This window comes from Bacillus cereus group sp. Bc031 (assembly GCF_027716265.1).
Lineage (GTDB): Bacteria > Bacillota > Bacilli > Bacillales > Bacillaceae_G > Bacillus_A > Bacillus_A paranthracis.
Genome location: NZ_JAQFUL010000044.1, coordinates 1 through 41507, shown reverse-complemented (window position 1 = coordinate 41507; position 41507 = coordinate 1). Strand labels below are relative to the sequence as shown.

The following is a 41507-nucleotide window of genomic DNA, read 5'->3' as shown; positions in this document are numbered from 1 at the left end:
AGCTAGCTTTTTAGAAAGAATAACGTTTTTTGTCACTTGGGGGTAGTGAAAATTCTTAAGTTGATGGGCATGGGGTAAAAACAGTTTATTTCGGAAAATTAGATTAATCAAAAGAATTTGAGTATTTTACCATTTGAAAGGGGATACAGTTGTGAAGATAAAAACATATCAACAGAAAAGCCCGTTGAAGCAAGAATGTGAGGATTCTTATTTTTGTAATGAAGAAAAAAAGATTTATGGTGTATGTGACGGTGCAACACCACTTGTCCCATTTCGTGATGAAAAGGGACATAATGGAGCATACATCGCTTCACATTTATTTGCAAGTTATTTTAATTCATTCCGCGAAAAGCATAGTTTACAAGTTGCAGTTGCAAAAGCAAATGAAGCATTGCAAAGAAAAATGTTAGCATATGGAGTAGATACGAGAAAGAAAGAGCATTTGTGGTGCACATGTATCGCGGCAGTCCAAATAGTTGGTGAGAAAATTGAATACGCACAGTTAGGGGACTGTATGATTGTCACAATATTTCGAAAAGGAACGATGCAAGTATTAACGAAAGATACAGTTGAAGGAATTAGTAAACGAGCAAAAAAGAAAAGAGAAGAAGATCGTAAAAAAGGGTTATCTGTACCAGAAGAACATGTTTTTCAAGATGTGCGAGAACAGTTAAAATACAATCGTTATCTTGCAAATGTGAAGGGGGGATATTCCGTTGCGAATGGAATGAAAGAAGCAATTCATTATTTGCAGCATGGGGAATTACATGTAGATGAAGTGAGTGGGATTTTTATTTGTTCAGACGGATTATTCCACCCAGATTGGCCACTCGAACAAACTGTTGCATATATAAGAAAGAATAGTATAAATGAATATGTAGCAATTATTGAAGAGTTAGAAGGGGAAAAGAGAATACGACCAGATGATAAAACAATTATGATGATTGATTTTTAAGGGGGATATTCAAATGGAAATTAAATGTGTAAATTTAGCATTTCAAGATGAATTAGTTCCTTTAGAAAAAGTAAACAAACTGATTATTCACCATACATCCGAAGATGGATGGGATGTGTATAAAACACATGAATTTCATCAAAAAGTAAGAGGGTGGAGCGGGATCGGTTACAATTATTTTATTGAAGAAGATGGAACTGTAGTCGAAGGACGTGGTTTACATATTGGAGCACATGCGAAAGATCATAATAGAGATACAATTGGAATATGTATGACGGGTAATTTTGATAAATATGATCCAACTACCGCACAAATGAATGCATTATATTCTTTATGTAAAATGTTTATGAATCGGTTTGCTATAAAGAAAGAAAATATACTCGGTCATAGGGAGCTAGAAGGCGTTACAAAAAGTTGTCCTGGAAAGCGTTTTTCTATGGTAGAGTTAAGAAACATACTATCTTACATATAGAGGAGTAATAAACGATGATGAATATAAAAATACCAAATGATAAAAAAGAAGAGCTTGTAGCACAAATTCAGCAATTTTTCGTTGAAGAAGATTTAGATGAAATTGGACGTTTCCAAGCAGAGCGTTTAATAGAAGAAATGATTAAATTAGTTGGACCATTTGCATACAATCAAGCAATTGGAGAGGCAAGAAAGCTTGTAACAGAGAAACTATCTAATATTGAAGAAGATTTGTATGTGTTAGAGAAAAATGAAGGGAAGTAAGCTTTCGTCAATTATAAAATAAGTGTTATGTCACGGCCTTTTTCGATGTTTTATTTGGAAAAGGCCGTGACATTTTTTTATTGTCATCAGGGAAATAATGAAACTTATTCCTCTATCTCGTACTCCATTCTTTTGCCATTTCATCATGATATGCTTCTGTCCAATGATATGGTTGCAACTCTTTTAAAGGTTTAAAAATAATATCTTGTTTAGCATTTGTAATCGCACACTGTACTTTTGGTCCCCAATAAAATAAACGTTCTTGGCATACACCACAAGGCGAGAGTACCTTTAATTCAGAATGCTCATTTTCTCTCGCAAGACAAATAGAATGTGTAACTTTCTTTTGAAATTTATGAGCTTCTAAAATTGCACCTGTTTCCATACAAAGTTCAGTTGAAGCATTTATTACATCCGGAGCAACGCTTGTATAAATTGTTCCATCTTCTACACGAATCGCTGCGGCTCCACCCCAATCGTTTGGATATCTTTGTTCAATTAACTGTTTCACCACATCATATAATTGTTGCTCAATATTCAATTTCTTTTCCTCATTTCTGCCCAAATTCAGGGTTTTTTATTTCGGAATATTCTTTCTTTTATCATGATAACATAAACAAAAAAATAGAATGAACTTTTAATTTCAAGCCATCTTTTTTGCCAAAAGGAACGTTTTTTATAAAAAAATTGAGATTAAAAATATATTATCTTAATTTTATCTTTTTTTAATAATTTGTTTATGGGCAATTTATAGTTGTTATTTATAATTCCTATATATAGCAGCTATTGATACTATAAATAAGAAATTTGAATGTGTAACACTTTGTATTCCATTAGCTGTAATCAAAATTTATAACATAAATTGCGCACATAGAATCTTCTTTTGAAAGAAAAGTGGTGTAATTCTTTGTTAAATGAAGGAAGGGTTTGGGAAGCTATGAATAAAACAATTTTAAAAACATGTATCATATCAGCAGTTTTAGGTGGAAGTCTATTAAGTGAAACGACTGGAGTGGTGAAAGCAGAAGAGATTACACCAAAAACGAATCATACTGGTGTATTTAAAGATGTTCCAAAGGGGCACTGGGCATATGAGGCGATTCAGCAATTAACAGACGAGAAAATCATTTTCGGCTATGATGATGGAAGATTTGGTTTTGGAGATAACGTGACACGCGAACAAGTTGCAGCTTTACTATATCGTTATTTTAATTTGGCAGAAGACAAAAATTATCAGAACCCATATGGAGACGTAAGTGAAGATTCGACAAGTTATATAAAGGAGATTTTGTCTTTAACAGAAATGGGCGTTTTTAAGGGTGACGAGCATGGGAATTTTAGACCGAAGGCTTCCTTAACGCGTGCAGAAATGGCACAAGTTCTTACAAATGCTTTTCATTTAAAGGCAAAGAGTGATCACACTTTTAATGACGTTTCAACGAACTCATGGGCAAGCAATGCAATTAGTGCTGTTCAAACAAATAATATTGCAAAAGGAGTAGGCGGAGGAAATTTTGCTCCAAATATGGATGTGACGCGTGAACAGTATGCACAATTTTTATACAATGCAATACAAGAAACTAAGCAAACTCAAAAGACGAAGGGGCAACAACTAGCTAGTATACTTGGTGAAACAAACTGGCAAGGGACAAAAGTCTATGACAAAGATCATAATGATGTAACGAAAGAAAATCAAAATTTCATCGGGCTTGCAAAGTATGATGCTAAAACGGCAAGGTATGAATTTTTTAATGCAAATACAGGAGAGAGTCGTAATGATAGCGGTACCTTTTTTATAACGAATGATGGAAAGAAAAGAGTACTAATTTCTGAGACGCAAAATTATCAAGCAGTTGTTGAATTAACGCAATTAGATAAGGAGAAATTTACATATAAAAGAATGGGGAAAGATACAAAAGGGAACGATGTAGAGGTGTTTGTTGAACATATTCCGTACCATGAAAAAGAACTTTCTTTCACGCGGCCTGATAAAAATTTAGAAAGTTCGACAGGTAAAATAGTTAAAGATGTTGATGGAGATGAAATTTTATCTAGTACACTATGGAACGGAACGGTGGTATTAGACGACCAAGGTAATGATGTAACAAAATATAACTCAAACTTAATCAGTCTAGCAAAATACGATAAAAATACAAATAAATACGAATTTTTCAATGTGAATACTGGAGAAAGTCGTGGAGACTACGGTTTCTTTGATGTTGTACATGGCAATAAAATAAGAGCTCACGTTTCGTTAGGAAATAATAAATACGGTGCAGTTCTTGAACTTACAGAATTAAATAAAGAGAAATTTACGTATACAAGAATGGGGAAAGATGCGAATGGAAAAGATATAAAAATCTTTGTTGAACATGAACCGTATACAGGTGATCTAAAACCAAATTTCACAAAGTAAGCCTTTACTGTAGCAAAGGCATTATGTTAGAAAATGTTAGTAAGGAAAAGCTTAAGGGTTGGGTAATTAAAATAGTTATTTATAGACAAATAGATGCCTTGAGGCATCTATTTGTCGTTTTAAAATGATTTTTTATGGGTGCAATTTCTCTTTTCTCAAATCTAGTAACTTACTACTTGCACAACCCTACATTTTCGTTTTTTATTTATTTTCTTTATTCTCTTTATATTCATTAACTTTCTTTTTTACATTACCGACAGTATCTTTAGCAGTGCCTTTTACCTTATCCCATTTTCCTTCAGCTTGTAATTTCTTATTGTCAGTTACTTTCCCGACAACTTCCTTTACTTCACCTTTTACTTTATCAATGGCACCTTCTACTTTTTCTTTTAAACCATGATCATGCTTTGTCATACATTTCTCCTCCTTGTAGTTTGATTAGAATGCTCTTTTCATATTGCAAGTTGAATGATGTATCTAGCAATAGCGTAACAGATTTAGTTTGAATATTCAAATGGTTAATAGAGTTGAAAAGGAATTGTCATAAAGTGTATAAAGTAGTAATGATAAGAGAAAGGATGTTAATTATATGTTTTTGGCGGTCCAGATTGATTTTGTATAAGCGATCTTCATATGGGCACGTTCCATATTATTTTGACTGCTGCTACCGAATCTTGCTTGTCCGACTATTAAATGACAATTGGATTCAATAGCTGTCTCAATTCGTTTTTGAATTAATGCAGTGTGACAACCTTTACGCTGAAATTCTGGCAAAGTAGCAGAAGCAGCTAATGATGCGACACCCTTATTTATATACAGGACACCAATGCCCGCAGGAATGTTTTGAACTTCAGCTATGAAAAAATGCCATCCTGGTTTATTGTGGAGAATTTCGTTATTTTGGCGCACGCCATCTTTTGTAAAGGATGGCATGTTAAATCCACGTACATATATGTCTGCAAAAACATCCAACTCATTTTCTTTTAGTTTGCGTACTGAAATGTTAGAAGGAAGAAGGGACGGATCTTCTCGCGGTGTACTATATAAAGCGGTATGGAAGCTAGATTGATAAAAACCTTTTTGAGATAAGTATTGAAATAGTTCAGCTGTACCTTGCGCTGGTGTAATTTCAAAACGGCAAGGAATTTGTAGTGATTGATAATAAGAGAGAATCGCATCTATCTCATCTGTATTTGTAAAGGTAACGCCTTTTACTGTATTAAAAGCAGGACCAGCAATTACTTTTGATGAAAAGGCAGTGGCACTACCGAACTTTTTCACTTGTACCTGCATTGGATTTCCGTCCATTGCTTGTAATAGTGCTAATCTAGAAGAAAGCATATGTATTTCTGCGTTTTCAATTTCTTGTGCGGTATTGATTGTCATAATTGTACTCATGAGATTCCCCCGTCAATAAATATATTTCATAGTACATATACGATGTTTGTTCTGAGATTCCTGTTGAAATGTAAGAGAATAAGAGGTTTTTTGGAAGGGAAATGGAAGTGAACTGTCGAAGGGAGTAGAAACAGATTAAAGGTGGTGCTCTCATGAAACAGAAAGACGTGCAGACATGCTCTAATTGTGGTTCTCAAAATATAGGAGAAGGTGAGTTTGTCGGTTATGCACAAATACGGAAAAAGGAGACGATGTTCACATCTTCACCAGTAGATGCTTATATTTGTACAGATTGCGGGAATGTCCTTTTATTAAAAGTACGACATTATGAAAAGTTTAAGCAGAAGCCGTTATGATTATTAAAAAGTGTTTTTATTAGGGAAGTTAATAGGAGAAATATTTACATATATATGAATATGCCTTATATAAAGACATGACAACATATACTCTGTGGGATGCTTATGAATCGTTGCACAACGTACAAAAATGTATAGAAGAAATTGTGAATTAGTATGAGAAAGAAAAATTAGCTCATCTTAGAATATTTCATATCGAAAACTCCTTTAAATAAATAAAGGAGTTTTTATTTTCGGGTAACAATAATTACCTTTAATTGTTATAATTGGTTATTGAGATGGGAGGTTTTTATTTACACCATAATCATAAAAGAAAACTAGCTAAATTGTATAGAAAACCGCTATATAACACATTCGCAACCGTAAGTTGACAAAGTGCAACCGCAGGAAGATAGAGATAAAGGCAATGTTTACATACAATTTAGGTAAGAAAACAAAGGGGGACACACACATATGGGATTTGGTGAAAAGCTTTTTAAATTAAGAAAGGAAAAGGGCCTTTCTCAAGAAGCATTAGCTGAGAAATTAAACACAACAAGGCAAGCGGTTAGTAAATGGGAAAACGGTCAAGGTTTTCCTGAAACTGAAAAGTTAATAATGATTGGAAATGTTTTTGAAGTATCACTCGACTATTTATTAAAAGAAACTGCAGAGAAAAGTAATGAAAATGTGGATGGCTATTACGTAAGTCAGGAAATGGCAGAAGGGTATGTAGCGTATGGACAAAAAATTTCTAAATATATAGCGCTAGGATTTAGTTTACTCATTTTATCTACAATACCATATTTACTATTTAAAGAAGATGCAACAATGTCGACATTCCTTGTTATTATTATTGCTGTCCTTGGTATTGGAGCGATGATGGTACCTGTAATGATAGAAGAGAGTCGATACAATGTATTAAAAAAGGAAGAATTATTATTTGATCAAAACTTTCTAAAAGAATTGACAACAAGATATGCAATTATTAAGAAAAAGTATGCTGTAGTAATAATCGTTGGATTTTGTTTTATAGCAGCAGGAGCGCTACCTTTTTTATTTGAGAAAAAGCATATCACTTCAGGAGAATTAGCCCAGTATCACCCTTATTGTGTTGTACTTATTGCTATTGGAGTTTATCTTTTTGTTCGTGTGTTAGGAGTATTAGAGGCGTATCGAATTTTAGTAGAAAATAAAGAATATAGTAATCGTCTTATTTTTAAACTGAAAAAGAAAGTGAGAGAAAAAGTGGATAATTTTTAATAAATGAAAACATATTTTTATGAAAAGTTAAGATAGGAGTGTAATGATGTCAAATCTTCTAGAAATTGAAAATTTAAGTAAATCATTTGGAAACAAAGTTGTTTTAAGAGATGTTTCCTTCAATGTGCCGTCTGGATCAATTGTTGGATTCATTGGTGACAATGGAGCAGGGAAATCAACAACCTTTAAAACAGTACTAGAATTAATTTCTAAAGATAGTGGTACAGTAAAAATATTTGGTGAAGAAAATATAAATAAAGATGCCAAGATTAAGGAAAAGATAGGAGTCGTATTTGATGCTATGAATCTACCGGCTCATCTTACGATAAAGCAACTAAACAAAGTTTTTGAAAAGATGTTTGAATCTTGGGATCAAGATAATTTTTATCGATTAGTTCATACTTTTTCTTTACCTACTAATGAGAAAGTAGGTAAATTCTCGCGTGGAATGTCCATGAAACTAACTATAACTGTTGCGTTATCGCATAATGCAAAATTATTAATTCTAGATGAAGCGACGGGTGGTCTCGATCCTTCATCTAGAGAAGAGGTGTTAGAGGAATTAAAAAGTTTTGTGAGTAAAAGTAATGGTGGTATACTACTTTCTTCTCATATTATGAGTGATGTAGAAAAAATAGCTAGCCATCTTATCATTATAAAAGATGGAGAAATTTTATTGAACGAAGAAAAGGATAAAGTTTTGAAAAGTTACTCCATTGTAGACGTTGATGAAGAACAATTAGCTTTAATTAACAAAGATATAGTTGTGGCTAGAAGGAGACTTGGTTCATATTTCAATGTACTCGTAGCAGATATATATAAATTACCAAGTGGTATTGCTCATAGAACCATCTCGATAGAAGAAATAAGTGTCTTATTAACGAGGAGTGAAAAATAAATGAGAGGTTTATTATTGACAAACTATTATCTAGTGTATCGAACTTTCTTTATGTTCATGGGAATAGCGATATTGGGAGCTGGATGCGTTTTTTATTTTGGTAATGCTTCAATGTACCGTTTAATTGCTACGTTTATTATCTTTTTTGCTGCAATTCCTGCACTTGAAGTTATTAAATATGAGAGTAAGTCAGATTATGAAAAATATGTACTTACTTTACCGGTTACTAGAAATAACATTGTGCAAAGTCACTACCTTTTCTATTTTATAGTTGTAATTATTGGTACTTTATTATCGTATAGCATATTTTACGTACATGCTTCAGTTTCAGGTACGCCAATTGATGATGGTATATTTAAGAGTGTTTCTTTAGGGACGTTTATCATCCTTAATGCCGGAGCAATAGCCTATCCACTCCTCTATATTTTTGGAGCAGAAAAATCTGATGCTATTACAATTGGAGGCGCATGCGGGGGACTTGTTACTTATTTTGGATTACAAAGTGTAATTGGCTATCTAATAGAACAATTTCCAATATCAAATTTAAATTCATCTTTATATGCTTCCATTCTATATACGATATTTGGCGTTATCATATATATCTTTTCTTTTGTTATTTCGGTATTTATATATCGTAAGAAGGAATTTTAGCATATCTTCTCTTAGTATTTTCTGAATTATTTCCAAAGAAATAATTCAGAAAATACAGAAAAATGTCGCGATTATTTGTAGAAGTCTGTTATAATAAACGAAAAATGAAAACGCTTTAAAGGGGGATATAACCAATATGATGATGAATGTACCGCTAACAATTAGTTCTATGATGGAAAGAGCAGAAAAACTATTTTCGAAGAAAGAAATTGTTTCACGGACACATGACACAGTTACGACATTAACGTATAAGCAGTTAGGTGAAAGAACGAGAAGGCTTTCCAGTGCGTTAAAAAAATTAGGAATTAAAGAAGGCGAGCGTATAGGAACGTTAGCGTGGAATCATCATCGACATGTGGAAGCGTATTTTGCTATTCCTGGTATTGCTTCCGTTTTGCACACAATTAATATTCGTTTATCTCCTCAACATATTTCATACATTATTCAGCATGCAGAAGATCGAATTCTACTTATTGATGAAGATCTCGTACCGCTCATTGAAAATATTCAATCACAATTATCAACTGTACAAGCTTACATTATTATGACTGATAAAGATGAAATTCCAAATACTACGCTAGAACCTGTATATCATTATGAAAAACTATTAGAAGAAGGCGATCCAAATTTCCAATTTGTAAAAGATATTGATGAAAATACACCTGCTGGTATGTGTTATACGTCAGCGACTACAGGAAATCCAAAAGGTGTTGTATATACGCATCGTAGTACTGTACTGCATTGTATGGCACTCGGTTTAGCGGACACAGCTGCTTTATCGGAAAGTGACGCGGCAATGGCAATTGTACCGATGTTCCATGTGAATGCTTGGGGACTTCCTTTCGCTGCTACTTGGTTTGGATCAAAACAAGTTCTTCCAGGACCGATGTTTACGCCGAAAATTTTATTAGAAATGATTCAATCTGAAAAAGTGACGTTAGCTGCCGGTGTGCCGACAATTTGGCTTGATGTATTACAAGAGTTAGAAAATAATAGTTATGATTTATCTAGTATGACGAGAATACTATGTGGTGGTGCAGCCGCACCGAAAAGTGTTATTAAAGCATTTGAACAGAAACACAATGTTCCTTTCATCCATGCATATGGTATGACCGAAACAAGCCCACTCGTAACACTTGCACGTTTAAAAAGTTATGAAACAGAATTATCGTATGAAGAGCAATTAGAAATTAGATCAAAGCAAGGGTATCTTGTCCCTGGTGTAGAAATGAAAGTAGTCGGTACAAATGGTGAAGTGAAGTGGGATAGTACGAGATGGGAGAGCTATGTTTACGAGCGCCATGGATCGCTGAAAGCTATTATAACGATGATCGTACTGTTGAAGGCTTTCGCGATGGATGGTTATATACAGGAGATGTTGTCACAGTCGATGAGGAAGGTTGCGTAAAAATTGTCGACCGCACGAAAGATGTGATTAAAAGCGGAGGCGAGTGGATTTCCTCTGTTGACCTTGAAAATGCGTTAATGGCACATGATGCTATATTTGAAGCGGCTGTCGTTGCCGTTCCTCATCCGCAGTGGCAAGAGCGACCAGTTGCGTGTGTCGTTCAAAAGAAAAATAGTACAGTAACAAAAGAAGAAATATATGAGTTTTTAAAACCACAGTTTGCAAAGTGGTGGTTACCAGACGATATTGTATTTATGGAAGAAATACCGAAAACATCTGTTGGGAAGTTTTTAAAACAGGCGCTTCGAAAAGAACTCGAGCATTTGCATAAAGAGAAATCACGGAATTTATATTTGTAAACCTATTTTAAAAATAAGTTGACAAATGCTAGATAGAAAGATAATATAACTCCTATAATATGTTATCTAAAAATCATTTTGAGTTTACAAATAGGAGAAGCAAATATGAATACAAAAAACTTAGTTTTCGTCGCTTTATTTAGTTCTATTATGGGAGTGTTAGGGTTAATACCTCCAATTGCTCTTTCTATTACACCAGTTCCAATTACATTACAATCACTTGGTGTTATGCTTGCTGGTGGATTGTTAGGATCACGTCTTGGTGCATTAAGCCAGCTTATTTTCTTACTTATTGTAGGAGTTGGAGCGCCATTACTTGCTGGTGGACGTGGTGGCTTTAGCGTATTTGTTGGGCCAAGTGCAGGATATTTACTTGGTTATATCGTTGGAGCATTTGTCATTGGTTACTTAATTGAGCGTTTGCGTGAAGTTTCTATTATAAAAGTATTATGTATTAATATAATTGGTGGTATTTTCGTAGTTTATGTATTTGGTATCCTTGTGCAAGCTTTCGTAATGGATATTTCTGTATGGGAAACGGTGAAAGTAAGTGTTGTGTTTTTACCAGGTGATTGCATAAAAGCGATTATAGCAGCAATTCTTGTAACGAAATTACATCGTTCATTGAAACATATTATTACGCCTGCTCTAAAGAGAAGCAAATATACAAATGCGGGATAAGAAAGAGAAGAAACACGTTCGTTGCGTGTTTCTTTTTATTATTTTGGAAAGAAAGGACGTCTCATATGGGTATTACAAAAGAATATAAAAAACATGCCTCTTTACAACCAAATAAAATAGCAATTAAGGAAAATGATCGAGTTTTAACATACAAAGAGTGGTTTGAGTCAGTGTATAAAGTAGCAAACTGGTTGAATGAAAAAGAATCGAAGAATAAAACGATAGCGATTGTATTAGAAAATCGTATAGAGTTTTTAGAACTATTCGCTGGTGCCGCTATGGCCGGATGGGTTTGTGTGCCATTAGATATAAGGTGGAAACAGGATGAGCTTAAAGAAAGGATTGCAATCAGTAATCCGGATATGATTGTGACAGAGCAATATAAGTTAAATGATCTATTGGATGAAGAAGAAAGAGTAATTGAAATTGATAGATGGAAACAAATAATAGAGAACTATCTTCCTACAGAGCACATTGTAGAAAGTTTACAAGATGCTCCTTTTTATATGGGATTTACATCAGGATCAACAGGAAAGGCAAAGGCATTTTTACGTGCGCAACAATCGTGGGTTCATAGTTTTAATTGTAATATACATGATTTTCATATGAAAAAAGAAGACTCTATTTTAATAGCTGGAACGCTCGTTCACTCTCTTTTCTTATACGGTGCAATAAGTGCATTATATATAGGACAAACCGTACATATTATGAGGAAGTTTATTCCAAAACAAGTGTTGGACAAGTTAGAAATGGAACATATTTCGGTCATGTATACAGTTCCGACAATGCTAGAATCTTTATATAAAGAAAAAAGAGTAATAGAAAATGACATGAAAATTATTTCGTCAGGAGCGAAATGGGAAGCTGAAGCGAAAGAAAAAATAAAGAGTATATTCCCTAATGCGAAAAAATACGAATTTTACGGTGCATCGGAGTTAAGCTTTGTAACAGCGCTAGTTGATGAAGAGAGTAATAGAAAGCCCAATTCAGTAGGGAAACCTTGTCACAATGTGCAAGTGCGAATATGTAATGGAGCAGGAGAAGAAGTAACGAAAGGCGAGATAGGAACTGTTTATGTGAACAGTGATCAGTTTTTTATGGGCTACATATTGGATAAGGTTTTAGTTCCAGAGTTGACTGCAGATGGCTGGATGACAGTGCGAGATGTAGGTTATGAAGATGAAGAAGGCTTTATTTATATTGTCGGTAGAGAGAAGAATATGATTTTATTTGGAGGAATTAATATTTTCCCAGAAGAAATAGAAAGCGTATTACATGAACATCCAGCTGTTGATGAAATAGTTGTAATTGGTGTGGAAGATAGTTACTGGGGTGAAAAACCTGTCGCCATCGTAAAAGGAAGTGCTACGAAGCAACAATTAAAAAGTTTTTGCTTACAACGATTATCCTCTTTTAAAATACCGAAAGAATGGTATTTCGTTGATGAAATACCGTATACAAATAGCGGGAAAATCGCTCGTATGGCAGCAAAAAGTATAATTGAAAACCGGGAGAAGATATATGAATAGAGCGGTTATTGTAGAAGCAAAAAGGACACCTATTGGTAAGAAGAATGGGATGTTAAAAGGGTATGAAGTTCAGCAATTAGCAGCACCTCTTCTTACATTTTTAAGTAAAGGAATTGAGAGAGAAATAGACGAGGTCATATTAGGGAATGTTGTTGGACCAGGAGGGAATGTTGCAAGATTATCTGCTTTAGAAGCAGGACTTGGATATCGTATTCCTGGTGTAACGATTGACCGGCAATGTGGTGCCGGATTGGAAGCGATCCGCACCGCATGTCATTTTATTCAAGGCGGGGCCGGTAATTGTTATATTGCAGGAGGAGTAGAGAGTACAAGTACATCACCATTTCAAAATAGAGCGCGATTTTCACCAGAAACAATTGGTGATCCTAATATGGGAGTGGCGGCTGAATATGTTGCAGAGCGTTATAATATAACGCGAGAAATGCAAGATGAGTACGCTTACCTTAGTTATAAACGGACACTGCAAGCATTAGAAAATGGATATTTACAGGATGAAATACTTTCTTTTAATGGATCTTTTGACGAAGCTATAAAACGAGAAATGAAGTATGAAAGAATGATTAAAAGAACAAAACCCGTATTTTTACAAAATGGTACAGTAACGGCCGGTAATTCGTGCGGTGTAAATGATGGAGCATGTGCCGTTCTTGTAATGGAAGAAGGGAAAGCCCGAAAATTAGGATACAAGCCTGTTCTTCGTTTCGTTCGTAGTGCTGTAGTTGGAGTGGATCCAAATCTTCCGGGGACTGGTCCGATATTTGCGGTGAACAAATTATTAAACGAAATGAATATGAAAGTAGAGGACATCGATTATTTTGAAATAAATGAAGCGTTTGCTTCAAAAGTTGTTGCTTGTGCAAAGGAGTTACAAATTCCATATAAAAAATTGAATGTCAATGGTGGAGCAATTGCGCTTGGTCATCCATACGGTGCATCTGGGGCTATGCTTGTAACGCGCTTGTTTTATCAGGCGAAACGAGAGCGTATGAAATACGGAATCGCGACGTTAGGAATAGGGGGCGGAATAGGGCTTGCACTATTATTTGAGAAAGTAGAAGACTAGCAAGGAACTAGTTCTCTACTTTTTGAGGAACATAAGCATTGCTACCAAGCTTTGCTTTTATTTCGTTCCAAGCAGCGATAGCATCAGCTTTTGATTTTCCTTTGTTATTTGGATCTTCGAAAAAGTCACGAGTAAAGCGATTGTATTCAAACTGCGCGCTGATAGTTGTTTTATATGTAGGGTCTTTTTTTCGTTCGTTTTCTTCATACCAAAACGTTATCGCATCTTCATATGTTTTTCCAACATTCTCTTTAAAAAACTTTTGAAGAGCTACTGTAAAGCGGAAGTTTGCTCCAATTTTTTCTTTGAAAAAGGCCCGAACCTCTTCGCTACAGCGGTGATTTTCAGTAATAACAGTTTGAAGAGAAAGGTCTTTATAAGAGAGAGAAGTTTTACTCGCTTTTGGACCAGAGCTGTTTTTTAATATTTTACCAGTATGTAAATAATGGGAGATACGATTGGCTATTTCAATCTTAGAGCCACTAGCTGGCAACCCATGCTCACGACAAAATGTTTGCAGTTCTTCTTTTAACCAATAATAGTTTTGGAAATCTTCAAGTGATATAGACTTTGTTAAAGGTGGACGCATGAATGTAACAACTTCTTTCTTCCATATTTTTCTTTAATTATAAAACGTACGTTCTTTTTATGGAAGGATTAATTTGTAAATATAATGGGAAGAGAAGATTACATATGGAAAATGTAATGCAAGTTCGTGTTACTGGAATTTTAATTGAAGATGAAAAAGTATTGCTAGTAAAGCAAAAAATTGCTAATCGGAATTGGTCTTTACCTGGAGGAAGAGTGGAGAATGGTGAAATGTTAGAAGAGGCGATGGTTAGAGAAATGAGAGAAGAAACGGGATTAGAAGTTAAAATTAAGAAGCTACTCTATGTTTGTGATAAACCAGATGCCAGTCCATCTTTATTACATATTACATTTCTACTTGAAAAGATTACAGGGGAAATTATGTTACCATCAAATGAATTTGATCATAATCCGATTCATGATGTACAAATGATGCCAATAGACGAATTCAGTCAGCATGGTTTTTCGGAAACCTTTATAAAGCTTGTAAATGAAGGGTTTGCAAATGCAGGGAGTTACCAAGGATTGAAACAAAATATTGGCCTGTAAATATAGTTGAAGGATAGCCGTTCGCTATCCTTCATAACATGTTTTACACTGCTGACTGTAAAGAAGAAACAAGTTGATTTAAAAACTCATCCCCAGTCATAATCGCTTTCCCACCGCCACGAGCACTTTTTTTATTTCCGCCACCTTTTCCTTCAATTGTAGGAAGTGCCTCTTTTAAAAGAGCATTCATATCGAGTGTGACTGTTTTGCCACAAGCGAGGATGCATTGTAATTTGTCCTCGTTTTCAATAACGAAATATGTAATGGCATGCTCTTGTTGTTCTGTAATAATAGCGGATAGCTTTGCGATTTCTTGCATAGAACGATTTGTAAACACTTTAGAAATAAGTATGCCAGCATGTATTTTGGTAGGTTGTTGAAGTAGTTCGTTTGCCTCTGCATATAATAATTTTTCATTCATTGTTTGCATAGCTTTTTCGGTTTCTTTTTGAGAAGTTAGAAGCTGTGCTACCTTTACTGGAATATCAGCTTCGCTACTGTTTAATTGTTTAGAAACATCCTTCATAATTTGTTGTTGTTGTCCCATTAATTTAAGTGTGCGCCAGCCAGCGATAAACGTTAGTCGTATGCCACCTTTGTTGCGCTCCCAGCTAAGAACTTGAATAGGACCTACTTCACCAGTACGTTTTGGGTGAGTTCCGCCACAGCCGTTATAATCAAAGTTTTCGATCATAACAACGCGTATATTTTCTGTCATAGTCGGTTCTTTGCGAAGTGGTAATGTTTTCGCTTCTTCTAAGTTCATCCATTTAATAAGAATTGGATGGTTTTCAAAAACAATATTGTTCGCAATTTGCACTGCTTTTTCAACTGTTTCTGCATGCAGATTTTCTGTTTCTAAATCAATTGTTACCGTCTCTTTACCAAGATGGAATCCAATTGTAGGTATGTTAAAATGGTCCCAAAAAGCAGCAGATAAAATGTGCTGAGCCGCATGTTGTTGCATATGATCAAAACGGCGCTCCCAATTAATTTTACCTTCTACTTCTTCTGTATGTAATTGTTCTGCAATGAAGTGGTGGATTTCTTCGTCGACTTCTTCAACACCAAGTACAGCAATGCCATTTAAAGTTCCAGTATCATGGGGTTGCCCGCCACCTGTTGGGTAAAATGCCGTTTCGTTTAAAATAACGTATAAGTTACCGTCTTTATCATAATCTTGCTTTATAACTTTTGTAGTAAAGTCTTGCTTATAAGCGTCAGTGTAATATAATTTTTGCTCCAATTTTCTTTCTCCTCTCGCATTAACTAGTTTCATTGTAAAGCAATTGAAATTCGTTTCCTAATATTTCAGAAGAAAGAAGCCTTTTTTAGAATTTTCTTGCTATAATAAGAAAAAGAAAATGCGGGGGTGGAATGAATATGTTGTATGAAAACGGCGTAGATAAACTGCTTAGTTTAAGTAAAAATATTTCTGAATTGTATCGAGAGTTAAACGAAATGACCCGGATTTTAACGGATTGTAACCGCGAAAGTGTGAAGTTTGATCGGTTATATGTAAAAGAGTTACTGTGGAAGAAAGAAGATGTAATAGAGAAATATGACCAGCTACTTGTGCAACTTTGTATAAATGAATGCTTTGATTTAAAAAGTGTCATTACAGGGGAATATAAGTATACATATGAAGAAGTAGAAAACATCGTTTTACAATTTAATGAAAAGTATAATGTCGCAATTTTAATTAAAGATGTTTGTAAAGAATTACAGTTTACATATGGCATAGATATGGATATAACGAGAACAACGCGGGTATCAACAGCTCAAGTATAAAAAGGGAAAAGAAAGCAGATCCTTTGCTTTCTTTTTTTATGTGATAACAGGGAGAGTAGGTTTTTAAGATGAAGGGGAAGTTACAAAATATTCATCCGTTAGGAATGACAATTATAATCGGGACTTTATTTGCGAGGTTCGCCACGTCAATGAGTATTCCTTTTTTAGCAATTTATTTAACGACTGTTAAAGGCGTATCAGCTGGAATGACGGGTGCTATTATTGGAACGAGTGCACTTGTTGGAGTGTTTGCTAGTTTTATCGGAGGGAATTTATCTGATCGATTCGGTCGAAATATGATTCTAATATGGTCCATGATCGTTTGGGTATTTGTATTCATAGGATTTTCACTTGCAGATCATGTTTTAAGTTTCTTTTTATTAAATGCTTTAAATGGATTATGTAGGTCCTTTTTTGAACCGACGTCAAGAGCGTTATTATCAGATTTAACGAAACCAGAGTATCGTTTACTCGTATATAATTTGCGTTACGGTGCAATCAATGTTGGAGTAGCGATTGGGCCACTTGTCGGATTACAGATTGGAAGCGCAAAATCAACAATTCCTTTTTTAGTAGCAGCTGGAGTATATATTCTATATACAGTTATACTAGCGTTCCAATTTAAGAAATATCCAGTGGAACAAAAGAAAATCAATAAAGAAAAGCCTGTTACAATGCTAAATGCGCTGCGTATATTACGAAAGGATGTCGTATTTTTAGTTGCGTTAGTTGGTATTATTTTGAGTAATTGTGGTTTTTCTCACTTAACGACGACAGTATCACAATATTTTGCAAATGCACATATATTCCAGGATGGAGTGAAATTATTTTCATATATGTTAGTATTAAATGCGATTGTTGTAGTCGTAATTCAATATCCTGTTATTCAAATGTGTAAAAAGTATACACCATTAGCATCCATTATGGTTGGAACTTTATTTGTGAGCGGGGGATTATTTGGATTTGGAATAGTAGAATCTATGCTAGGTGCTGCTATTTGCACAATTATTTTTACAATTGGAGAAGTCTTAATGTTTTCGATGACGGATGTATTTATTGATGATATAGCTGTTGCGCATCTAAAAGGAACGTACTTTGGAGCAATGGGATTTTCAGGAATTGGAGCAGTAATTGGTCCATGGTTTGGGGGAGTACTTCTCGATTATTACGGGTACCAAAATGGATTTGTAGTATTTTCAGCGCTAGCTATATTTTCAACTGTAGCGTTTCCAGTACTGTTAGTTACGAAAGGTTTATTGAAAAAAAGATATGATGGGAATTCTAATATGGAAGTACATGCGAAATAAAATAAGCCCCAGTCAACGACTGGGGCTTATTTTTGTATTTATTTTAATTCTCAATTTGAAAAAGAACTTTCTTTTCATGTTTATTAGCTACTTCGTTTTTGGAAATATGAATGGCTAAATATCCATTCTCTAAGCAGGCTAGCATCTTTTTATAAATAATATTATCGGGTAAAGGAATGATCCTCTGCAAAGAAATATTTTTATGAAGTATGCAAATGTTTAGGCCTGTCTTCATCTTTTTAATGACTACATTTTGTTCTGTCACATTTGGTACATCTGTTTCCAAAATGTATTCTTGTTCCGTTTCACAAAGGTCAATATGAATTTGATTTGGGAAACTAAAGTTGCTACAAGAATCAGAACAAAACTGATCCATCCATTCTTCGAAACCATCAACATGAAAAAGACAATCCTTCTTTTTCTTGCCCATGTAAGACACCCTCCGTAAAATCTCAATTCATACTATGTTATGCATGAATGAAGTAGGGGTGAAGAATAAATGGAAAAATATAAACATTGTATGTGGAAAAGGTAGCTAGTGTGCATTTTTTGTTTTACATATCATGATGTGCATGATGTTTTTGACGTGAATGGTTACGGTTTTTTACTTTATGAGATCCGCTTAATGGTTCGGGTTGTCCTTTTTTTTCTTTCGCTTCACGATTGTTTTTGCTCATTGTCTGTGACACCTCCTCTTTCTTTTTAGAATGAGAGAAGTTTGCAAATTTATACGAGAATGTTTTTAGAAAAAAAGGTAAAGATAAGTGGGACTAACTATTATGGAAAGGGGATTGTATAATGCCATATCATAAAGATAAGCAACAAGCTTTTCAAGCAGCGCAGCAAGGTGTTACACAAGCAGAAAATGCATTTAACAACATTGTAAAAAATGATCCAAACTACGGTCATGATTTGAAAGAATTACGCCAAGAGGTTCAGGAAGCCTATGAACAGATTCAAAATGCACTAGAAGTAGCTTCGGAAACACAACGCCCACAACTTGAGCAATACGAAAATAATCTTCAAAATATTATGCAGCATGTAGATCAATTAGAAAAGTAAATGAGGTTGTTGTGTATTCGACAACCTCTTACTTTAACGAATATTATGCGAAAACAGAAAATTTTTCTACTCATTTTTTCTTTATTATGCGCAGTACATATATTTCAAGTTGAAAAAGTGGAAGCGAAAATGTTGCTCAGAAAAGAGCTAGAACCAACTGGATATGTAACATGGGAAGTACCTAATAATGAAAAGATTATTGCTATTACATTTGATGATGGACCGGATCCAATTTATACACCACAAATTTTAAATTTATTGCGCCAATATAAAGCAGAAGCGACATTTTTTATGATTGGATTTCGAGTTCAGCGTAATCCATATTTAGTCAAACAAGTGTTAAAAGAGGGGCATGAAATTGGAAATCATACGATGAACCATTTGTATGCAAGTAATTCATCGGATGAAAAATTAGAAAATGATATTTTAGATGGAAAGAAATTTTTCGAAAAATGGGTGAAAGAGCCTTTGCTATTCCGTCCTCCTGGCGGTTATATTAACGATGCTGTATTTAAAACAGCGAAAGAAGCTGGTTATCAAACGATTCTATGGTCGTGGCATCAAGATCCACGTGATTGGGCAAATCCAGGGGTTGAATCCATTGTAAATCATGTAGTGAAACATGCTAAAAGTGGTGATATAGTATTGCTACATGATGGAGGAAATAATCGTAGTCAAACAGTAGCAGCGCTAGCAAAAATATTACCTGAACTGAAAAAGCAGGGCTATCGATTTGTAACGGTTTCGGAATTGTTACGTTATAAACATTAGAAAAAATCCCAAAAGGTGAATGCTCCTTTTGGGATTTTTCGTTACTGGTTCTTTTTGCGTTTCTTATTATTTTGTCGTTCTGCAGCAGTTAAGTTTTCATTTGCAAACTCTTCGTTATAACCAGCACCTTGTCCTTGTGCAGATGCTGCATTCATTCCTGAAATAGTATGATTTGCTTTTCTTTTACCCATTTTATTTCACCTCTATAACTTTTTTTGTAAGTTGCATGATGAGCAGTTCATAGTATGTATGAACTGTAAAGAAAGCGCTAATAGAGCACTTTACTTTATGGTAATAGTATTCATAAGGAACATGAACACTATTCAAATTTAGAAACATAAAGAAAACTTATGATAATCTATAAGTTTCTTATTATTTACTTATTTAGAAAGTTGTAATAAGATATTATCGTAAGGTATTGAAAAGTTTGTCTACATTTTATATTCAGACAACTTAGTCACGTTTAACAGGGGGGAAACATAATGGTCAAACATAATCCATTTCAATCACGTGCAACTTTTGAAGTAGATGGAAAAACGTATCATTATTATGATTTGAAAGCGCTTGAAAATGCAGGGGTTGGCAACGTATCTCAATTACCATATTCCGTGAAAGTTTTACTTGAATCAGTACTTCGTCAAGTAGACGGACGTGTAATTACAGAAGAGCATGTTACAAATTTAGCGAAATGGGGAACGAAAGATGTGCAAGATATCGATGTTCCATTTAAACCATCTCGTGTAATTTTACAAGATTTCACTGGTGTTCCAGCTGTTGTTGATTTGGCTTCGCTTCGTAAAGCAATGGCAGACATGGGTGGGGATCCTGATAAAATTAATCCGGAAATTACTGTAGACCTTGTAATTGATCACTCTGTACAGGTTGATAGAGCGGGTACAGCAGACGCGCTTGCATTCAACATGGACTTAGAGTTTAAACGTAATGAAGAACGTTATAAATTTTTAAGCTGGGCACAAAAATCATTTGATAACTACCGTGCAGTTCCGCCAGCTACAGGTATTGTACACCAAGTAAACCTTGAATATTTAGCACCAGTTGTTCACGCTGTAAAAAATGCTGAAGGTGACTTAGTTGCATACCCAGATTCATTAGTTGGAACAGACTCACATACAACGATGATTAACGGTATCGGCGTTCTTGGATGGGGCGTTGGTGGTATTGAAGCAGAAGCAGGAATGCTTGGACAGCCTTCGTACTTCCCAGTACCTGAAGTAATCGGTGTAAAATTAACTGGTACACTTCCAAGTGGTACTACAGCAACAGACGTTGCATTAAAAGTAACACAAGTATTACGTCAAAAAGGTGTAGTTGGTAAATTTGTTGAGTTCTTCGGTAATGGCTTAAAGAGCATGCCTTTAGCTGACCGTGCAACAATTTCAAACATGGCACCAGAATACGGCGCAACTTGTGGATTCTTCCCAATCGATGATATTTCATTAGAATACTTACGTTTAACAGGTAGAGATGAAGAGCAAATTCGCGTTGTTGAAGAATACTGTAAAGCGAACGGCTTATTCTATACAGCAGACAGCAAAGATCCAATTTACACTGATCTTGTTGAAATTGATTTAAATACAATTGAATCTAACCTTTCTGGACCGAAACGCCCACAAGATTTAATTCCACTTTCAGATATGAAAGATGCGTTCCACAAAGCTGTTGTAGTACCAGTTGGAACACAAGGACTTGGATTTAATGAGCAAGAGTTCGATAAAGAAGTGAAGGTTACATTAGAAGATAAAGAAGTAACGATGAAAACAGGTGCAATCGCAATCGCTGCAATTACAAGCTGTACAAATACATCAAACCCATACGTATTAATTGGGGCAGGTTTAGTTGCGAAGAAAGCAATTGAAAAGGGACTTAAAGTACCTGAATACGTAAAAACATCATTAGCACCAGGATCTAAAGTTGTTACGGAGTACTTAGATAAATCAGGTTTAACAACGTATTTAGATCAATTAGGTTTCCAAACAGTTGGTTACGGCTGTACGACTTGTATCGGTAACTCTGGCCCATTAGCACCGGAATTAGAAGAAGCAATCGCAGCAAACGACTTACTAGTAACATCTGTTTTATCTGGTAACCGTAACTTTGAAGGTCGTATTCATCCACTTGTAAAAGCAAACTACTTAGCATCACCACCACTTGTTGTGGCATATGCACTTGCAGGTACTGTTGATATTGACCTGAAAAATGATGAAATCGGTAAAGATGCAAATGGCAATGCTGTTTACTTCAATGATATTTGGCCATCAGCTAAAGAAATTGAAGATGTAGTTCAAAGCGTTGTTACATCTGAGCTGTTCAAGAAAGAATATGCACAAGTATTTAACAGCAATGAGCGTTGGAATGAAATCCAAACTTCAAACGAAGCTTTATATACTTGGGATAATGATTCAACGTACATTCAAAACCCACCATTCTTTGAAGGTTTATCTAAAGAACCAGGTGAAGTTGAAACGTTATCAGGCTTACGCGTAGTTGGTAAATTTGGTGACTCTGTAACGACTGACCACATTTCACCAGCAGGTTCAATCGGTAAGCACACACCAGCTGGACGCTACTTATTAGAAAACGGCGTACAACCAGTTGACTTTAACTCTTACGGTTCTCGTCGTGGTAACCATGAAGTTATGATGCGTGGTACATTCGCGAACATCCGTATTAAAAACCAAATCGCACCAGGAACAGAAGGCGGATATACAACATACTGGCCAACTGGTGAAGTAACATCAATCTATGATGCTGCTATGAAGTATAAAGAAGATGGCACAGGCCTTCTAGTTATTGCAGGTAAAGATTACGGTATGGGAAGTTCTCGTGACTGGGCTGCAAAAGGTACTAACTTATTAGGTATTAAAGCAGTAATCGCAGAAAGCTTCGAACGTATTCACCGCAGTAACTTAGTGTTAATGGGCGTATTACCGCTTCAATTTAAAGATGGCGAAAGCGCTGAAACGTTAGGTCTTGTTGGTAACGAGTCATTTGAAATTCAAATTGACAAAACAGTTAGACCACGCGATCTTGTAAAAGTAGTTGCAACTGATGCAGATGGCAACGAAAAACAATTTGAAGTAGTAGCTCGTTTCGATAGTGAAGTTGAAATTGACTACTACCGTCACGGTGGTATCTTACAAATGGTTCTTCGTGAGAAAATTGAAGAGTCTAAAGTGTCAAACTAAACAATTGAAATGAATGATAAGGAAGCTAACAACTGTTAGCTTCCTTATTTTATGGAAAGGGATGAAACCAAATGGTTTCATCCCTTTCTTTTTACTATAAAAATGGAGGGAACACTATGAAAGAATATAAAAGAATTTTGTTACCGTTACAGAAAGAAAAAATATTAGTAATAGCAGCTGTATGCAGTGGGGTTTTTGCAGCTATTTTAAATCTATCCCGTCCACTATTCATGGGACTAATTGTAGATAACCTAATTCAACGAGAGCTGAAGGGAGCGTATTTTTACATTACTTTGTTTACAGTTACCCGCTTATTGATGTGGGTGAACAATCTTTCATTTGATTATGTAAGCTCAAAAGCGAGCCAGCGAATATTACGAGAGAAGCGTATAGATGTATTGCGCCATTTTTTCCTATTACCGTTTGAAGAGAGTGAGAAAATCAAACAAGGAGAGCTAGAAACGTTAGTCGTATCTGATATTCCGAACTGGGTCAGGCTATATGGTTCTATATTAATAGAATATATATACGCCATTGCGCAATTTATCGGTGCGATCATAGCACTACAACATATAGATATACAGTTCATATTGTGGATAACTCCGTTTTTATTTTTAAGTGCAATGGTTCCGATGCTTTTAGGGAAGAAGGTAAGAAATATTGCTAGTATTGCTCAAAAAAATCAATCAACTGTTGTAGAGATGGTGTCACAGTTTGTAAAAGGAGCGCAAGATTTACGTAGTTTGCAAAAAGAAAAATGGGCTATTGGCTTATTTAAAGGAGTAACGGCACAATCTTATAAAACAGAAGTAAAGAAGACGATGATGCAGCATTACATTGGAGTAGTTGGAACAGTGATTGAAACAGGAGCATATATCGTTGTTCTTATTATAGGTGCGCAAAAAATAATGCAGGGCGAAATGGAGGTTGGTTCACTTGATGCAGTGTTAGCGACAATTGAGATGCTCTTTTTCCCTGTCCGTTATGTGGGGGATTTATTAATGATGACACAAGTTGCAGCTGCTTCGGCAAGTAGAGTTTTTTCCTTTTTAGATAAACGAGTGGCAAATAGTAATGTAGAAAAAGCGATGGGGATGACAATAACAAATGTTTCATTTCAGGAGAATGGTGAAGAGAAATGCAGAATTAAGAATATTGATTTGCAAATTAATCCTGGCGAACTCGTTATGATTGTGGGAGAAAGTGGTGCAGGAAAAACAACGCTTTTAAAATTAATGACAGGTTTGTATAAACCATCTAACGGTAGCATTGCTTATTATGGAAATGAGGCTCGATTGACTACAGTGTGGCAAGAACCTCGATTCTTTCGGACGACAGTAAAAGAGAATATGTATTTCGGGGAAGTGGGCTTAGAAAACGAGTTAGAAAAAAGTGCTGAACTTGTAAATGTAACGCCGATTATTAGGGGGTTACCTGAAGGTCTTCAAACTGTACTACATAAAAGCGGTGAAGAGTTTTCGGGAGGAGAAAGAAAACGGCTTGCATTATTGCGAGCAATTGGTTCAAATCCGAATTTTATTATTTTAGATGAACCGACTGCGGGATTAGATCCGGGCAATCAAGAATTTGTTTGGAATATGATAGAAGGACTAGGAAGCGATGTAACGAGAATTGTAGTTACGCATGATGTAGAGAAAGTGATACTAGCAGATCGCGTTGTCATCATGAAAGAAGGAAGTATTGTAGCATGTGGAAGTCCTGAAAAATTAATAAATAGTCATTTGTTTTTTTAAGGGATGTGAATAAAGATAAGCGCAATGCTCTTATCTTTATTCAGCGTCATTTATTTGATACTCGATAGATTCGGAATGATTCAGATCAACATTAAAAGTAGCAGTCATAAGGAAAGTTGTAATTCCAAGAATTAAGAAAAGGACGAATGAGACTAGAGAGATGTAAAGACAAATACGCCCTACTTTCTTTTTTTCAATATCTTTATTAAAGAGTGAAATGATCCATGTAATAATACCGATTGGATATAAAAGAAAACTAAGAATATATAATGTTATTTTTTCGAATGAATTCATAAACAATCCCCCTTTTGTTGAAGGTTATATAACCATGAAAATAAAAGGTGAATGGGTCTAGAAGAAGATAGGTAATACTTCATTTGTTTTTCTAATTATATGATAAAAAGGAAAAAATGCACTTTAAATAAGAATATTCTAATTATTTAGACTGTGAATATTTCCAAGCTTGTCCGTATAAGCTAAAATAAGGTATATAGCATTTTGGTGAATATGTTACAAGACAAACACGTTAGGGTGATATAAAATGTGGCGGAAGCTTACGATTATTGTAGTGTTACTTTGTTTAGCGGGATATGCAGCTTATGAACAGTTTGGTAAAAGCGATCAGGTGACCCAAGGAGAGCAAGAAAAAAGTAAAGCTGCTATGAAAGAGATGATTGCAAGTAACGGTATTGAAATAGGAAAGAGTGCGCCAGACTTTGAATTAACGAAGTTAGATGGAACGAATGTAAAGTTATCGGATTTAAAAGGAAAGAAAGTGATTGTAAATTTTTGGGCAACGTGGTGTGGACCTTGTCAGCAAGAAATGCCAGATATGGAGGCTTTCTATAAAGAACATAAAGAAAATGTAGAAATTTTAGCAATAAATTATACGCCTTCAGAAAAAGGCGGAGGGATAGAAAAGGTGAGTAATTTTGCTAAGGAGAAAGGAATTACTTTTCCTATTTTATTGGACAAGAATATTGATGTGACAACAGCGTATAAAGTCATTACAATCCCAACTTCGTATTTTATAGATACGAAAGGTGTCATTCAAGATAAGTTTATTGGACCGATGACGCAAAAAGAGATGGAGAAACGAATTGCTAAATTAAAATAACAGTGAAAAGGTAGAGATGGAATATAATCATTTCTGCCTTTTCTTTTTCACGTAGTGAAAGCTTCATGATATGATAAAAGAAATATAAACGTTGAGAGATAAAGGAGTGTATTTGGAGTGGGGAATATATCCTTACCGTTAGATTATGTTGTAATTGACTTTGAAACAACAGGATTTAACCCTTATAATGATAAAATTATTCAAGTGGCAGCAGTGAAATATCGTAATCATGAACTAGTAGATCAATTTGTTTCCTATGTGAATCCAGAGCGTCCAATTCCAGACCGAATAACGAGTTTAACAGGTATTACAAATTATCGTGTTTCAGATGCACCGACGATTGAAGAAGTGTTACCTTTATTTTTAGCATTTTTACATACGAATGTAATTGTCGCTCATAATGCATCTTTTGATATGCGCTTTTTGAAAAGTAATGTGAATATGCTGGGGTTGCCGGAACCGAAAAATAAAGTGATTGATACTGTATTTTTAGCGAAGAAATATATGAAGCACGCTCCTAATCATAAACTTGAAACGTTAAAGCGAATGCTTGGAATTCGTTTGAGTTCTCATAATGCATTTGATGATTGTATTACTTGTGCAGCAGTTTATCAAAAATGTGCCTCTATTGAAGAAGAGGCGAAAAGGAAATCGAATACAGAAGTACTTGATGAGACAGCAGTATATGAAGCGGTAAAAGAGATACTTGTACGAAATAAACGTGATATCGAATGGATTCGTTGCATGAATGTAGGAAGCTATTTAGATATAAAAGCTTTTTATCCAGTTATGAGATTAAAGGTAAAAGGGCGAAAGAAATACGTATTAACAGACATATTAGAAGATGATGTGAAAGAAATATGTACGAGTTTAGCCTGTGAACCGGCGTTAAAAAGTGAAGTTGGTAATACGAGAATTATGCTTAATTGCTTAGAGGACGTCCTGAAATTAGAAAGTTATATTTTAGAACAGTATGATTTCGTACTGCAAGCGCTGCATGATTATAAACAAAGTGAAATGAATGCAGATGAAAAGTTAAAAGAGTATTTAAATATTATGGTATGAAAAACTCCGTGTACGTTTTATTGTACACGGAGTTTTTTTAGGAGTATTAAAACATAAAATTTTCTTGCAAATCTGATTAAAGAGTTTTTCCTTTGCTCATACTATGTATAGTAAGAATGAGAAGGAGAGAGGGTGAACAGCATGAGAAGAAGTCGTCGCAAATCATTTGACGAGCTTGTGAAAGAAAATAAACAACAATTATTAAGCGATCGCGATGCAATCGATCGCATTGAAGAGCGTATTGAAAAACGTTATGAAATGAAACTTTTTAAGCAAGCTGAATAATTCTTAACACTAGTACGATACTACTGTTAAGGAGGCGATAGTAATGGGTAATCCGAAAAAGAATTCAAAAGACTTTGTACCGAATCATATTGGAACACAATCAAAAAAAGCTGGTGGCAATAAAGGGAAGCAAATGCAAGACCAAACGGGTAAACAACCGATTGTTGATAACGGTTAAAAAGGGAGAATGTTATCATTCTTCTTTTTGTGACGAGTTTTTAATAGTAAAAAAGGGCTGACTTTTGTCAGCCCTTTTTCGTAATCGTAAAGTTTTCAACAAGTAAACGCCAATTTTGCGGGAATGGTAAACCAATCTTCCAATAACTAATACCACCTATACCTTGTTCTTTCATTAAATTAAACTTACTTTGAACAGACCGTGAATCTTCAAACCAAACTTCGTGTTGTACACCATTTTCATCGAAATAATTAAAATGAGGAGCCTGTGCTGTGAAATCATAGCGGATCGGAACATTGTATTTACGAGCTAGTGCAACAGCTGCGACAGAGCTAATTGCTTTTGCAGGCGGATTTCCTTCTTTGAATGGAAGTTTCCAATCGAATCCGTATAAATTTTGTCCCATCATAATTTTTTGCGGAGGCATTTGAGATTTTGCGTATTGAAGTACTTCTTTTACAGGACCGATAGGAGAAATAGCCATCGGTGGTCCGCCCTGCCAACCCCAGTCGTATGTCATAATGACGACGAAATCAACGATTTGTCCTTGTGCTTTATAATCGTGAGCTTCAAAAAATTTTCCCTTTTGATTTGAACTTGTTTTCGGTACAAGTGTTGTACTTAATGTGTACCCGTTAGGCAAGCGTGTTTTCACATTTCGTAAAAAACGATTATACGCTTCGCGATCTTCAGGTGCTACGCTCTCGAAATCAAAATGAATGTCTCGCATACCGTACTTCTCAGCTGTTTGCAAAATGTTTGTAATAAATTTATTTTGAATCGTTGCATCACGTAAAATAACGGATGTTAGATCGGCACTAAAGTTTCCATTTTCAATATTGGTAATAACGAGCATAGGAATGGTGTTTCCTTGCGTTGCAATATTAGCAATTTTAGCTGTTTCAGTTGGTTCTTTTAACGTACCATCTCTTTTTGCCTCAAAACTGAAGTAGGCTAAATATGTTAAAAAGGGATTAATGGCACGTGTAGAATTAACTAAACTTTCTTTAATGGGTATAGTTGAAGGTTGTAAATAAGCGATGGATTCTACTGCTCGTTTCGTTCCTTTCGGTATATATAATTGCTGTCCAACATGGAGAATGGATTTTAAAGATAAGTTATTCACTTTAGCTAAACTAGCGAGAGGAACGTTATATGTTTGAGAGATTCTATATAGGCTATCGCCAGGCTGTACATAGTAATTATTTCCTTTCGTATTCACAATTAGTGCCTGACCAACAACGAGTGTTTCAGCTGGATTTAATCCATTGTCTTTTACTATCTCGTCAGGTGTTGATCCATATTTTGATGCCAAGCTATATACGCTATCACCGCTACGAACCGTTACAATTTGAATCATATGCTTGCTCTTTTCGGTAAAAGATTCACTATTTTTATTTTATTTTTGATGTCACTGTATTATGATTAAATGTATGTAAGGCACCAGAAGTGAAAGAAGGCGAATATACATATGTTTGTAGCAGAACATGAAGTTGAAATCCGTTATGCGGAAACAGATCAAATGGGTGTTGTTTACCATTCAAACTATTTAGTGTGGCTTGAACTAGGTCGCACGAAACTTATACAAGATTTAGGGTTTTCATATGTTGAAATGGAGAAGGAAGGGATCATTTCTCCTGTTTTAGATTTGCAAATTTCTTATCGTAAAGCGATGCGTTACGGTGAAAAAGCAATTGTAAAAACGTGGGTTGATACAGTGAGCCCGCTTCGCGTTGTATATGGATATCAAATTTATAATGGTGATGGCGAACTTTGTATTACTGCAAGTACAACGAATATTTGTGCAAAAAAAGAAGGGTTCCGCCCTGTATCATTTAAAAAGTTCTATCCAGAGTGGTATGCGAAATATGAGGAAATTAAGAAAAAATAAAAAAGCGTGGCGGAAGCCACGTTTTTTTATTTTTCATAATTAAATTGCGGGAAATCATCACCGTCGTTAAATGTAACAACTAAATTATGTCCATCGAAGAACCACTCATCATCGCTTTCAATAAAGAAGTTAATATTTTCTTCTTGAATTTGAACAGCAGGATGTGCAGGATCATCTTTACGAATACCTAAAGAAAGTCCTTTTTGCACAGTACTGCAACCACCGTATTGTACGAAAAAGCGTAGTGTTTCACCTGATTGTAAGTTTAATTCGTTTTTATACCATTGTGCTGCTTCTTTTGTTACGGAAAGATTCATGTATAGTTCCTCCAAATTATGTTGCTTTTTCTTTAGTATAAAAAATAACGCAAAAAGACGCTATTAATATGCTTCACGTTTTCTTTTTGCGTTATGTGGGTTACGATCTTATTTTTGCTTTTTTGAAAAGTTTGCTTTCGGTTCAGTTTTATTTATAATTCGTCCAATATTTGCACGGTGTTTATAAATAACCATACCTGCTAATAAACACATCGCAATAATGAAGATTTTATCCCCGCTAACAATTGATGCGATAACGGCAACGACAGCTGTTACCATAGAAGAAAGTGATACGTATCTTGTTGTAAATAAAAGGCTGAAAAAGACAACAGCTAAAATTGCAAAAACAACTGGTGAGTAGCATAATAGCACGCCAGCAGAAGTTGCAACTGCTTTACCACCACGGAATTTCGCGAAAATCGGATACACATGTCCAAGAACAGCTGCTAATCCGAACCATAGTGGATGAACGTCTAACGCGAAAATAATCGGTAGACTCGTTGCTAATGTACCTTTTAAAATGTCAGCAATTGTAACGATAAAACCTGCTTTTTTCCCTAGTGTGCGGAATGTATTTGTTCCGCCTAAATTACCGCTTCCGTGCTCACGAATGTCAATTCCATAACCAATCTTTCCAACGACTAGTGCAAATGGAATCGAGCCAAGTAAGTAGGCAACGATAAATAAAAGATATGTAGTAACCATAAGTTCAGTCTCCTTTATTCAAATGTGTTGATAAAGGGTAAAAAGAGTTTTTCCCGTATATTGTACCATACATTTGTAAAGAGCACATTTCTTTTTTGTAAATGAAAAATTCATTATTTCGTGCAAAATATTTCACAGGAATGTTACATTTCTCACAGAAACAATAAGACTATATGTAGTAACATTTTAATCAAAAGACAACAACATATTGGTGGAGGGTTATGAATGTTACAAAAAAATACACGTGGAGAAGAATTAATGAGAGTGTTTGAGACGATTGTCCACGGCAATGAACAAGATTTAATGCAAGAAAATGCAAATGTAGACGGCCGCTCTCCGATGGGAGTAATGGGAACGTTCGCATCTGAGAGTGCAAAATATTATGCTGTTGAAAATTTATTGTCAGATCAAGTGAAAAAAGCGATCAATCAAAATATATTATATCCACATGATTTAGATTTTTATGCGACAGGAACGACGACTTGTTCACAAATTCCGTTAGCGCAAATGCTTGCGAACGGTTTTCATACCGGACATGGACATATGAGGCAACCGCAAGACATTAAAAGTGCATTAGCTCTTTCATCTATTATTTTTCAAGCGAATCAAAATATGCAGCACGGTGGTCAATCGTTTGCACTCTTTGATGTTGATTTAGCTCCATATGTGAGAAAAACAGTAGAGAGACATAAGAAACGATTACAGTCATATCCGCTCACGAAAGAACAAATAGAAGAATTTGCGTGGAAAGAAACAGAAAATGATACGTATCAGGCTTGTGAGGCTTTCATTCATAATTCAAATAGTATGCATAGTAGGGGCGGCGGGCAAGTACCGTTTATTTCTATTAATTATGGAACAGACACATCGAATGAAGGAAGACTTTTAATTAAACAACTTTTAAAAGCGACACAAGCTGGTCTTGGTAAAGGAGAAACACCAATTTTTCCTATTCAAATTTTTAAAATGAAAAAAGGTGTGAACTTTGAAGAAAGTGATCCGAACTATGATTTATTTGAATTAGCGTTAGAGACAACGGCTGAACGATTATTCCCTAACTTTTCATTTTTAGATGCGCCATTTAATGCTGTGCATTATGATGGACGACCGGAAAGTGAAGTATGTTACATGGGATGTCGTACTCGTGTTATGTCGAACATACATGGAGAAGAAACGGCGATTGGAAGAGGGAATTTATCATTTACATCTATTAACTTAGTGAAATTAGCATTAATTAGTGGTTCAAAAGAAGCGTTTTTTGAAGCGTTAAATTATTATTTAGATTTAGGAATTAAGCAATTATTAGAGCGATTTGAGTATCAATGTACGAAACGAGCAAGAGATTTCCGATTTTTATATTCACAAGGTGTATGGCGCGGTGGAGAAAAGTTACAGCCTGAAGATTCTGTAGCATCCATTTTAAAGCAAGGGACGTTAAGTCTTGGTTTTATCGGTCTTGCGGAGTGTTTAGTAGCTTTAACAGGAAAGCATCATGGAGAAGATGAAGAATCATGGAAACTCGGGTATGAAATTATTTCCTTTATGAGAGATAGAATGGATAAAGCGACAGAAGAACATGAACTGAATTTCTCGGTAATTGCAACTCCGGCAGAAGGATTATCAGGGAAGTTTGTGAAAAAAGATAGAGAAGAATTTGGCGTGATTAGCGGTATAACAAATCATAATTACTATACGAATTCATTCCATATTCCAGTTTATTATAACATGCAAGCGATAAATAAAATTCGTTTAGAAGGCCCGTTCCACGCTCTATGTAACGGGGGACATATTACGTATATTGAACTAGATGGAGCAGCAATGCATAACAAAAAGGCATTAAAACAAATTGTACAAGCGATGGCAGAACATGGCGTTGGATACGGTTCAATTAATCATCCTGTTGACCGTTGTAAGTGCTGTAGTTATCACGGAGTTATTGGAAATGAATGTCCGAGCTGCGGAAATGAAGATGAGGCTAAAATAGAAAGAATTCGCCGTATAACAGGTTATCTTGTAGGAGATATGTCGAAGTGGAATAGTGCGAAACGTAGTGAAGAGATGGATCGGGTGAAACATAAATGAAAGTGATGAACATCATTCATGATAGTGTAGTAGATGGAGAAGGGTTGCGGACAGTCGTGTTTTTTGCGGGCTGTCCGCATCGTTGTTTCGGTTGCCATAATCCGAAATCGTGGAATATTTGTAATGGAACTGAAATGACAGTAGAAGAAATTGTGAAAGAGATTGCAAGTAATCCATTAACTGATGTAACATTTTCAGGTGGAGATCCATTTTTCCAAGCTGCTGAAGTGAAAAAAGTAGCAAAAATCGTGAAAGATTTGAAAAAAAATCTATGGATGTATACAGGTTATACGTTAGAAGAGATACAGAGTTCTCAAAATAATGATATGATAGAGTTGTTACATTATGGGGATGTTTTAGTCGATGGAAGATTTGAAATCGAGAAAAAAGATTTAACACTTCCATTTCGCGGAAGCTCCAATCAACGTATTATTCGATTGAAAGAGTAAAAAGGCGGGATAGATTATTATGAATAAAACAGTATTACTTGTTGAAGATGAAAGAAGATTACGTGAAATTGTTAGCGATTATTTTCGCAATGAAGGCTTTGAAGTAATCGAAGCAGAAGACGGAAAAAAAGCGCTAGAATTATTTGCAGAGCATGAAATTGATTTAATTATGTTAGATATTATGTTACCAGAAATAGATGGATGGTCTGTTTGTAGACGAATTAGAAAAGAATCAGCAGTACCAATTATTATGCTAACAGCACGTTCGGATGAGGATGATACATTACTAGGGTTCGAATTAGGTGCAGATGAGTATGTAACGAAACCTTTCAGCCCGAAAGTGTTAGTAGCTCGCGCGAAGACGTTACTGAAACGTGCGGATGGCGTGGTAGGGGTAGCAGAAGAAAATGCTATGTCTTTAGCTGGAATAGAAGTGAATCGTCTATCTAGAACTGTTTTAGTAGATGGAGAAGAAATTATATTAACACATAAAGAATTTGAACTTCTCGTTTATTTAATGGAGAACAAAGGAATTGTGTTGTCACGTCAACATTTATTAGATCAGTTATGGGGATATGACTATTACGGTGATGACCGAACTGTTGATACTCATATTAAAAAACTACGAAATAAGCTAGGAGATAAAGCGAAGCATATCGGTACTGTTATTCGTGTTGGTTATAAATTTGAAGAATAATTTGGAACGTATTGTGTGCTTCAGTCTAGGAAAATAACAATTTTATATCCTCTTTTGCAGGTGGAATGTACAAAAAATGCTTTTTTTGTCTACAATGTTAAATAAGTGTATTTTTTTAATTGGATTTCACGATGAGTTCACAAGAAGGACACAAAACGTGACTATACTAAAAATACGAATTCACCAGAGAGGGGAAGTAAACATGGGATATTACGACGGACCAAATTTAAATGAAGAGCATAGTGAAACGAGAGAAGTGAGAAAATCGGGCAGTAAAAAAGGCTATTTTTTCACAGGTTTAGTCGGAGCTGTAGTTGGGGGTGTTTCAATTAGTTTTGCGGCACCATATATGCCATGGGCTCAAAATAATGGAGCGACTGTATCATCTTTTAGTTCAGATTCAAAAGTTGAAGGTACTGTAGTTCCTGTTGTCAATAAAGCAAAAAATGAAACGGACTTACCTGGTATGATTGAAGGCGCGAAAGATGTTGTTGTAGGTGTTATTAATATGCAACAAAGTATTGATCCATTTGCAATGCAACCGACGGGTCAAGAACAACAAGCTGGTTCAGGATCAGGTGTTATTTATAAAAAGGCAGGAAATAAAGCATATATTGTAACGAACAATCATGTAGTAGATGGTGCAAATAAACTTGCTGTAAAACTGAGTGATGGCAAGAAGGTAGATGCGAAGCTTGTAGGGAAAGACCCTTGGTTAGATTTAGCTGTTGTTGAAATTGATGGTGCTAATGTAAATAAAGTTGCCACTTTAGGTGATTCTAGTAAAATCCGTGCGGGTGAAAAAGCAATTGCAATCGGTAACCCACTAGGATTTGATGGAAGTGTAACGGAAGGTATTATTAGTAGTAAAGAACGTGAAATTCCAGTAGATATCGATGGTGATAAGCGTGCAGATTGGAATGCTCAAGTTATTCAAACAGATGCAGCAATTAACCCTGGTAATAGTGGTGGTGCGTTATTTAACCAAAACGGAGAAATAATTGGGATTAATTCAAGTAAAATTGCACAACAAGAAGTTGAAGGGATTGGATTTGCTATTCCAATTAACATCGCAAAGCCAGTTATTGAATCACTTGAAAAAGACGGAGTAGTAAAACGTCCAGCTCTTGGAGTAGGTGTCGTTTCATTAGAAGATGTGCAAGCTTATGCAGTAAATCAATTGAAAGTACCGAAAGACGTAACAAACGGCGTTGTATTAGGTAAAATTTACCCAATATCACCTGCTGAAAAAGCTGGTTTAGAACAATATGATATTGTAGTAGCATTAGATAATCAAAAAGTAGAAAATTCACTTCAATTCCGTAAATATTTATATGAAAAGAAAAAAGTAGGCGAGAAAGTAGAAGTTACATTCTATCGTAACGGTCAAAAAATGACGAAAACAGCTACTTTAGCAGATAACTCAGCTACAAAGAATCAATAATCGGAATAAAAGAAAGTCTCTTTCATATTGAAAGAGACTTTCTTTATCGGCTATACTAAAGGAATAGGAGGGATAAATTATGACAATTGAAAACCCAACTCGTACGGAAATTGGTGAAGTATTAAAGAAAAGCAAAACGATTGCAGTTGTTGGTTTATCGGATAAGCCAGAACGTACATCGTATATGGTTTCAAAAGCAATGCAAGATGCTGGGTATCGCATTATTCCAGTAAACCCAACAGTAGATGAGGTGCTTGGAGAAAAAGCAGTTGCTTCACTAAAGGATATTAAGGAACATGTTGACATTGTAAATGTATTCCGCCGTTCAGAATTTTTAATGGATGTTGCAAAAGAATTTGTAGAGATTGATGCAGATGTTTTTTGGGCACAATTAGGAGTACAAGACGAAGATACATACAAACTTTTAAAAGAAAAAGACTATACTGTAATAATGGATCGTTGTATAAAAGTAGAACATGCGATGACAAAATAGTATAGATTGTAAAGGTAGAAAGATTGCTTCAGCCCTTATTATAGATAAGTAGGGCAGATGAACGAGGTGTTCATCATGAGATTTTTTAAAGGCTGTTTTTGGGGATTGTTACTTGTTATCCCATTTTGGATATTGATCATTTGGATCATAATAAAGGTTTGGAATGTGTAATCTTGGTATACATATCCATTTCTCGTTGACAAACGATTATTTTTCTGAAATAGTAGCCTAGAGGAATCCTTGTGAAAAAACAAGGATTTTTCTATTGAAAATGGTATATAAAAGAGATAAGATAACTTGCCAAAACGATAGTCGAGGCGTTATTCTATAATAGAAACATATGTTCTGATTTTGGATTAGGAAAGGGGCAAGGAGTTTGGCGAAGCATCAATTCCAATATAATGAAGATGCGATTCAAGTGTTAGAAGGACTTGAAGCCGTTCGAAAACGCCCGGGTATGTATATCGGGAGCACGGACAGCCGTGGATTGCATCATTTAGTATACGAAATAGTAGATAACTCCGTTGATGAAGCGTTAGCGGGATTTGGCGACGAAATTTCTGTCGTAATACATAAAGATAATAGTATTAGCGTTATAGATAAAGGGCGCGGAATGCCTACGGGAATGCATAAGCTTGGAAAACCTACACCAGAAGTTATTTTAACTGTACTTCATGCCGGTGGTAAGTTTGGTCAAGGTGGTTACAAAACGAGTGGTGGTTTACATGGTGTTGGGGCATCAGTTGTAAACGCCTTGTCTGAATGGTTAGTCGTAACGATTAAGCGTGACGGAAATATTTATGAACAACGCTTTGAAAATGGCGGTGTTCCTGTAACGACGCTTGAGAAAATCGGAAAGACGAAAGAATCTGGTACGACAATGCATTTCAAACCAGATACAACGATCTTCAGCACAACAAATTATAACTATGAGACATTATGTGAGAGATTACGCGAATCTGCATTCTTATTAAAAGGGATGAAAATCTCAATAAAAGATGAGCGAAATGATTTAGAAGATGTCTTTCATTATGAAACAGGAATTGAAGCTTTCGTTTCCTATTTAAACGAAGAAAAAGATTCAATTCACCCAGTTGTATACTTCACTGGTGAACAAAATGGGATTGAAGCAGAATTAGCATTTCAATTTAACGATGGCTACTCAGAAAATATTCTTTCGTTTGTAAATAATGTACGTACAAAAGATGGTGGAACACATGAAGCTGGATTTAAGACAGCAATGACGCGTGTGTTCAATGAGTATGCTCGTAAAGTAGCACTATTAAAAGAAAAAGATAAAAACTTAGAAGGTACAGATATTCGTGAAGGTGTAGCGGCTATCGTTTCTGTACGTGTACCAGAAGAAGTGCTTCAGTTTGAAGGGCAAACGAAGGGAAAACTAGGCACAAGTGAAGCGCGTTCTTCAATTGATGCTATCGTATCAGAGCATTTAGCATACTTTTTAGAAGAAAATCCTGATGTAGCTACACTTCTTGTGAGAAAAGCAATTAAAGCAGCACAAGCTCGTGAAGCAGCCCGTAAAGCAAGAGAAGAAGCGCGTAGTGGTAAGAAAAAGAAAAAATCAGAAGGTACGTTAAGCGGGAAATTAACACCTGCACAATCACGTAACCCGCAAAAAAATGAACTGTACCTAGTAGAGGGTGACTCTGCTGGTGGTTCTGCGAAACAAGGAAGAGATCGACGTTTCCAGGCGGTATTACCATTACGTGGTAAAGTAATTAATACAGAAAAAGCAAAGCTTGCTGATATCTTTAAAAATGAAGAGATTAATACAATTATTTATGCAATTGGCGGCGGTGTAGGCAATGAATTCGATGTGGAAGACATTAACTATGATAAAGTTGTCATTATGACTGATGCCGATACAGACGGGGCGCATATTCAAGTATTGTTATTAACATTCTTCTACAGATATATGAAACCACTTATCGAAGCAGGTAAGGTGTTTATCGCACTTCCTCCTTTATACAAAGTAAGTAAAGGAAAAGGAAAAAGTGAAGTAATTGAATACGCATGGTCAGATGATGAATTAGATGAAGTAACGAAAAAAGTTGGAAAAGGTTACATGTTACAGCGTTACAAAGGACTTGGCGAAATGAATGCGGATCAATTATGGGAAACAACGATGAACCCTGAAACACGTACACTAATTCGCGTGAAAATTGATGATGTAGCTAGGGCAGAGCGCCGCGTTACAACGTTAATGGGTGATAAAGTAGAACCTCGTCGTAAATGGATTGAACGCAACGTACAGTTCGGTATGCAAGAAGAAGGAAATATTTTAGAAAATGAAATGATTATGGAGACGGAGGTGGAATAACATGCAAGCAGAGAAGTTTCATGACCTCCCGCTTGAAGACGTGTTAGGTAATCGCTTTGCACGTTATAGTAAATATATTATTCAAGATCGCGCGCTTCCAGATGCGCGTGACGGTTTAAAGCCGGTACAAAGACGTATTTTATATTCTATGTATGTGGAAGGAAACGTACATGATAAAGCATTCCGTAAGTCAGCTAAAACAGTCGGTAACGTTATTGGTAATTATCATCCGCATGGTGATTCCTCTGTATATGAGGCGATGGTACGTTTAAGCCAAACTTGGAAAGTACGTAATGTTTTAGTTGAAATGCACGGTAATAATGGTAGTGTTGACGGGGATCCAGCAGCAGCAATGCGTTATACGGAAGCCCGATTATCACCAATTGCATCTGAGTTATTACGTGATCTTGATAAAGAAACAGTAGAATTCGTATCAAACTTTGATGATACGAGTGAAGAACCGGTTGTTTTACCAGCAGCGTTCCCGAACTTATTAGTGAACGGATCTACAGGGATTTCCGCTGGTTATGCAACAGAAATTCCTCCGCATCATCTTGGAGAAGTTATTGACGCTACAATGATGCGTATTGATAAACCGAATAGTACTGTTGATGATTTATTAACAGTTATGAAAGGACCAGATTTCCCAACAGGTGGTATTATTCAAGGGATTGATGGTATTAAAAAGGCGTATGAAACAGGTAAAGGTAAAATTATTATTCGCGGGAAAGCAGAAGTTGAAACGGTTCGTGGTGGGAAACAGCAAATCGTAATTACTGAAATTCCATACGAAGTAAATAAAGCAAACCTTGTTAAGAAAATGGATGAGTTACGTCTAGATAAAAAATTAGATGGCATTGCTGAAGTGCGTGATGAGACAGATCGTACAGGTCTTCGTATTGTCGTAGAATTAAAAAAAGAAGCAAATTCTGAAGGTATTTTAAATTATTTATATAAAAATACAGATTTGCAAATACCATATAACTTTAATATGGTAGCGATTAATAATCGTCGTCCAACGCTTATGACATTACCGAAAATTTTAGATGCATATATTGGACATCAAAAAGAAGTTGTTACGAGACGTTCACAATATGAATTACGAAAGGCAGAAAATCGTCAACATATTGTAGAAGGTTTAAAGAAAGCATTATCGATTTTAGACCAAGTTATTGAAACGATTCGAGCTTCAAAAGATAAGCGTAATGCAAAAGATAATTTAAGTGCGAAATTTGGTTTTACAGAAGCGCAAGCGGAAGCAATTGTATCCTTGCAATTATATCGTTTAACGAATACAGATATTACAGCACTACAACAAGAGGCAGATGAGCTTAATAAGAAAATTATTGAGCTACAGGCAATTTTACAAAGTGAAAAAAGATTACTTCAAGTCATTAAAACAGATTTAAAGAGAGTTAAGAAAACATATAGTGATGATCGACGCGCGATTATTGAAGATCAAATCGAGGAAATTAAAATCGATGTAGAAGTGATGATCCCACAAGAAGATGTCATCGTTACTGTAACGAAAGAAGGATATGTGAAACGTACTGGATGGCGCTCACATAATGCCTCAAATGGCAAAGACTTCGGTATGAAAGAGGGTGACATCTTACTTGAACGATTCGATACGAATACGACAGAGACAGTCCTCTTATTTACGAATAAAGGAAACTATATATATCTGCCAGTATACGAAATGCCAGATATTCGTTGGAAAGATTTAGGACAGCACGTTGCTAATATCGTTTCACTTGATCGGGATGAAACGATTATTTGGGCAACTGTCGTACCGAACTTTGAGGAAGAAAAGCGATTTATCGTATTTGTAACAAAGAACGGTATGATTAAGAAAACAGAATTAAACCAATATAAAGTACAGCGTTACTCTAGAGCATTCGTTGCTGTAAACTTGAAAAAAGATGATGAAGTTGTTGATATATTTGCGACAGATGGAACGAGTGATATCGTTCTTGCTACACACGGTGCATATGCACTTATTTTCCATGAAGATGAAGTAAGTCCAGTCGGTGTAAGAGCCGCTGGTGTGAAAGCAATTAATTTAAAAGAAGATGACTATGTCGCTTCTAGTAAACCATTAAATGCTGACAAAGATCAACTTATTCTCGTAACGCAGCGCGGTGCTGTAAAACGCCTAAAAGCATCAGAAATTGAGAAATCAACGAGGGCGAAGCGGGGACTTGTTATTTTCAAAGAATTAAAACGTAATCCATACCGCATTGTCGGTATAGAAATTGTTAGAGACGATGAACTAGTTTACATGAAGACAGAGAAACATATCGTAGAAGAAATTGACCCGAAAGCGTATCGAAATAAAGACCGGTATAGTAACGGTAGTTTAGTGCTAGATGTTAACGATACTGGTGAAGTTATTGAAACGTGGACGAAAAAACGATCGGAATAAAAAAAGCATCTTGCCATGAATAATGGCAAGATGCTTTTTTCTAGGCAATTTATTATGTAAATAATAATAATCTTGTTATAATAACTGAATGAAATCGTTCTCATGAAGTGGACTTACTACCCACAAATAGCGGGATAAATGGAGGGGCAGCAACATGAAAAAAATAGGTGTAGGGATTGTAGGGTTTGGATTTTCTAGTACAACATTTCACATCCCATTATTACAAACGATAGAAGAATACGATATTCGTGCCGTGTTATCTTCAAAAGAAGAGGTAGTAAAAGAAACATTACCGAATGCTAACGTCGTGAGTGCAATTGATGAATTGGTGAAGCGAGCTGATATTGACTTAGTTGTTATTACTTCACCAAATACAACTCATTTTCCATATGTAAAAGAAGCAATATTAAACGGTAAGCATGTTGTTGTAGAGAAACCATTTGTTGTTTCAATTGAAGAAGGAGAAGAGCTTATTTCATTAGCAGAGCAGCATAATGTCGTATTAAGTGTATATCATAACCGCCGTTTTGATAATGATTTCTTAACGATAAAGAAATTATTAGAAGAGGATAGAATAGGGAATGTATACGCATATGAGGCGCATTTCGATCGCTTCCGTCCACATGTACGTGATCGATGGAGAGAAAAGAACTTACCAGGATCAGGTATATTATATGACTTAGGCTCGCATTTAATTGACCAAGCATTATCATTATTTGGGAAACCAAATGCAATCAGTGCAGATGTAATCAAACAACGACCAGGTGCAGAAATTGATGATTATTTCCACATAGTACTTCATTACGGAGTTAAACGTGTCATTTTACGTAGTAGCAGTTATGTGAAAAAAGCCGGTCCGCACTTTACACTGCATGGAGATAAAGGTTCTATCGTGAAATACGGTATGGATTCACAGGAAGAACAATTAAAAAATGGAATGAAGCCAGGCGATAACGGTTATGGGGTAGACATTGAACAGAATTTTGCTACTCTAGAAACAGAAGAAGAGTCAGTACGTATTCCAACAGAAGTCGGCTGTTATGACATGTACTATAAAGGTGTAAGAGATAGTATTATAAGTGGTGAGAAATTACCTGTAACAGCGCAAGAAGGTTTAGAAGTTATTAAGTTGATTCAATTAGCGGTTGAAAGTAGTGAAACGGGTAGAGTTATCACTATAAAATAAAAAAGACACTTTTATATTAAATATATATAAGGATAGTTAATCACCTAAAAATATAGCCTGTATCTTTGATTACTAAGTAATCAAAGATACAG

At 35.5% G+C, this 41507-nt stretch carries 43 protein-coding genes and 2 pseudogenes; 33 read left to right on the top strand and 12 right to left on the bottom strand.

Features of this window, described 5'->3' with window-relative positions:
- Positions 1-133: 133 nt before the first annotated feature.
- From PDQ33_RS17245 to PDQ33_RS17235, 3 genes are read left to right on the top strand one after another with little or no spacing between them, the layout of a single operon-like run.
- Positions 134-955 carry a protein phosphatase 2C domain-containing protein gene (locus PDQ33_RS17245; RefSeq protein WP_270756321.1) on the top strand — a complete coding sequence of 274 codons (822 nt, stop codon included), beginning with the start codon at positions 134-136 and terminating at the stop codon, positions 953-955.
- 13 nt (positions 956-968) lie between these two features.
- Positions 969-1427: a peptidoglycan recognition protein family protein gene (locus PDQ33_RS17240; protein WP_000402952.1), complete on the top strand. Its 459-nt coding sequence runs from the start codon at positions 969-971 to the stop codon at positions 1425-1427.
- Between the two features lie 14 nt (positions 1428-1441).
- Positions 1442-1690: a DUF2164 domain-containing protein gene (locus PDQ33_RS17235; protein WP_000981073.1), complete on the top strand. Its 249-nt coding sequence runs from the start codon at positions 1442-1444 to the stop codon at positions 1688-1690.
- A 112-nt stretch (positions 1691-1802) separates the two neighbouring features.
- Here the strand turns inward: PDQ33_RS17235 and PDQ33_RS17230 are convergent, their stop codons facing one another.
- On the bottom strand, positions 1803-2231 hold the full coding sequence (locus tag PDQ33_RS17230; RefSeq protein ID WP_001019672.1) for a cytidine deaminase: 429 nt from the start codon (positions 2229-2231) through the stop codon (positions 1803-1805).
- A gap of 396 nt (positions 2232-2627) precedes the next feature.
- Between PDQ33_RS17230 and PDQ33_RS17225 the strand changes: the two genes are divergently transcribed.
- Positions 2628-4106, top strand: coding sequence for a DUF4822 domain-containing protein (locus PDQ33_RS17225; RefSeq protein WP_061131730.1), 1479 nt, complete (start codon positions 2628-2630; stop codon positions 4104-4106).
- 201 nt (positions 4107-4307) lie between these two features.
- Here PDQ33_RS17225 and PDQ33_RS17220 read toward each other — a convergent pair whose 3' ends face one another.
- Together PDQ33_RS17220 and PDQ33_RS17215 are read right to left on the bottom strand one after the other, a co-directional pair.
- On the bottom strand, positions 4308-4520 hold the full coding sequence (locus tag PDQ33_RS17220) for a CsbD family protein (protein ID WP_000160413.1): 213 nt from the start codon (positions 4518-4520) through the stop codon (positions 4308-4310).
- A gap of 171 nt (positions 4521-4691) precedes the next feature.
- Positions 4692-5504 (bottom strand): GNAT family N-acetyltransferase, encoded by an 813-nt coding sequence (locus PDQ33_RS17215; RefSeq protein WP_061131657.1) that lies wholly within the window; start codon positions 5502-5504, stop codon positions 4692-4694.
- A gap of 152 nt (positions 5505-5656) precedes the next feature.
- On the opposite strand from PDQ33_RS17215, the gene PDQ33_RS17210 reads away from it, so the two are divergent.
- From PDQ33_RS17210 to PDQ33_RS17175, 9 genes and pseudogenes are all read left to right on the top strand, one after another.
- The gene (locus PDQ33_RS17210; RefSeq protein ID WP_000810212.1) at positions 5657-5860 is read left to right on the top strand and encodes a hypothetical protein; all 204 of its coding nucleotides are present in this window, start codon (positions 5657-5659) and stop codon (positions 5858-5860) included.
- 18 nt (positions 5861-5878) lie between these two features.
- Positions 5879-6012, top strand: a pseudogene (locus PDQ33_RS29075) (GNAT family N-acetyltransferase); the annotation flags it as partial.
- A 301-nt stretch (positions 6013-6313) separates the two neighbouring features.
- A complete protein-coding gene (locus PDQ33_RS17205) occupies positions 6314-7102 on the top strand; it encodes a helix-turn-helix domain-containing protein (RefSeq protein ID WP_061131658.1) in 789 nt (262 codons plus the stop codon).
- Positions 7103-7148: 46 nt separating this feature from the next.
- Positions 7149-8000, top strand: a complete 852-nt coding sequence (locus tag PDQ33_RS17200; RefSeq protein ID WP_270756319.1) for an ABC transporter ATP-binding protein — start codon at positions 7149-7151, stop codon at positions 7998-8000.
- Entirely contained in the window at positions 8001-8651 is a 651-nt protein-coding gene (locus PDQ33_RS17195; protein WP_061131660.1) for an ABC-2 transporter permease, read from the top strand.
- A 136-nt stretch (positions 8652-8787) separates the two neighbouring features.
- A pseudogene (locus PDQ33_RS17190) lies at positions 8788-10418 on the top strand (long-chain fatty acid--CoA ligase).
- Between the two features lie 105 nt (positions 10419-10523).
- The gene (locus tag PDQ33_RS17185; RefSeq protein ID WP_061131662.1) at positions 10524-11099 is read left to right on the top strand and encodes a biotin transporter BioY; all 576 of its coding nucleotides are present in this window, start codon (positions 10524-10526) and stop codon (positions 11097-11099) included.
- A 65-nt stretch (positions 11100-11164) separates the two neighbouring features.
- Entirely contained in the window at positions 11165-12628 is a 1464-nt protein-coding gene (locus PDQ33_RS17180) for an acyl-CoA synthetase (protein ID WP_061131663.1), read from the top strand.
- Positions 12621-13712 (top strand): acetyl-CoA C-acyltransferase, encoded by a 1092-nt coding sequence (locus tag PDQ33_RS17175; protein ID WP_001078016.1) that lies wholly within the window; start codon positions 12621-12623, stop codon positions 13710-13712. Before PDQ33_RS17180 ends, PDQ33_RS17175 begins: the two co-directional genes overlap by 8 nt.
- Before the next feature lie 7 nt (positions 13713-13719).
- Here the strand turns inward: PDQ33_RS17175 and PDQ33_RS17170 are convergent, their stop codons facing one another.
- Entirely contained in the window at positions 13720-14301 is a 582-nt protein-coding gene (locus tag PDQ33_RS17170; protein WP_061131664.1) for a DUF6434 domain-containing protein, read from the bottom strand.
- A 104-nt stretch (positions 14302-14405) separates the two neighbouring features.
- On the opposite strand from PDQ33_RS17170, the gene PDQ33_RS17165 reads away from it, so the two are divergent.
- Entirely contained in the window at positions 14406-14849 is a 444-nt protein-coding gene (locus tag PDQ33_RS17165) for an NUDIX hydrolase (protein WP_270393240.1), read from the top strand.
- Positions 14850-14892: 43 nt separating this feature from the next.
- Here the strand turns inward: PDQ33_RS17165 and PDQ33_RS17160 are convergent, their stop codons facing one another.
- Entirely contained in the window at positions 14893-16095 is a 1203-nt protein-coding gene (locus PDQ33_RS17160; protein WP_148662492.1) for an alanyl-tRNA editing protein, read from the bottom strand.
- Positions 16096-16232: 137 nt separating this feature from the next.
- Here PDQ33_RS17160 and PDQ33_RS17155 point away from each other — a divergent pair, with 137 nt between their 5' ends.
- Positions 16233-16640, top strand: a complete 408-nt coding sequence (locus PDQ33_RS17155; protein ID WP_000965134.1) for a hypothetical protein — start codon at positions 16233-16235, stop codon at positions 16638-16640.
- A 68-nt stretch (positions 16641-16708) separates the two neighbouring features.
- Positions 16709-17947, top strand: coding sequence for an MDR family MFS transporter (locus PDQ33_RS17150; RefSeq protein ID WP_000676837.1), 1239 nt, complete (start codon positions 16709-16711; stop codon positions 17945-17947).
- A 43-nt stretch (positions 17948-17990) separates the two neighbouring features.
- On the opposite strand, the gene PDQ33_RS17145 is transcribed toward PDQ33_RS17150, so the two are convergent.
- Positions 17991-18377 (bottom strand): Hsp20/alpha crystallin family protein, encoded by a 387-nt coding sequence (locus tag PDQ33_RS17145; protein WP_000516746.1) that lies wholly within the window; start codon positions 18375-18377, stop codon positions 17991-17993.
- Positions 18378-18501: 124 nt separating this feature from the next.
- Positions 18502-18624 (bottom strand): small acid-soluble spore protein P, encoded by a 123-nt coding sequence (locus PDQ33_RS17140; protein WP_000042141.1) that lies wholly within the window; start codon positions 18622-18624, stop codon positions 18502-18504.
- Positions 18625-18745: 121 nt separating this feature from the next.
- On the opposite strand from PDQ33_RS17140, the gene PDQ33_RS17135 reads away from it, so the two are divergent.
- Both PDQ33_RS17135 and pdaB read left to right on the top strand, forming a co-directional pair.
- Entirely contained in the window at positions 18746-19009 is a 264-nt protein-coding gene (locus PDQ33_RS17135) for a hypothetical protein (RefSeq protein WP_001146294.1), read from the top strand.
- Between the two features lie 45 nt (positions 19010-19054).
- Positions 19055-19780: a polysaccharide deacetylase family sporulation protein PdaB gene (gene pdaB / locus PDQ33_RS17130; RefSeq protein ID WP_142243819.1), complete on the top strand. Its 726-nt coding sequence runs from the start codon at positions 19055-19057 to the stop codon at positions 19778-19780.
- 41 nt (positions 19781-19821) lie between these two features.
- Here the strand turns inward: pdaB and sspO are convergent, their stop codons facing one another.
- Complete coding sequence (gene sspO, locus PDQ33_RS17125) at positions 19822-19971, bottom strand: acid-soluble spore protein SspO (protein WP_000518051.1); 150 nt, start codon at positions 19969-19971, stop codon at positions 19822-19824.
- Positions 19972-20262: 291 nt separating this feature from the next.
- On the opposite strand from sspO, the gene acnA reads away from it, so the two are divergent.
- A complete protein-coding gene (gene acnA / locus PDQ33_RS17120; protein ID WP_270756315.1) occupies positions 20263-22986 on the top strand; it encodes an aconitate hydratase AcnA in 2724 nt (907 codons plus the stop codon).
- Between the two features lie 116 nt (positions 22987-23102).
- Positions 23103-24740, top strand: coding sequence for an ABC transporter ATP-binding protein (locus PDQ33_RS17115; RefSeq protein ID WP_270756314.1), 1638 nt, complete (start codon positions 23103-23105; stop codon positions 24738-24740).
- A gap of 36 nt (positions 24741-24776) precedes the next feature.
- On the opposite strand, the gene PDQ33_RS17110 is transcribed toward PDQ33_RS17115, so the two are convergent.
- Positions 24777-25034, bottom strand: a complete 258-nt coding sequence (locus tag PDQ33_RS17110) for a hypothetical protein (RefSeq protein ID WP_001083868.1) — start codon at positions 25032-25034, stop codon at positions 24777-24779.
- 247 nt (positions 25035-25281) lie between these two features.
- On the opposite strand from PDQ33_RS17110, the gene PDQ33_RS17105 reads away from it, so the two are divergent.
- The 4 genes from PDQ33_RS17105 (at position 25282) to sspN (ending at position 27385) form a co-directional block, all read left to right on the top strand.
- Complete coding sequence (locus PDQ33_RS17105; RefSeq protein ID WP_061131668.1) at positions 25282-25857, top strand: TlpA family protein disulfide reductase; 576 nt, start codon at positions 25282-25284, stop codon at positions 25855-25857.
- Between the two features lie 117 nt (positions 25858-25974).
- Entirely contained in the window at positions 25975-26922 is a 948-nt protein-coding gene (locus PDQ33_RS17100; protein ID WP_000526906.1) for a 3'-5' exonuclease, read from the top strand.
- A gap of 141 nt (positions 26923-27063) precedes the next feature.
- Positions 27064-27207 (top strand): FbpB family small basic protein, encoded by a 144-nt coding sequence (locus PDQ33_RS17095; RefSeq protein ID WP_001254697.1) that lies wholly within the window; start codon positions 27064-27066, stop codon positions 27205-27207.
- 43 nt (positions 27208-27250) lie between these two features.
- Positions 27251-27385, top strand: a complete 135-nt coding sequence (gene sspN / locus PDQ33_RS17090) for an acid-soluble spore protein SspN (protein WP_000527989.1) — start codon at positions 27251-27253, stop codon at positions 27383-27385.
- A gap of 67 nt (positions 27386-27452) precedes the next feature.
- Here the strand turns inward: sspN and PDQ33_RS17085 are convergent, their stop codons facing one another.
- Positions 27453-28745 (bottom strand): glycosyl hydrolase family 18 protein, encoded by a 1293-nt coding sequence (locus PDQ33_RS17085; RefSeq protein ID WP_000614849.1) that lies wholly within the window; start codon positions 28743-28745, stop codon positions 27453-27455.
- Between the two features lie 111 nt (positions 28746-28856).
- On the opposite strand from PDQ33_RS17085, the gene PDQ33_RS17080 reads away from it, so the two are divergent.
- Positions 28857-29276: an acyl-CoA thioesterase gene (locus PDQ33_RS17080; protein ID WP_219913211.1), complete on the top strand. Its 420-nt coding sequence runs from the start codon at positions 28857-28859 to the stop codon at positions 29274-29276.
- Positions 29277-29302: 26 nt separating this feature from the next.
- Here the strand turns inward: PDQ33_RS17080 and PDQ33_RS17075 are convergent, their stop codons facing one another.
- Together PDQ33_RS17075 and plsY are read right to left on the bottom strand one after the other, a co-directional pair.
- A complete protein-coding gene (locus PDQ33_RS17075) occupies positions 29303-29593 on the bottom strand; it encodes a HesB/YadR/YfhF family protein (RefSeq protein ID WP_144533310.1) in 291 nt (96 codons plus the stop codon).
- A gap of 108 nt (positions 29594-29701) precedes the next feature.
- Positions 29702-30298, bottom strand: a complete 597-nt coding sequence (gene plsY / locus PDQ33_RS17070) for a glycerol-3-phosphate 1-O-acyltransferase PlsY (RefSeq protein ID WP_000258966.1) — start codon at positions 30296-30298, stop codon at positions 29702-29704.
- Positions 30299-30523: 225 nt separating this feature from the next.
- Between plsY and PDQ33_RS17065 the strand changes: the two genes are divergently transcribed.
- From PDQ33_RS17065 to PDQ33_RS17030, 8 genes are all read left to right on the top strand, one after another.
- A complete protein-coding gene (locus PDQ33_RS17065; protein ID WP_144533312.1) occupies positions 30524-32380 on the top strand; it encodes an anaerobic ribonucleoside triphosphate reductase in 1857 nt (618 codons plus the stop codon).
- Positions 32377-32829 carry an anaerobic ribonucleoside-triphosphate reductase activating protein gene (gene nrdG, locus PDQ33_RS17060; RefSeq protein WP_000867063.1) on the top strand — a complete coding sequence of 151 codons (453 nt, stop codon included), beginning with the start codon at positions 32377-32379 and terminating at the stop codon, positions 32827-32829. The genes PDQ33_RS17065 and nrdG overlap by 4 nt, the downstream gene beginning before the upstream one ends.
- A gap of 19 nt (positions 32830-32848) precedes the next feature.
- Entirely contained in the window at positions 32849-33526 is a 678-nt protein-coding gene (locus PDQ33_RS17055; RefSeq protein WP_001044683.1) for a response regulator transcription factor, read from the top strand.
- Positions 33527-33728: 202 nt separating this feature from the next.
- Positions 33729-34970: a S1C family serine protease gene (locus PDQ33_RS17050; protein WP_270756311.1), complete on the top strand. Its 1242-nt coding sequence runs from the start codon at positions 33729-33731 to the stop codon at positions 34968-34970.
- Between the two features lie 79 nt (positions 34971-35049).
- Positions 35050-35463: a CoA-binding protein gene (locus tag PDQ33_RS17045; protein ID WP_000151382.1), complete on the top strand. Its 414-nt coding sequence runs from the start codon at positions 35050-35052 to the stop codon at positions 35461-35463.
- Positions 35464-35839: 376 nt separating this feature from the next.
- The gene (gene parE, locus PDQ33_RS17040; RefSeq protein WP_219913213.1) at positions 35840-37804 is read left to right on the top strand and encodes a DNA topoisomerase IV subunit B; all 1965 of its coding nucleotides are present in this window, start codon (positions 35840-35842) and stop codon (positions 37802-37804) included.
- A 1-nt stretch (position 37805) separates the two neighbouring features.
- On the top strand, positions 37806-40229 hold the full coding sequence (parC, locus tag PDQ33_RS17035) for a DNA topoisomerase IV subunit A (protein ID WP_270756309.1): 2424 nt from the start codon (positions 37806-37808) through the stop codon (positions 40227-40229).
- 154 nt (positions 40230-40383) lie between these two features.
- Entirely contained in the window at positions 40384-41415 is a 1032-nt protein-coding gene (locus PDQ33_RS17030; RefSeq protein ID WP_219913215.1) for an oxidoreductase, read from the top strand.
- Positions 41416-41507: the final 92 nt, after the last annotated feature.

What these genes read in the sequence shown, in the direction of transcription:
- PDQ33_RS17195 (WP_061131660.1), top strand. Translation starts at nt 8,001, where the DNA reads ATGAGAGGTTTATTATTGACAAACTATTATCTAGTGTATCGAACTTTC.
- PDQ33_RS17150 (WP_000676837.1), top strand. Translation starts at nt 16,709, where the DNA reads ATGAAGGGGAAGTTACAAAATATTCATCCGTTAGGAATGACAATTATA.
- PDQ33_RS17085 (WP_000614849.1), bottom strand. Translation starts at nt 28,745, where the DNA reads ATGATTCAAATTGTAACGGTTCGTAGCGGTGATAGCGTATATAGCTTG.
- PDQ33_RS17180 (WP_061131663.1), top strand. Translation starts at nt 11,165, where the DNA reads ATGGGTATTACAAAAGAATATAAAAAACATGCCTCTTTACAACCAAAT.
- PDQ33_RS17050 (WP_270756311.1), top strand. Translation starts at nt 33,729, where the DNA reads ATGGGATATTACGACGGACCAAATTTAAATGAAGAGCATAGTGAAACG.
- PDQ33_RS17165 (WP_270393240.1), top strand. Translation starts at nt 14,406, where the DNA reads ATGGAAAATGTAATGCAAGTTCGTGTTACTGGAATTTTAATTGAAGAT.
- PDQ33_RS17115 (WP_270756314.1), top strand. Translation starts at nt 23,103, where the DNA reads ATGAAAGAATATAAAAGAATTTTGTTACCGTTACAGAAAGAAAAAATA.
- nrdG (WP_000867063.1), top strand. Translation starts at nt 32,377, where the DNA reads ATGAAAGTGATGAACATCATTCATGATAGTGTAGTAGATGGAGAAGGG.
- PDQ33_RS17220 (WP_000160413.1), bottom strand. Translation starts at nt 4,520, where the DNA reads ATGACAAAGCATGATCATGGTTTAAAAGAAAAAGTAGAAGGTGCCATT.
- PDQ33_RS17240 (WP_000402952.1), top strand. Translation starts at nt 969, where the DNA reads ATGGAAATTAAATGTGTAAATTTAGCATTTCAAGATGAATTAGTTCCT.
- PDQ33_RS17110 (WP_001083868.1), bottom strand. Translation starts at nt 25,034, where the DNA reads ATGAATTCATTCGAAAAAATAACATTATATATTCTTAGTTTTCTTTTA.
- parC (WP_270756309.1), top strand. Translation starts at nt 37,806, where the DNA reads ATGCAAGCAGAGAAGTTTCATGACCTCCCGCTTGAAGACGTGTTAGGT.
- PDQ33_RS17030 (WP_219913215.1), top strand. Translation starts at nt 40,384, where the DNA reads ATGAAAAAAATAGGTGTAGGGATTGTAGGGTTTGGATTTTCTAGTACA.
- PDQ33_RS17205 (WP_061131658.1), top strand. Translation starts at nt 6,314, where the DNA reads ATGGGATTTGGTGAAAAGCTTTTTAAATTAAGAAAGGAAAAGGGCCTT.
- acnA (WP_270756315.1), top strand. Translation starts at nt 20,263, where the DNA reads ATGGTCAAACATAATCCATTTCAATCACGTGCAACTTTTGAAGTAGAT.
- plsY (WP_000258966.1), bottom strand. Translation starts at nt 30,298, where the DNA reads ATGGTTACTACATATCTTTTATTTATCGTTGCCTACTTACTTGGCTCG.
- PDQ33_RS17175 (WP_001078016.1), top strand. Translation starts at nt 12,621, where the DNA reads ATGAATAGAGCGGTTATTGTAGAAGCAAAAAGGACACCTATTGGTAAG.
- sspN (WP_000527989.1), top strand. Translation starts at nt 27,251, where the DNA reads ATGGGTAATCCGAAAAAGAATTCAAAAGACTTTGTACCGAATCATATT.
- PDQ33_RS17185 (WP_061131662.1), top strand. Translation starts at nt 10,524, where the DNA reads ATGAATACAAAAAACTTAGTTTTCGTCGCTTTATTTAGTTCTATTATG.
- pdaB (WP_142243819.1), top strand. Translation starts at nt 19,055, where the DNA reads ATGCGAAAACAGAAAATTTTTCTACTCATTTTTTCTTTATTATGCGCA.
- PDQ33_RS17170 (WP_061131664.1), bottom strand. Translation starts at nt 14,301, where the DNA reads ATGCGTCCACCTTTAACAAAGTCTATATCACTTGAAGATTTCCAAAAC.
- PDQ33_RS17065 (WP_144533312.1), top strand. Translation starts at nt 30,524, where the DNA reads ATGTTACAAAAAAATACACGTGGAGAAGAATTAATGAGAGTGTTTGAG.
- sspO (WP_000518051.1), bottom strand. Translation starts at nt 19,971, where the DNA reads ATGGGTAAAAGAAAAGCAAATCATACTATTTCAGGAATGAATGCAGCA.
- PDQ33_RS17210 (WP_000810212.1), top strand. Translation starts at nt 5,657, where the DNA reads ATGAAACAGAAAGACGTGCAGACATGCTCTAATTGTGGTTCTCAAAAT.
- PDQ33_RS17045 (WP_000151382.1), top strand. Translation starts at nt 35,050, where the DNA reads ATGACAATTGAAAACCCAACTCGTACGGAAATTGGTGAAGTATTAAAG.
- PDQ33_RS17105 (WP_061131668.1), top strand. Translation starts at nt 25,282, where the DNA reads ATGTGGCGGAAGCTTACGATTATTGTAGTGTTACTTTGTTTAGCGGGA.
- PDQ33_RS17080 (WP_219913211.1), top strand. Translation starts at nt 28,857, where the DNA reads ATGTTTGTAGCAGAACATGAAGTTGAAATCCGTTATGCGGAAACAGAT.
- PDQ33_RS17235 (WP_000981073.1), top strand. Translation starts at nt 1,442, where the DNA reads ATGATGAATATAAAAATACCAAATGATAAAAAAGAAGAGCTTGTAGCA.
- PDQ33_RS17135 (WP_001146294.1), top strand. Translation starts at nt 18,746, where the DNA reads ATGCCATATCATAAAGATAAGCAACAAGCTTTTCAAGCAGCGCAGCAA.
- PDQ33_RS17140 (WP_000042141.1), bottom strand. Translation starts at nt 18,624, where the DNA reads ATGAGCAAAAACAATCGTGAAGCGAAAGAAAAAAAAGGACAACCCGAA.
- PDQ33_RS17145 (WP_000516746.1), bottom strand. Translation starts at nt 18,377, where the DNA reads ATGGGCAAGAAAAAGAAGGATTGTCTTTTTCATGTTGATGGTTTCGAA.
- PDQ33_RS17075 (WP_144533310.1), bottom strand. Translation starts at nt 29,593, where the DNA reads ATGAATCTTTCCGTAACAAAAGAAGCAGCACAATGGTATAAAAACGAA.
- PDQ33_RS17200 (WP_270756319.1), top strand. Translation starts at nt 7,149, where the DNA reads ATGTCAAATCTTCTAGAAATTGAAAATTTAAGTAAATCATTTGGAAAC.
- PDQ33_RS17225 (WP_061131730.1), top strand. Translation starts at nt 2,628, where the DNA reads ATGAATAAAACAATTTTAAAAACATGTATCATATCAGCAGTTTTAGGT.
- PDQ33_RS17155 (WP_000965134.1), top strand. Translation starts at nt 16,233, where the DNA reads ATGTTGTATGAAAACGGCGTAGATAAACTGCTTAGTTTAAGTAAAAAT.
- PDQ33_RS17095 (WP_001254697.1), top strand. Translation starts at nt 27,064, where the DNA reads ATGAGAAGAAGTCGTCGCAAATCATTTGACGAGCTTGTGAAAGAAAAT.
- PDQ33_RS17215 (WP_061131657.1), bottom strand. Translation starts at nt 5,504, where the DNA reads ATGAGTACAATTATGACAATCAATACCGCACAAGAAATTGAAAACGCA.
- PDQ33_RS17055 (WP_001044683.1), top strand. Translation starts at nt 32,849, where the DNA reads ATGAATAAAACAGTATTACTTGTTGAAGATGAAAGAAGATTACGTGAA.